This is a genomic window from Flavimaribacter sediminis (assembly GCF_019492055.1).
GTDB classification, from domain to species: domain Bacteria; phylum Pseudomonadota; class Alphaproteobacteria; order Rhizobiales; family Rhizobiaceae; genus Flavimaribacter; species Flavimaribacter sediminis.
On the sequence record NZ_JAICBX010000005.1, the window covers coordinates 400566 to 457433 of the forward strand.

General features: G+C 59.5%; 56 protein-coding genes, 1 tRNA gene and 1 pseudogene (2 of these 58 running past the window's edge). 20 read left to right on the plus strand and 38 right to left on the minus strand.

Annotated elements, in window-relative coordinates; translation table 11 throughout:
* Positions 1-436 carry the 5' portion of an NADPH-dependent FMN reductase gene (locus tag K1W69_RS23820; RefSeq protein ID WP_220230951.1) on the minus strand. 131 nt of this gene lie to the left of the window's left edge, so the window shows 436 of its 567 coding nt (coding positions 1-436); the start codon lies at positions 434-436; its stop codon lies beyond the left edge, outside the window.
* A 127-nt stretch (positions 437-563) separates the two neighbouring features.
* Between K1W69_RS23820 and K1W69_RS23825 the strand changes: the two genes are divergently transcribed.
* Positions 564-1022, plus strand: coding sequence for a DUF3237 domain-containing protein (locus tag K1W69_RS23825; protein ID WP_220230952.1), 459 nt, complete (start codon positions 564-566; stop codon positions 1020-1022).
* Positions 1023-1058: 36 nt separating this feature from the next.
* On the opposite strand, the gene K1W69_RS23830 is transcribed toward K1W69_RS23825, so the two are convergent.
* The 6 genes from K1W69_RS23830 to K1W69_RS23855 all read right to left on the minus strand — a co-directional run bounded on the left by K1W69_RS23830 (position 1059) and on the right by K1W69_RS23855 (position 6449).
* Positions 1059-2372 carry a TRAP transporter large permease gene (locus K1W69_RS23830; RefSeq protein WP_220230953.1) on the minus strand — a complete coding sequence of 438 codons (1314 nt, stop codon included), beginning with the start codon at positions 2370-2372 and terminating at the stop codon, positions 1059-1061.
* Positions 2369-2854 carry a TRAP transporter small permease subunit gene (locus tag K1W69_RS23835; RefSeq protein ID WP_370688300.1) on the minus strand — a complete coding sequence of 162 codons (486 nt, stop codon included), beginning with the start codon at positions 2852-2854 and terminating at the stop codon, positions 2369-2371. The genes K1W69_RS23830 and K1W69_RS23835 overlap by 4 nt, the downstream gene beginning before the upstream one ends.
* 96 nt (positions 2855-2950) lie before the next feature.
* A complete protein-coding gene (locus tag K1W69_RS23840) occupies positions 2951-4024 on the minus strand; it encodes a C4-dicarboxylate TRAP transporter substrate-binding protein (RefSeq protein WP_220230955.1) in 1074 nt (357 codons plus the stop codon).
* A gap of 22 nt (positions 4025-4046) precedes the next feature.
* Positions 4047-4451, minus strand: coding sequence for a YciI family protein (locus K1W69_RS23845; RefSeq protein ID WP_220230956.1), 405 nt, complete (start codon positions 4449-4451; stop codon positions 4047-4049).
* 27 nt (positions 4452-4478) lie between these two features.
* The gene (locus K1W69_RS23850; protein WP_220230957.1) at positions 4479-5624 is read right to left on the minus strand and encodes a CaiB/BaiF CoA transferase family protein; all 1146 of its coding nucleotides are present in this window, start codon (positions 5622-5624) and stop codon (positions 4479-4481) included.
* Between the two features lie 3 nt (positions 5625-5627).
* The gene (locus K1W69_RS23855) at positions 5628-6449 is read right to left on the minus strand and encodes a citryl-CoA lyase (RefSeq protein ID WP_220230958.1); all 822 of its coding nucleotides are present in this window, start codon (positions 6447-6449) and stop codon (positions 5628-5630) included.
* Positions 6450-6589: 140 nt separating this feature from the next.
* On the opposite strand from K1W69_RS23855, the gene K1W69_RS23860 reads away from it, so the two are divergent.
* From K1W69_RS23860 to K1W69_RS23875, 4 genes are all read left to right on the plus strand, one after another.
* Positions 6590-7537, plus strand: a complete 948-nt coding sequence (locus K1W69_RS23860) for an IclR family transcriptional regulator domain-containing protein (RefSeq protein WP_258571313.1) — start codon at positions 6590-6592, stop codon at positions 7535-7537.
* Between the two features lie 28 nt (positions 7538-7565).
* A complete protein-coding gene (locus K1W69_RS23865) occupies positions 7566-9080 on the plus strand; it encodes an amidohydrolase family protein (protein ID WP_258571314.1) in 1515 nt (504 codons plus the stop codon).
* Positions 9081-9144: 64 nt separating this feature from the next.
* Positions 9145-10005, plus strand: a complete 861-nt coding sequence (locus K1W69_RS23870) for a DODA-type extradiol aromatic ring-opening family dioxygenase (protein WP_220230959.1) — start codon at positions 9145-9147, stop codon at positions 10003-10005.
* On the plus strand, positions 10002-10367 hold the full coding sequence (locus K1W69_RS23875) for a hypothetical protein (protein ID WP_220230960.1): 366 nt from the start codon (positions 10002-10004) through the stop codon (positions 10365-10367). Before K1W69_RS23870 ends, K1W69_RS23875 begins: the two co-directional genes overlap by 4 nt.
* Positions 10368-10438: 71 nt before the next feature.
* On the opposite strand, the gene K1W69_RS23880 is transcribed toward K1W69_RS23875, so the two are convergent.
* Both K1W69_RS23880 and K1W69_RS23885 read right to left on the minus strand, forming a co-directional pair.
* Positions 10439-11056 carry an alpha/beta hydrolase gene (locus K1W69_RS23880; RefSeq protein WP_220230961.1) on the minus strand — a complete coding sequence of 206 codons (618 nt, stop codon included), beginning with the start codon at positions 11054-11056 and terminating at the stop codon, positions 10439-10441.
* Positions 11057-11107: 51 nt separating this feature from the next.
* Positions 11108-12037 carry a VOC family protein gene (locus K1W69_RS23885; RefSeq protein WP_220230962.1) on the minus strand — a complete coding sequence of 310 codons (930 nt, stop codon included), beginning with the start codon at positions 12035-12037 and terminating at the stop codon, positions 11108-11110.
* 129 nt (positions 12038-12166) lie between these two features.
* Between K1W69_RS23885 and K1W69_RS23890 the strand changes: the two genes are divergently transcribed.
* The gene (locus K1W69_RS23890) at positions 12167-13081 is read left to right on the plus strand and encodes a LysR family transcriptional regulator (RefSeq protein ID WP_220230963.1); all 915 of its coding nucleotides are present in this window, start codon (positions 12167-12169) and stop codon (positions 13079-13081) included.
* A gap of 24 nt (positions 13082-13105) precedes the next feature.
* Here the strand turns inward: K1W69_RS23890 and K1W69_RS23895 are convergent, their stop codons facing one another.
* Positions 13106-13996, minus strand: a complete 891-nt coding sequence (locus K1W69_RS23895) for a helix-turn-helix domain-containing protein (protein ID WP_220230964.1) — start codon at positions 13994-13996, stop codon at positions 13106-13108.
* Between the two features lie 94 nt (positions 13997-14090).
* Here K1W69_RS23895 and pobA point away from each other — a divergent pair, with 94 nt between their 5' ends.
* Complete coding sequence (gene pobA, locus K1W69_RS23900) at positions 14091-15263, plus strand: 4-hydroxybenzoate 3-monooxygenase (RefSeq protein WP_220230965.1); 1173 nt, start codon at positions 14091-14093, stop codon at positions 15261-15263.
* A 40-nt stretch (positions 15264-15303) separates the two neighbouring features.
* Here pobA and K1W69_RS23905 read toward each other — a convergent pair whose 3' ends face one another.
* The 9 genes from K1W69_RS23905 to K1W69_RS23945 form a co-directional block, all read right to left on the minus strand.
* On the minus strand, positions 15304-16599 hold the full coding sequence (locus tag K1W69_RS23905) for a TRAP transporter large permease (protein ID WP_220230966.1): 1296 nt from the start codon (positions 16597-16599) through the stop codon (positions 15304-15306).
* Positions 16586-17071 (minus strand): TRAP transporter small permease, encoded by a 486-nt coding sequence (locus K1W69_RS23910; RefSeq protein WP_220230967.1) that lies wholly within the window; start codon positions 17069-17071, stop codon positions 16586-16588. Before K1W69_RS23910 ends, K1W69_RS23905 begins: the two co-directional genes overlap by 14 nt.
* Positions 17055-17915 (minus strand): VOC family protein, encoded by an 861-nt coding sequence (locus K1W69_RS23915; protein WP_220230968.1) that lies wholly within the window; start codon positions 17913-17915, stop codon positions 17055-17057. Before K1W69_RS23915 ends, K1W69_RS23910 begins: the two co-directional genes overlap by 17 nt.
* A complete protein-coding gene (locus K1W69_RS23920; protein WP_220230969.1) occupies positions 17908-19710 on the minus strand; it encodes an AMP-binding protein in 1803 nt (600 codons plus the stop codon). The genes K1W69_RS23915 and K1W69_RS23920 overlap by 8 nt, the downstream gene beginning before the upstream one ends.
* Complete coding sequence (locus K1W69_RS23925) at positions 19707-20720, minus strand: zinc-binding dehydrogenase (RefSeq protein ID WP_220230970.1); 1014 nt, start codon at positions 20718-20720, stop codon at positions 19707-19709. The genes K1W69_RS23920 and K1W69_RS23925 overlap by 4 nt, the downstream gene beginning before the upstream one ends.
* The gene (locus tag K1W69_RS23930; protein WP_258571315.1) at positions 20717-21409 is read right to left on the minus strand and encodes an aspartate/glutamate racemase family protein; all 693 of its coding nucleotides are present in this window, start codon (positions 21407-21409) and stop codon (positions 20717-20719) included. Before K1W69_RS23930 ends, K1W69_RS23925 begins: the two co-directional genes overlap by 4 nt.
* 15 nt (positions 21410-21424) lie before the next feature.
* A complete protein-coding gene (locus K1W69_RS23935) occupies positions 21425-22534 on the minus strand; it encodes a type 2 periplasmic-binding domain-containing protein (protein WP_220230972.1) in 1110 nt (369 codons plus the stop codon).
* 86 nt (positions 22535-22620) lie between these two features.
* On the minus strand, positions 22621-23136 hold the full coding sequence (locus K1W69_RS23940; protein WP_220230973.1) for a MarR family winged helix-turn-helix transcriptional regulator: 516 nt from the start codon (positions 23134-23136) through the stop codon (positions 22621-22623).
* Between the two features lie 44 nt (positions 23137-23180).
* Positions 23181-24326 (minus strand): M20 aminoacylase family protein, encoded by a 1146-nt coding sequence (locus tag K1W69_RS23945; protein ID WP_220230974.1) that lies wholly within the window; start codon positions 24324-24326, stop codon positions 23181-23183.
* Between the two features lie 336 nt (positions 24327-24662).
* On the opposite strand from K1W69_RS23945, the pseudogene K1W69_RS23950 reads away from it, so the two are divergent.
* Positions 24663-24840, plus strand: a pseudogene (locus K1W69_RS23950) (ABC transporter substrate-binding protein); the annotation flags it as partial.
* A 53-nt stretch (positions 24841-24893) separates the two neighbouring features.
* Here the strand turns inward: K1W69_RS23950 and K1W69_RS23955 are convergent.
* Positions 24894-25844 (minus strand): LysR family transcriptional regulator, encoded by a 951-nt coding sequence (locus tag K1W69_RS23955; RefSeq protein ID WP_220230976.1) that lies wholly within the window; start codon positions 25842-25844, stop codon positions 24894-24896.
* Between the two features lie 100 nt (positions 25845-25944).
* Between K1W69_RS23955 and K1W69_RS23960 the strand changes: the two genes are divergently transcribed.
* The 9 genes from K1W69_RS23960 (at position 25945) to K1W69_RS24000 (ending at position 34715) form a co-directional block, all read left to right on the plus strand.
* Positions 25945-26811, plus strand: coding sequence for a dioxygenase family protein (locus K1W69_RS23960; protein ID WP_220230977.1), 867 nt, complete (start codon positions 25945-25947; stop codon positions 26809-26811).
* Positions 26808-27875 (plus strand): maleylacetate reductase, encoded by a 1068-nt coding sequence (locus K1W69_RS23965; protein WP_370688301.1) that lies wholly within the window; start codon positions 26808-26810, stop codon positions 27873-27875. The genes K1W69_RS23960 and K1W69_RS23965 overlap by 4 nt, the downstream gene beginning before the upstream one ends.
* A 29-nt stretch (positions 27876-27904) precedes the next feature.
* Positions 27905-28792: an intradiol ring-cleavage dioxygenase gene (locus K1W69_RS23970; protein WP_220230979.1), complete on the plus strand. Its 888-nt coding sequence runs from the start codon at positions 27905-27907 to the stop codon at positions 28790-28792.
* A 132-nt stretch (positions 28793-28924) separates the two neighbouring features.
* Positions 28925-30025: an NAD(P)/FAD-dependent oxidoreductase gene (locus tag K1W69_RS23975; RefSeq protein ID WP_220230980.1), complete on the plus strand. Its 1101-nt coding sequence runs from the start codon at positions 28925-28927 to the stop codon at positions 30023-30025.
* A gap of 87 nt (positions 30026-30112) precedes the next feature.
* Positions 30113-31342, plus strand: coding sequence for a zinc metallochaperone GTPase ZigA (zigA, locus tag K1W69_RS23980; RefSeq protein ID WP_220230981.1), 1230 nt, complete (start codon positions 30113-30115; stop codon positions 31340-31342).
* 135 nt (positions 31343-31477) lie between these two features.
* The gene (locus tag K1W69_RS23985) at positions 31478-32659 is read left to right on the plus strand and encodes a thiolase family protein (protein WP_220230982.1); all 1182 of its coding nucleotides are present in this window, start codon (positions 31478-31480) and stop codon (positions 32657-32659) included.
* Positions 32660-32664: 5 nt separating this feature from the next.
* A complete protein-coding gene (locus K1W69_RS23990) occupies positions 32665-33036 on the plus strand; it encodes a Zn-ribbon domain-containing OB-fold protein (RefSeq protein ID WP_220230983.1) in 372 nt (123 codons plus the stop codon).
* A 47-nt stretch (positions 33037-33083) separates the two neighbouring features.
* Positions 33084-33974, plus strand: a complete 891-nt coding sequence (locus K1W69_RS23995; RefSeq protein WP_220230984.1) for a helix-turn-helix domain-containing protein — start codon at positions 33084-33086, stop codon at positions 33972-33974.
* Between the two features lie 273 nt (positions 33975-34247).
* Positions 34248-34715: a YbaK/EbsC family protein gene (locus K1W69_RS24000; RefSeq protein WP_220230985.1), complete on the plus strand. Its 468-nt coding sequence runs from the start codon at positions 34248-34250 to the stop codon at positions 34713-34715.
* Positions 34716-34979: 264 nt separating this feature from the next.
* Here K1W69_RS24000 and K1W69_RS24005 read toward each other — a convergent pair whose 3' ends face one another.
* From K1W69_RS24005 to K1W69_RS24030, 6 genes are all read right to left on the minus strand, one after another.
* Positions 34980-35771 carry a hypothetical protein gene (locus K1W69_RS24005; protein ID WP_220230986.1) on the minus strand — a complete coding sequence of 264 codons (792 nt, stop codon included), beginning with the start codon at positions 35769-35771 and terminating at the stop codon, positions 34980-34982.
* Between the two features lie 111 nt (positions 35772-35882).
* Positions 35883-40109 carry a caspase family protein gene (locus K1W69_RS24010; RefSeq protein ID WP_220230987.1) on the minus strand — a complete coding sequence of 1409 codons (4227 nt, stop codon included), beginning with the start codon at positions 40107-40109 and terminating at the stop codon, positions 35883-35885.
* Positions 40110-40115: 6 nt separating this feature from the next.
* Positions 40116-41660: a DUF4384 domain-containing protein gene (locus tag K1W69_RS24015; RefSeq protein WP_220230988.1), complete on the minus strand. Its 1545-nt coding sequence runs from the start codon at positions 41658-41660 to the stop codon at positions 40116-40118.
* Between the two features lie 73 nt (positions 41661-41733).
* Positions 41734-42288 (minus strand): OmpA family protein, encoded by a 555-nt coding sequence (locus K1W69_RS24020; RefSeq protein ID WP_220230989.1) that lies wholly within the window; start codon positions 42286-42288, stop codon positions 41734-41736.
* 183 nt (positions 42289-42471) lie between these two features.
* Complete coding sequence (locus K1W69_RS24025; RefSeq protein WP_220230990.1) at positions 42472-42789, minus strand: hypothetical protein; 318 nt, start codon at positions 42787-42789, stop codon at positions 42472-42474.
* On the minus strand, positions 42776-43153 hold the full coding sequence (locus K1W69_RS24030) for a putative sulfate exporter family transporter (RefSeq protein WP_220231039.1): 378 nt from the start codon (positions 43151-43153) through the stop codon (positions 42776-42778). Before K1W69_RS24030 ends, K1W69_RS24025 begins: the two co-directional genes overlap by 14 nt.
* Between K1W69_RS24030 and K1W69_RS24035 the strand changes: the two genes are divergently transcribed.
* Positions 43066-43335: a hypothetical protein gene (locus K1W69_RS24035; RefSeq protein WP_220230991.1), complete on the plus strand. Its 270-nt coding sequence runs from the start codon at positions 43066-43068 to the stop codon at positions 43333-43335. The genes K1W69_RS24030 and K1W69_RS24035 overlap by 88 nt on opposite strands.
* Positions 43336-43485: 150 nt before the next feature.
* On the opposite strand, the gene guaA is transcribed toward K1W69_RS24035, so the two are convergent.
* Positions 43486-45048, minus strand: coding sequence for a glutamine-hydrolyzing GMP synthase (gene guaA / locus K1W69_RS24040; protein ID WP_220230992.1), 1563 nt, complete (start codon positions 45046-45048; stop codon positions 43486-43488).
* Between the two features lie 82 nt (positions 45049-45130).
* Positions 45131-46327 carry an MFS transporter gene (locus tag K1W69_RS24045; RefSeq protein ID WP_370688302.1) on the minus strand — a complete coding sequence of 399 codons (1197 nt, stop codon included), beginning with the start codon at positions 46325-46327 and terminating at the stop codon, positions 45131-45133.
* Between the two features lie 115 nt (positions 46328-46442).
* Between K1W69_RS24045 and K1W69_RS24050 the strand changes: the two genes are divergently transcribed.
* The gene (locus tag K1W69_RS24050; RefSeq protein WP_220230993.1) at positions 46443-47276 is read left to right on the plus strand and encodes an AraC family transcriptional regulator; all 834 of its coding nucleotides are present in this window, start codon (positions 46443-46445) and stop codon (positions 47274-47276) included.
* A 330-nt stretch (positions 47277-47606) separates the two neighbouring features.
* Here K1W69_RS24050 and K1W69_RS24055 read toward each other — a convergent pair whose 3' ends face one another.
* The 9 genes from K1W69_RS24055 to K1W69_RS24095 form a co-directional block, all read right to left on the minus strand.
* Positions 47607-48248, minus strand: coding sequence for a 5'-methylthioadenosine/S-adenosylhomocysteine nucleosidase (locus tag K1W69_RS24055; RefSeq protein ID WP_220230994.1), 642 nt, complete (start codon positions 48246-48248; stop codon positions 47607-47609).
* The gene (locus tag K1W69_RS24060) at positions 48245-48703 is read right to left on the minus strand and encodes a PaaI family thioesterase (protein WP_220230995.1); all 459 of its coding nucleotides are present in this window, start codon (positions 48701-48703) and stop codon (positions 48245-48247) included. The genes K1W69_RS24055 and K1W69_RS24060 overlap by 4 nt, the downstream gene beginning before the upstream one ends.
* A gap of 11 nt (positions 48704-48714) precedes the next feature.
* A complete protein-coding gene (locus tag K1W69_RS24065) occupies positions 48715-50004 on the minus strand; it encodes an RsmB/NOP family class I SAM-dependent RNA methyltransferase (RefSeq protein ID WP_220230996.1) in 1290 nt (429 codons plus the stop codon).
* A gap of 11 nt (positions 50005-50015) precedes the next feature.
* On the minus strand, positions 50016-50432 hold the full coding sequence (locus K1W69_RS24070; RefSeq protein WP_220230997.1) for an MAPEG family protein: 417 nt from the start codon (positions 50430-50432) through the stop codon (positions 50016-50018).
* A 25-nt stretch (positions 50433-50457) separates the two neighbouring features.
* Positions 50458-51960, minus strand: a complete 1503-nt coding sequence (gene guaB / locus K1W69_RS24075; protein WP_220230998.1) for an IMP dehydrogenase — start codon at positions 51958-51960, stop codon at positions 50458-50460.
* Positions 51961-52114: 154 nt separating this feature from the next.
* A complete protein-coding gene (locus K1W69_RS24080; RefSeq protein WP_220230999.1) occupies positions 52115-52819 on the minus strand; it encodes an RlmE family RNA methyltransferase in 705 nt (234 codons plus the stop codon).
* A complete protein-coding gene (locus tag K1W69_RS24085; RefSeq protein WP_370688303.1) occupies positions 52819-54354 on the minus strand; it encodes a Ppx/GppA phosphatase family protein in 1536 nt (511 codons plus the stop codon). The genes K1W69_RS24080 and K1W69_RS24085 overlap by 1 nt, the downstream gene beginning before the upstream one ends.
* A 130-nt stretch (positions 54355-54484) precedes the next feature.
* Positions 54485-54916 (minus strand): hypothetical protein, encoded by a 432-nt coding sequence (locus tag K1W69_RS24090; protein WP_220231000.1) that lies wholly within the window; start codon positions 54914-54916, stop codon positions 54485-54487.
* Between the two features lie 197 nt (positions 54917-55113).
* Complete coding sequence (locus K1W69_RS24095) at positions 55114-55275, minus strand: hypothetical protein (RefSeq protein WP_220231001.1); 162 nt, start codon at positions 55273-55275, stop codon at positions 55114-55116.
* Positions 55276-55282: 7 nt separating this feature from the next.
* Between K1W69_RS24095 and K1W69_RS24100 the strand changes: the two genes are divergently transcribed.
* Positions 55283-55356, plus strand: a tRNA-Gln gene (locus tag K1W69_RS24100).
* A 496-nt stretch (positions 55357-55852) separates the two neighbouring features.
* On the opposite strand, the gene K1W69_RS24105 is transcribed toward K1W69_RS24100, so the two are convergent.
* Positions 55853-56868, minus strand: partial view of a cadherin-like domain-containing protein gene (locus K1W69_RS24105; RefSeq protein WP_370688308.1) — the 3' portion only. 17179 nt of this gene lie beyond the right edge of the window; only the last 1016 of its 18195 coding nucleotides appear in the window; its start codon lies beyond the right edge, outside the window — the gene reads right to left on this strand; the stop codon is at positions 55853-55855.

Here is a 56868-nt window from a genome sequence, read left to right on the forward strand (position 1 = left end):
CCAAAAGACGGCCTTCCAGCCAGGGCTTCGTTCGCAGTGTACGCAACACGGGCAGCCAGTGGTTCTGGGAGAGAATCGTGCCGAAACCTCCCGGCGTCGCCCCGATCACCGCGACCGGCTTGCCCTTGAAATAACCGAGACCATCGCCGCGCGACATCCAGTCGAGCGCGTTCTTGAACACGCCCGGCACGCCGTTATTGTATTCGGGCGTCACAAGCAGCAGGGCATCGGCGCTCTTCAGATCCGCCTGCAGGCTCTGCACGGTTTCCGGCAGGCCGTTGGCGGCCTCCTCGTCGGCGTCATAAAGCGGAACGCCGCGAATGGACCCCGCCTTGACCGTGACGCCGTCCGGCGCGACGCCAACGGCGGCGCGCAGCAGTCCTGTGTTGAAGGATGCGCGGCGCAGGCTGCCAGACAGTCCCAAAATCGTCGTCATCGTTCTGCCTCTCCATTCTGTTTCGTCAATCTCATCTTATCGAATATCATGCGACGCGCGAGGCCCTTTCGTTTTTGCGAATTGGCATGTTTATTAAAGGTGAGGATTCGTCTGGAGGGACAACAAGATGCAACAACCCGAACTGCGACATGTCTGCGAAATCGTGGCGGAACTCGCGACCCCGATCGAAAACGGAGAAGGGCCGGGCGGCCGGTGGCGAATCATCCCGATCGTCGGCGGTGAAGTGCGCGGCGAACGGATTTCGGGACGAGTGCTCAATCTCGGCGCCGACTGGCAGACGGTCTTCGACGTCGGATACGCCGAACTCGACACGCGTTACGCCATCGAAACCCATGACGGCGCGCTGATCGACATCCGCAATTTCGGCTACCGGCACGGCCCGCCTGAAGTCTTGAAGAGACTGGCCGCCGGAGAGGACGTCGATCCCTCTGAATACTACATGCGGACCCTGCCGCGCCTGAGCAGCGGCGACCCGCGCTACGCCTGGATCAACCGCACCGTCTTCATCGGCACGGGAGCGCGGCGCGCCTCTAGTGTGGTGATACAGGTCTACGAAGTGTTGTAGGCCTCGGCCGCACGGTCCACTTATTCCTAAACTCGCTCACAACCGCGCCAGCCAGGTCGCAATGGAAGGAAATGCGATCAGGATGGCGACGCACACAAGCATCGCCAGCACAAACGGAAAGGCGCCGCGAAAAACTTCGCCCACCTGCAGATCCGGATCGTCCATCGCCGATTTGATGATGTAGACGGAAATGCCAAAGGGCGGCGTCAGCAAGCCGATCTCGACCGAAACCACGGTAAGAACGCCGAACCAGATCAGGTCGAATCCGGCGGCTTCCGCAACCGGCAGAGCGATAGGCAGCAGGATGAGCATGATCGAGATCGAGTCGATCAGGCACCCAAGCGCGACGATCAAGAGCAGGTAAAGGATCAGGAATCCATACGGGCCGATTGGACCGGTCAGCAGCAATTCGGCCAGGCTGCGCGGCACGCCGGAAAGCGCCAGCATGCGGCTGAAGAAGGTTGCGGCGAGGATCAGGAAAAGCACCGAAACAGTGATCTGGCCGGTTTCGACCAGCAGGTTCCAGAACGTTTTCGCATTCAGCGACCGTCTCGCAATCGCCACGACCAGCGCGCCGAAGGCGCCCGCCGCTCCTGCCTCGGTCGGATTGAGAAACCCGCCATAGAGACCGCCGAGCACCACCAGCATCAAGGCGACGATCGGCACGGACTTGCGAAGCATGGTCAGACTGGACATGTCCGTGTAGTCGGCCGTGTCGTCCGTTGAATCGAAGACGAAACTCTTCCTGGTGCGGGCCAGCAGAATGATGGTAATGGAAAAGATCAGCGCCAGAAGGATCCCCGGACCGACGCCGGCGAGAAACATTCGGCCGACCGATTCCTCCGCCAGCACCGCATAGACGATCATCAACAGGGACGGCGGGATCAGCATGCCCAGCACCGAGGAGCCGGCGACGACGCCGGTCGCGAATTTCTTGGTGTAGCCGTGACGTTTCATTTCCGGCACGGCGACGCGGCTAAAGACGGTGGCCGAAGCAATGGAAATGCCGGTGATCGAAGCAAAGACGGCGTTGGCGAACACGGTGGCGATGCCGAGTCCTGCGGTGACCCGCCTCAATAACCGCTCGAAGACGTCGAACGTATCCTTGCCAACCCCCGAAACAGTGACGAGCAGCCCCATCAGAACAAACAGCGGCACCACCGCGAACAGATATTCGCGCAAGGAATCGTTGGCGACCGCGCCCAGCATGCGCAGCGAGATCAGATCGCTGCGGATTGCGGCGACGCCGACGAAGGAAACAAACAGCATCCCGATACCGATCGGCATGCCGAGATAAATCAACACGATAAGACCGACGATTGCCGCCGCGCCGATTTCGACCGGACTCATGATGTCTTCCTGCCGGACAGAGCGCTCCGGAGATCAACTGCTGCGCGTAAGAGAAATTCGATGGCCGCCACGGTCATGCCGAGCAGGATCAGCGCCCGAAACGGCCAGACCTCCAGCGTTGCGATGCCCTGGACGCCGATATATTCGCCGGACGACCAGTCCTTCTGGAGAATACGGATGCTCGCCCAGGCGACGCCGCCAATCATGCCTGCCCCTACGAGATTGAAAAGAGCCGAGAGCAACGAGCCGGCGATCGGGTGGTTTTGCCTGAAGCCGCTGTAGAAGAACTCGGTTCGCGCCAGACGGTCCGCCCGGATCGTCGTCGCCAGTTGCAGGGCGACGATCATCACCAGAAGAAGCGCGCCGAGTTCGGAGATGAGCGGGAGAGACGATCCCATGCCGTTGCGCACGACGATGTCGGCGCAGATGATGGTCATCAACACCAGTATCAGCGCTGTTCCCAGGGCGGCGAGCCCGTCCACGAAGACTTGCCAGATCCGGCCTGCGGCTCCCCCGGGGAGCCCCCGCTCTTCGGGGACTCCTGATTGTTCGTCATTCGGCGCCATGCTGCCCGGAACTTACTTGTCCCAGTCGCGAACCGGCGTTTCGCCGCGTTCGCGAAGACCGTCCATATAGGCGGACAGAAACGCCTTGGCCGGCACGCCCTGGGCTTCCAGTTCGGCAGCCCAGTCGCCCGCAATGTCCGGAAGCTTGTTCACCCAGGCGGCGCGTTCCTCCGGCGGCATGACGACGATGGTGACCGGCGGATCCTGCGTCGCCCCGACTTCAACCATCTTGTTGAGCGCGAACTCGTGCCGATCCAGAAGGTCCTGGCCGTGCGCGTCGGTGTAATACTTTCCGGCTTCGATCATGGCGTTCTGGACTTCCTCGGGAAGCGTGTCCCAGGTGTCGCGGTTGATCGCCACGGCGCCCGAGAAGGCCCCGCCCGCATCGAAACGGTTGATATAGGGCGCGACTTCATAAAGCTTTGCCGGCAATGCGCCGAGAGCAAGCGTCAGCACGCCGTCGGACACGCCCGTCTGGATATCGGTGTAGAACGTGGTCAGCGCGCCGTCGACGGCGTTGGCGCCGGTTCCCCGAAGCCAGTTTCCAAGAACGCCCGGGGCTGAAAGCTTCAGCCCGTCGATGCCGTCAATGCCTTCAAGCGGCGTCTTCGTGTAGATGTCGTACATGTCGGTTCCGGTCAGACCGAGAACCTTGAGATTGTACTGTTCCCACTCGTTTTTGAAGGCTTCGTTGTTGTCCAGAAGCTCCTGCATGACCTCGAGCTGCACCGGCGGATTGGCCGTCGAGAAGGGCGCATAGCTCGACGCCTGGCTGAGCGGCAGCTTGGCTGGCTCCAGGAACGAGAAGACCCAGCCGATATCGGTAATGCCCTCCTCGACCGAGGTCAGCGTGGCATTGGCCTTGTAGAGCTGGCCGCCGAAGGCCTCGTTCCAGTCAATTTTGTAATTTCCCTCCTCGGCCAGGATTTCGTCGGTCTTGGCCATGAAATGGGACTTGATCATGCCGACCCATGGAATGACCGTGGGGTGGCTGGAAGCGACCGTCAGGTTGATAGTCTCCTGAGCCGCAAGTGCGCCGGGCATGGCGATCATGCCGGCAGTCATCAGTCCGAACAGAATTCTCATTGGTTTCCTCCCTATGAATTGTTCAGGTTAGTGTGAATTTTTGAGTCGAAAAATCGAGCCGCACAGACAGTGTCCCCTCGTTTATGAGCCAGGGCCTGACGCGAAAGCTGCGCGCGCCGCTGACATGCATCGGATCGCGCTCCGCGATCGCAATGGCGGCCTCCCTGGATTCGGCGCGGACCACGACGAGCCCCTCGCCCTCCCAACTTTCTCCATCGTCGGTCCACAACGGACCGGCCGCAAACATGACGCCTTCGCGCTCCAGCTCCACCTGGAACTTCAAATGCTCTTCTATGTTGGCGAATATCGGCCCAAGGCCGTCGACCGGGCTGGTGAAAATCGCGAAAAGCTGCTTCTGCAGCATGGCGCCGCTTGCAGCCATCACGTCCTTCACCGGAACGGATTTTGGATTGTCGTCTGTGCTCATCTCTCTCCTCCCTCGAGACAAGCCGGATCAGCCGGTCTTACTGCGTTTGAGCTCGTTCCGGATCTCTTCGCCGTGCTGATCGAGCGTTGGCGGCGGCAGGACATCCAGATCCGGCTCGTGATCAAAACTATAGGGTGCGCGCACAGTTGTGGAGTCACCCATCTCAGGATGGTGTGTGCTGACCGCCAGCTTCAGGTGTTTCGCCTGCGGATCTTCCAGCGCCTCGTCGGAATCATAGGCCGGCGAATGCGGCACCTCATGCGCGAGCAGCTTGTCGCACCAGGCGTCGCGCGTGTCGGACTGGAAGATCGGCGTAAAGACTTTAATCAAGTCGTCCTGGTGCTTGATGCGTTCCAGCCGTTCGGAAAAGCGGGGATCCGTCGCCAGCGCCTGCTGGCCGGTCGCTTCAAGCAGACCTTCCCAGAATTTCGTTGGCGACGACATGTGGATGGCGATCCACTTTCCGTCGCTGCATTCGAACGTATAGCTTTGCGAAACGACCGGGCGCGATAGCGGGCCCATGACTTCGCCCACCGAATAATAATGGGTAAAACTGTCGAGATTGAAATGCGCCATGGCCTCGAGCATCGATATGTCGAGCCGCCGGCCTTTGCCGGTTTTTACGCGTTCGAGAAGGGCCGCCATGATTCCGAGCGCCGCATACTGGCCAGTTACGGCGTCGGCGATCGCAGGGCCGATCACCCGCGGATTGGCTGGCGGCGTGAGCAACCGAAGATAGCCGCTTGCGGCCTGGGCGACGGTATCAAAGGCTGGACGATCGCGTGAGGGACCCGACTGACCGAAGCCGGAAATCGCGCAATAGATCAGCTGAGGATTGACCTTGTGAAGATCCTTTTCGCCAACGCCGAGCTTTTCAGCGACGCCAGGCCGGAAGTTCTGAATGAAGACATCGGCTCCGGCAACCAGGTCGAGCAAAACCGCCATATCGTCGGCGTTCTTCGTATCGAGCGCGATCGACCGCTTGTTGCGGTTGTATGTCTGGTAATGCGGCGAATAGAGCCCGCCCTTGAAGGCGCGAAATGGATCGCCGGTTTCCGGCCGCTCGACCTTGATAACGTCGGCGCCGAGATCGGCCAGATGCATCGCCGCTGCGGGACCGGTGATGTAGGTGCCGAGTTCGATGACCCGGATATCCTTGAGAATCTTGACCATGGATTACCCCTGAGCCGATTTCTGCTCTTTCGGATCGCTGGCGCCGGGCCCGTCATAGGTGATCGCAAGGTCGGCCTTGTGCGACATGATGAACCCGATCGGACGCTGTGATTCCTCGTAAAGATGCGCCGAAAGGCCCGCGGCGCGGGCAAGCAGAGGCACGGCTTTGAGCGCGTCGAGCGGCCAGCCGGCGTCGAGGATCGTCGCGGGGATAGCGCCTGAAACGTTGATCGGCAGCGGCCGCTGCATGATGTCCGGCGCATGTTTCGCCAACAAGTACAATGTCTCGATATATTTGCCGCCGATGCCGAGGCCCTTCGCGATTTCGAGCAAGCGATTGGCGCGGGGGTCGCCGGCGCTGTGCTGCGGGTGGCCGAGACCCGGAACCTTTTTGCGCGCCGCTTTCAGGCCCTTCAGGCTTTCAATCGTCGCGGCTTCCAGGTCAACGCCATCCTTTTCAGCCGTCTCGATAATCTCGGCGAGATAGCGCCCGGCGATCTCGGAACTGCCGGCGACAACGCTGCCCATACCCAAGAGTCCTGCGGCCATTGCGCCCTGCCAGGCTTCGGGACCGGAAACAAGCGTCATTCTCGCCGCCTGAACGCTCGGCACCAGCCCGTGTTCTGCGATCGATACAAGGCAGGCGTCCATCATGGCGCGCTGCTCACGGGTCGGACGCGAGCCAAGAACGAGCAACCAAAAGTAGTCGGTGAAGTCGATCTTGCCGATCAGATCGTCGCAGAGATCCAGACCCCTTACCGTGATACTGTCTTCATCGGAAGTTGCAATCGCCGTATATGACTGCTCTTGCTTGCCAATTCGCATTCCATCCCTCATTTTCGCTTAGCGAAATTATTTGCACTTGCCGAAAATTTAATGACCAATTAATCTATCGTCAAGTCACAATGATCCTGCCGCCTCGCGCGCGCCGGTAAAGTTGTGGGGGAAGGAACCGGAGGAGCTGCATGCAGGCCGGCCGCCAGAAGCTGGACGTCGACGCCACGATCGTCGCCGAGGTCGCCTCGGGACACGGTGGACTGCGTGATATAAAGTTGCCAGACGCGACCATGTCCGTACGAGGAGCAACGAACGTGAACGACACCATAACCGATCTGAAATCGGAGGAACGCCCGGCCGAATTCGTGGAAGGCCTGGCCAAGGGACTGGCGGTCCTTGAATCCTTCGACGCAACCCATCCCGAGATGACGTTGAGCGAAGTCGCCCACAGGCTCGGCCTGTCGCCGGCCACAGCGCGACGCAGCCTGATTACCCTGCAGACGCTGGGTTACGTCGGATTGAAGGACAAGCGGTTTCATTTGAGACCGAAGGTCATGACGCTTTCATCGGCCTTCTATTTCTCGGCGCGCATTGACGAGGTGATTCAGCCAAGCCTGAGGGAGCTGGTGAGCCGTTTCGGCGACGCGTCGTCGGTCGCAACGCTCGACGGCGACGACGTAATCTACATCGCGCATTACAGCGTTCAAAGAGCTCGCCGCGCGGCCGCCGTCGTGGGCGCGCGTTACCCGGCCTGCGCAACCTCGCTCGGCCGCGTGCTGCTAGCCGGTCTTTCGGACGAGGCGCTCGACGGTTACATCGCCAATGTCCGGCCACAGCCGCTGACATCCATGACCCTGACCGACACCGCGAAGCTGCGCGAAGAAGTCCTCGCGGTCCGCGAAACCGGATATTCGACAACCATCGACCAGCTTGACTACGGCATTACGGCGCTGGCCGTGCCGATCAGAGATCTCAATGGCAGGACGATCGCCGCGCTCAACACCTCGGGATACACCGGCAAGGTGACGCCGAAATCGCTCGTCAGCGAGCGCTTGCCGGAACTGCGCGAGGCCGCGTCCTACATCGCCCATGAGATCAGCCGCTATCCCGTACTTCAATCGATCATAAGAAGCTGACTGCCACACGGATACAGGGAGGAACACCATGTGCAGACTATGCGACCCAAGGAAGCCGGACTTACCATGCCCGACACGACGAGACTTCATCAAGGTCGGCATGGTGGCCGGCGCGTCGGCCACCGCCGCCAGCCTGGTGGTATCCGGCAACGCGGCGGCGCAGGAGGCAGCCGCTGAAACACTACCCGACGGCATCGGCGAACCGGGCCGCCGCGTCCTGATCAAAGGCGGCGTGGTGCTGTCCATGGACGACGACGTCGGCAACTTCGCAGTCGGAGACGTTCTGATCGAAGGCTCCAGGATCATCGAGGTCGGCGCAAATATCGACGCCGGCGACGCCGCTGTCCTCAACGCCGACGGCAAGATCGTCCTGCCCGGCTTCATCGACACCCATCACCACCAGTTCGAGACGGCGCTGCGCAGCCAGTTGTCCAACGGCATCCTCATCAATGACGGGCGCCCCGCAAACGAACAGAACTACTACGATACGATCCTTCAGAAGTTCTCACTGGTCTACCGGCCGGAGGACGTCTACATCAACGAGCTGTTCGGCTCGATAGCGCAACTCGACGCCGGCGTGACCACGGTCATGGACGTCAGCCAGATCCATCATTCTCCGGAGCATTCAGACGCCGCGATCGAGGCGCTTGGAGACGCCGGCCGCCGCGCCGTTTTCGGTTATTTCGAAGGATGGGGCGACAGAGCCAAATATCCGCAGGACGCCAGGCGCATCAAGGAGCAGTATTTCTCCTCTGACGACCAGTTGCTGACCATGGTCATGGGCGGAGAGATCTATCTGCCGGGATACGAGGAGTCGTGGAAGATCGGCCGCGAACTGGACCTGCCAGTGGCGCTGCACGTCGTCGGCACCTTCGGCATGCAGCCGACTTTCGACGAGCTTGGCGCGGCGGGACAGTTCGGACCGGACAACATCTTCATTCACATGACAGGCATGTCGGAAGACGGGTGGAAACACGCCGCCGACGCCGGCGCGCATGTTTCGCTTGCCGTGCCGATCGAGATGCACATGCGTCACGGTACGCCGCCGATCCAGAAAGCCATTGATATGGGAATGGACATCTCGCTCTCGTCGGACGTCGAATGCACCATGACGGCCGACATGTTCACCCAGATGCGCGGTCTGGTGACGCTGCAGCGCATGGAAGCAAATGCAAAGGCCCTGGCCGGCGAAGACTATCCGGAGCTGATGACCACGCTCGACGCTGTCAAGGCGGCGACCATGGGCGGCGCCAAGGGGCTGAAGCTCGACAGCAAGATCGGCTCGCTCACGCCGGGCAAGGAGGCCGACATCATCCTGCTCGATTCCGAGGCGATCAATGTGGCGCCGCTCAATAATGTTCCCGGCGCCATCGTCACGCTGATGGAGCGCAGCAACGTTGATTCGGTGATCGTCGCCGGCAAGGTGAAGAAATGGAAAGGCCAGCTGCTGGGCTTCGACGTTCCGCGCCTCACGTCGGAGCTGGAGCAGAGCCGCGATTACCTGTTCGAAGCCGCCGGCGTCGAACGCAATCTGTTCGCATAGTTGAAAAACGGGGGCGGGCCGGCCAGGCCCGCTCCCGGCAACGCCCAAGGGAAGGAGCACGAAATTGGCCAAACTTGTCGCCACACTGGCATCGACACACCATCCGTTTTATCTCAAGGCGACCACAATGCCGCCCGAGCAACAAATGCCGGAAGCGCCCGAGTGGAAGCGGAAGGTCGAGGCCTATCGCGAGACGTTGGCCCGCGCTGAACCCGACATCCTCGTGATGGTTGGCTCTGACCATTTTCACCAGATATTCCTTGACAACTGCCCGCAGTTTCTGATCGGCAAGGCGCCGCGGTACGACGCGACCTTTTATAACGAGATTCGTGAATTCGGCATCCCGACCTATGTTCTGGAAGGCGACGAGGACATGTCGCGCTTCATGCATCAGTCGCTGATGGACCAGAATTTCGACTTCGCCTTTTCCAACGAACTGAAGATCGACCATTCGATCATCTGCCCGATCATCACCGTGCGGCCGCAGAACGATCTGCCCGTCGTTCCAATCTACACGAACATCTTCGCTCCGCCCCTGCATTCGCCGAAACGCTTCTATGATCTCGGCCGGGCGATCCGAAAGGCGATCGACGACTACCCGTCGGACCTTCGCGTAGCGGCGATCGGCACCGGACATCTTTCTCTGGAGCTTGGCGGTCCACGCCAGTTCATGGAAACGGGCCCGGACCCGGAGTTCGACCGGCAGGCGATCGAGTGGCTGCGAGCCGGCGATGTCGACGCTATCCTGGAAAACGTAACGCATGAAAGCATGGCGCAGAGCGGCAACGCCACCCACGGCTTCCTGAACTTCATCCTGATGCTCGGCGTGGCCGGCCCCGAAGGCGCCGACTATGTCGATAATCTGGACCTCTTCCATACGATGGAAGCCTATTTCACCTGGTACCCGAAGGAGCAGGCGGCATGAGCAAATATTGGGTCGACAAGTTTCTCTTCACCGTTGACCGTGATCCGGACTATCTGAAGCGCTACACGGAGGATCCCCGGACTTTCGTCGCGACCTGGGAGCAGTCCATCGGACCGAAGCTCAATGACGCCGAGATGTCCACGGTCCACGGTTTTACCGACAAGGAACGCGAAGCGCTGGTCAATCACGACTATGTCGCGCTTTTCGAAATGGGCGCGCATTTCTTTCTCAACCTGACGATCTTCATCGGCATCTACGACGAGCCGTATATGGAAAAGAACGGTCCGCTATCCTTCCAACGCGAATTTGCGAGCAAACTGCAGCACTGGCGCGGCAAGGAATATCCCTCCGTCGAGACCTGATCGGTAAGCGGCGTGTCTGGGCGAGAAAGGCCGGTCGACCAGGACTGGCCTTTCTGTTTTGAAGTATCTGCTTACGCAACCGCCTGCCGCGCCAGAAACGCCGCGACGTCCTGCAATTCCGTCTGCATTACCTCGTGCCCGCCCGGCTGCACGCTGGTTTCGACGGCGCTTCCCTGCGCTTCGAAATAGTCGACCAGCCGGCTTGTCATGTTCCACGGACAGATCGGGTCCTTTTTGCCGGCTGAAATCAGAACATTCAGTCCGGCCAGACGCGCATCGGGCTCCGGCCTCCACGGAATCAGCGGATGCATGAGCGCGGCGGCCTTGAACAGCGCCGGCTCCTGGAAAATCACGGACGCCAGTATATTGGCGCCATTGGAATAGCCGAGACCATAGATCGGCGAATCCGGATGAATTTCCTTCTGGGCGCGCACGAAGCCGGTCATCTTTTCTGTTCGCCGGGCAAGATCCTCCATATCGTATACGCCTTCCCCGGTGCGTCGGAAGAAGCGGTTCGCACCGTCTTCCGAAACATCGCCGCGCGGCGCGATCACGCCTGCGTCGGGAAGCATTTGCCGGACGAGGTCGAAAAACTGGTTCTCGTTCCCCCCGGTGCCGTGAAAGGCGAACACCAGCGGCGCGCCCGGGCGGGGTTCGTGCTTTCGATAGGTGTAGGCGTCGAGAGACATATCCACCTCCATCGGTGAGCAAGGCAGGGCCAAAGCCCTGCCCGCGGGGTTTCAATCAAGCGGCGGCAGATGCGCCTCGATTTTCGCTCGAAGCGGTTCGTAGCGCGTCGGCAGTTTCAGGGCCTCGCCCAGATGCGCCGTATCCTCGTCCCGGTCGAAACCGGGCTCGTTGGTCGCCACCTCGAACAGCACGCCGCCGGGCGTGCGGAAATAGATCGCCCAGAAATAGTCGCGGTCGATCACCGGCGTCACCTGGTATCCGGTGTCGAGCAGCGCCTTGCGAACGTCGAGCTGGGCGGCGCGATCCTCAACCGCGTAGGCGATGTGGTGCACGGAGCCTGCTCCCTGTCGCGCAGCGGGCGCCGAAGGCAGAGCCTCCAGGTCGATCGTATCGGCGCCGTTTCCGCCCGGCAGCACAAAGCGCACGATGCCATCGCGGGTTTCGGTTTCCTCGTATCCCATGAACCGCAGCAATTCTGCTGTCGGACCGATGTCGCGAAGCCGCATCCTTGCGCCGCTGAAGCCGCGGATGGCGCCATCGTCCGGAACGCCTGCGCCGGTCCACTGCGGGCGGGCATCGTCCGGCGCCTCGACCAGCGCGAAGCCCTCGCCGTCCGGTCCCCGGAATCGCAGCCGCTTGGCGCCGAACGCCTCGTCCTCCTCAAGGCCTGCGATGCCGTCGGCGACAAGACGATCTCGCCACCAGGAGAGTGCGCCTTCCGGTATCGCAAAGTCGGTTTCGCCTACCTCGCCCGTTCCGGGCTTGCCCGGCGCAATGTCCGGAAAGGGAAAATACGTCATCACGGAACCCGGCGTGCCGGCCTCGTCGCCATAATAAAGATGATAGACATCCGGAGCGTCGAAATTCACCGTCTTCTTGACCCGTCGCAAACCCAGCGTCCGGGTAAAGAAATCATTGTTTTCACCAGCGTTGCCGGCCATCGAGGTCACATGGTGCAGGCCTCTGATCTGTTTCAGCATCTCGCTATCCTCCAGCCGTCATCAGACGGCGTTTCGATAATCATTGTAAGCGGAATCTGGGACTGGCGCGGCATTTTTAGAATAGCTATAATACCCAAGATATTATTGCTGGAAATGAAATAATAAGCAATGGACGAACTCGGATCAATCCGGACATTTCTCGCCGTGGCGCGGAACCGCAGCTTCGCGGAGGCCGCACGGCAACTGCGCGCGCCTCCAGCTACGGTCACACGGGCGGTCTCGTCGCTCGAAAAGAGCCTGGGAACCCAACTGCTCGTGCGAACCACCCGGCAGGTGTCCCTGACGTCGGCGGGCGCCGCCTATGCAGCCCGCGTCGAGCCTCTGGTGCGGGACATCGACAGCCTGGCCAATGATTTCAGCAGTGGCGCGGAAGCCGATTCCGGTCTGCTGCGCATCAATGCGCCGATGTCGCTGGGATTGAAACTGCTGCCGCCGATATTGTCCGGCTTTCGCGCGCAACATCCGCGCATCGAACTGTCGGTGAGCCTGTCTGATGAATTCGTCGATATCGTCGGCGCGGATTTTGATCTGGCGATCCGCATATCGGAACCGCCGACCGACAAGTCCACGATCTGGCGCAGGATCTGCCCGGTCGAACGTATTCTGGTGACAGCGTCAGGGTCTACAGACGCGAGCGCCGAAACCCCGGAAAATCTCGACCCGCTGCAGTGCTACGCCTTCAGCGCCGCCGGACGCGACGAGACTTGGCTGCTTGGAAGAAACGGGCAGACCCGCAGCGTACGCGCAGGCGGCCAGTTGAGCGCCAACAGCGGCGACCTTCTTGCGCAGCTCGTGGAAAGCGACGGCGGCGCCGCGCTCCTGCCGCGTTTCATCGTGGAGGACGCCATTGCGAGCGGGCGCCTTGTCCAGATCCTTGCAGACTGGACGCCGCCTCTCCTTTGGCTTTCACTCTACTATCCGCCCTACGAGAAATTGCCGCCGCGTGTAGCGGGGTTTTCCGATTACTTCGAGGAATACGTAACCGTCACGTCGCCCGTCAGCCCGGCGAATACCGTATCGTAGTTTCCCTGGCGTCTGGTGTGGCCGTCAACTCGCGAGGGATTCCCGATAGGCTTTGGGAGTCACGCCGGTCCGCTTGCGGAACGCGCGGCTGAAATAGGAAGGGTCTTCAAAGCCGACGCTGAAACCCACCTCGGCGATCGACATCCGTGTATAGGCGAGCATTCTGCGCGCTTCGCGAAACCCCACATCCTCGATAAAACGCTGCGGACTCACCCCGAAATGTGCGCGGCACAGCCTGATCAGGTGATTGGGCGACAATCCTACTTCCCGCGCATAGTCGGACACACGCCAACCCCGCGTATCCTCATTGCGCACAAGCAGTTCGAAACGCTGTATGCGCGCGTCGCTGCCAGCGCCGGGCGCCGGGCCGGCCTCCGTGGGCGCCAAACGGGCGACGACACAGGCGATCTGCCGGCTCATTGCCCTGAGCATAGGCGCGCGCAATTGCCGATGTCCGGTAAATTCGGAATGAACCGCCCGGAACATGTCGACGATGCTCCTGTCGGCGTTTGCCTTGAAGAAGCCGGCAAGCGCGGAAGACCCAAGCGGAAGCCGCTCCTGCGCATCGGCAAGCTCAAAGACGGGAATGGTCAGCACATAACCCTTGATCCCGGGTTCGAAAGAAAAACTGTGCACGGCGCCGGCAGGCACATTGAGAACGCTTCCCTGCCGCAACTCATAGGTTTCGCCGTCCAGATGACAGCGACCGTCGCCCGCCATGATCAGGAAAAATTGATGGAGGCGGCCATGGCGGTGGGGTGTGATTCTCCAGCCATGCGCCGGCGCCCGATCCTTGAGAAGCTCGCAATGAAGAACGTCTGGAAAATCCGTTTCTTCGCCGTAAAGCTCGAAATCCGGAACGAAACCTGTGCGTCCGGTTCTCGTGGTCTCGGCGGGAGGAACAATCTGATTCATGGTGAAATAATGCTATTTTTTGCAGGATGCGTCCATTCCAATTTTTGCGTCCGCCATCATGATTGGGCAAATTCAGGGTCAGGGAGGAAACGCAATGCGCACCCAGGTTTGCATTATCGGCGGCGGGCCATCCGGCATGTTGCTCGGACAACTGCTTCACAAAGCAGGCATCGACACTATCGTTCTGGAACGCACAACGAAGGAACACGTTCTGTCCCGCATTCGCGCCGGCGTGCTCGAACGGGGCTTCGTGGACCTGATGCGGCAGGCCGGCGTCGGTGAACGCATGGACCGCGAAGGCCTCCCGCATGACGGCGCAATCATTTCTTTCGACCAAGACGAGATCCGCATCGATTTCGATGCGCTGACCGGCGCGCATGTGCTTGTATACGGTCAGACGGAACTGACGCGGGACCTCTACGAGGCGCGCGAAAGCGAGGGCCTGCCGATCATCTACCAGACTGACGAGGTCACGATCCACGACGCAGACACGGACTCCGCCTATGTGACATACGCGACTCCGGATGGCGAAAAGCATCGCATCGACTGCGACTACATTGCCGGCTGCGACGGCTTCCATGGCGTCAGTCGAAAGACCGTGCCCAGCAATGTCCGTCGCGAATACGAAAAGACCTATCCGTTCGGCTGGCTCGGCATTCTGGCGCATACGCCGCCGGTCCATGACGAACTGATCTATGCGACATCGGAACGCGGCTTTGCGCTCTGCTCCATGCGCAGCCACACGCTCAGTCGCTACTACGTTCAGGTTCCCCTGACTGACACCCCGGAAGAGTGGTCGGACGACGATTTCTGGTCGGAGCTGAGGCGGCGGATACCGCCGCAAGCCGCTGATCGTCTGGTCACCGGCCCATCGATCGAGAAATCGATCGCGCCGCTGCGATCCTTCGTATCGGAGCCGATGCGCTGGGGACGGCTGTTCCTGTGCGGCGACGCCGCGCATATCGTGCCGCCAACCGGCGCGAAGGGTCTGAACACCGCAGCCTCCGATATTCACTACCTCTACGAAGCGCTGGTCGCCGCCATCATCGAAAAGGACGCCTCCGGCCTCGATCATTATTCGGAAAAGGCCCTGGCGCGGATCTGGAAAGCCGAGCGGTTCAGTTGGTGGATGACGACGCTGCTGCACCATTTCCCGGATGACGGCGCATTTGAACAGCGAATGCGGAGAGCCGAGTTCGAGTTCCTGGGCGAAAACCGCCACGCCCAGGCGGCTCTCGCGACCAATTACGTCGGTCTGCCGTTCTGAACCTGTTCAAGCGGCGTCGACATCGATTATCGCCGTCCCCTCAAAGCAGATTGTTCGGCAGCCACAGCGTCAGCGCCGGAAACAGGAACAGGATCGCCATCACGAAAGCCTCTGCGAGCAGAAACCAGCTCACGCCGCGGAAGATGACGGTCAGGCCGATTTCAGGCGGCGCCACTGATTTGGCTGCGAACACGTTCAGGCCAACCGGCGGCGTGACGAGCCCGATCTCGATGAACTTGACGATGATGATGCCCATCCAGATCAAGTCGAAGCCGAGGCGTTCGAAGGCCGGCAGTAAAACGGCGACGGACAAGAGCATGACGCCGAACGGATCGAGCACCATGCCGAGCAGCAGGAACAGCACGGAGGATGCGAGGATCAGCAAAAGCGGCGATACGGACCAGGTCTGCACGAGATCGGCGAGCGCGTTCGGCAGGCCTGTCAAAGCCATGGTCCGGGTCAGCATGAAGGCGCCCGCGGCGACAAACAGAATGGCGGCCGTCTGGCGCGCCGCCTCGGCAAGCGCCAGGGCAAGTTCACGCCAGTTGAATCCGGGCTGGAAAAAAGCCAGCGCGATGGCGGCCAGCGCGCCCACGGCGCCCGCTTCGCTCGGCGAAAAATATCCGCCGTAGATTCCGCCCAGAATGACGATCGCTATGACGGGAAACGTCGCAACGCTCCATCCCACGGTCTCATCCGTCGCCGTTTCCGAGCGCGGCGCGAGATCCGGATTGAACCGGCAGCGCAGATAGATCATTGCGCCATAGGCGAATGCGGTCAGAAGTCCGGGCACAATGCCTGCGAAGAACAGTTTCGCGACGGAGACCTCCGCCAGTATTCCATAGACGATCAGCGGTATTGACGGCGGAATGAGAGCGGCAAGCGTGCCGGCGCAGGCCGTCGTCGCGGTCGCGAGGCCGGGATCGTATCCGGCGCGCAGCATCTGCGGGATGGCCATGCGGCCAAGCGCCACCGTCGTCGCAAGGCTTGAACCCGACGCCGCGCCAAATCCTGCGCCGGCGAAATTCGTGGCGATTGCAAGCCCGCCCGGCAGTCGCCGCAGGCTTCTTTCCGCCAGTATGATCAGGCCATCGGCCATGCCCGACCGGGTGATGATCGTGCCCATGGCGAGAAACAGGGGCACCGCTGCAAATTCCCAGCTCGCCGTAAACTCGTACGGAACCCGGCTCATCAGGCTGATCGCAGCTGTCGCAGGCAACAGCGCAAACGCGCCTCCGAACGCGGCGAGACCCAAAGAAAGCCCGACCGGAACGCGCAGGAAGATCATCAAAAGGGCGGCGACCAGAACCGTCCCGCCTGTCTCAAACGGACCCATTGTCTGCCTTTCCAAACAGGCGGACCAGAGCCGCGACAGCAAGAAGCACAAAACCGGCGGTGACAATCGCCTTTCCCGGCCAGAGCGGAATGACGAGAGAGCCGGCTTCGATGCGCTGGCCGATGTCGAAGGCCCGCATTGCATGACTGGCGGTCAGCCAGGCCAGCGCCGCGGCGCAAATCGCCATGAGCAGTTGAGCGGCCCGGTCCAGGAACATTACAGCGGTTTGCGGCAGGAAATTACCGACGAGATCGACCCGGATTTCCTCCCGGTTCAGATGCGTGGCCGACAGCGCTGCGAAAACGACGAAAGGCATATAGAGCCCGGCGACAACCTCCAGGGTTCCGTCAAGCGGTCGCGCTGCGAGATTGAGCAGCAGGATATCAGCGCCGAGATGGATCATCATCGCAACCAGGGCTGCGACGGCGAGCCACTGACCGGCTTGCGCCGCCCATCTACCGATCCGGTTCATGACGCTCCTCAAACAGGAGTGCGCAGCCCGCCGCATCGGAAGCCTTTACCGCGAAGCCGCTCGCGACCGGAACAGTCGTCACACCGGCTTTCGCGATCACAGCTTTCGCCATGTCGAGATCTGCCACCAGGACACGCATGGCCTTGATGCCGGAACTCTCGCTTTCGATCAACTCAGCCGGCAGGACAGCCCCGATCTCGTCCTTGCTCAAAAGCCGCAGGGCCGGCCCGTCAGGCAGCAAGAGCCGGTCGCCCTCACGCTGAGCCTGCCAGTGCTCGACATAATGCGCGGCGGCGGCTTCAGGATCATCGACGACCACATAGACTTCATCGAATGACAGGGCGCTGTTCGGATGTTCGATGAATTCCTGCCGGATGTAATGCTGCGCGGTCTTGTGAAGGCAATAGTTCCAGTAGACCGGCGCCTGACCAAGTTCCGGGATCGCGACAGTAAAGGCCGGCGTGACGACCGAACCGTCTGGAAGCGTCCAGTCGCGTTGCAGATCGAAAACCGGACCTATCTTTATTCCCTCCGCGATGAGGCGCGCATGAACCGCGTGGGCGTCATCGACCGACAGCACCGTCGAAACCGGACCGTACTCTCTAAGCAGTTGCGGCATGGGCGGCGGCGAGATCGCGGGGTTCTCCAGAGCCATCAACTCGATATAGTTGCACACGCCGCGTTCGTGAGGCGTATCACCGAAGCAGATCAGGCGGTTAGACAGGCCCGGCAAATCGCTCTTCGGTGTTGCAATAAAACCCAACCTTTCGAAAACGGTCCCGGCTTCCTCGCTGTCAGCGACGTGAATCATCAGGTGGTCAATGGCCAGTATCTTGTCAGTCATCAGCTTGATCCCTTTCTTCGGCCAGCACAAGGCCGAGTGAAGACAGCACTACGCTCGCGTTTTCCGGAACAGGAGACAGCGACATCACGATCCGGCCGCTGCTGTCGGTCCGCGCCGATACGATGTCGGCTGCTGGCAACGCCTCACGAACCGCGCGTACGGCGGCGTCCCTGCGCAAGGCGACCTTGTCGATCTTGCCCACCGCTGTCAGCGGCATGGCGGCAAGCACATGAACAGCCTTCGGATGCGCCGCCCGCTCTGCGATCATGGTCACCGCGCGGGCGAGCAGATCGGACGGGTCGACGGATTTTCCGGGCGCCGCGGTGACGTAGCACACCGGCAATTCACCCACCCTTTTGTCGGGACGACCGACCGCGGCGACCGCAGACACGTCGTCGAGCGCGCCGAACGCCTCCTCGATGGTCGCGGGGTCGATGTTATGACCGCCGCGCAGGATCATGTCCTTCGCCCGTCCTGTAATGAACAGATAGCCGTCCTCGTCGAAATATCCGACATCGCCGGTATTGAGCCAGCGCCCGTCGCCGAGACCCGGCGCGGTTTCAAGGCCATCCGTGTCGCGTCCGAGATAGCCGGCGAACAGCCCGGGCGAGCGGCCCATGATCACACCGGCCTCGCCTGCTTTTGCCGGGCCAGCCCCTGGCGTCAGGGAGACAATTCCCAGTTCGCAATAAGGCAGCCTGACGCCAACCGAGCCCGGACGGCTTTCGCCGAGCGCCGGCATAAACGTAAGGACGAGGCTCGCTTCGGTCAGCCCCCAGGCCTCCTTCACGGCAATTCCCGTCGTTTCGGTAAATCTGCGATGCGTCGCGGCGGGAAGCGGCGCCGCGGAAGACACCCAGTGCCGCACGTTCGGCGGCGCAGGCGGTTTGAACAGGTCGATCGCAGCGATTGCGACCGTCGGCGGTCCGAACAGGATATCGGCGCCCTCGCGCCTGGCGATCTCCCACAGCCCTTCGATCATCGCCCGGTCGCGATAGCCGGCGCGGCCAAGCTGAACGACGCTGGCTCCGGCGGCGAATGGCGCCAGTCCGCCGAAGATCAGGCCGCCGACATGAAACAGCGGCATCCCGCACAGGATGACGTCCCCGTCGCGCATATCCCCGCCCCAACCGGCAAGAAAGGCCATATAGGCGAGATTGGCGTGGGTTAGGCGGGCGATTTTCGGAAGGCCTGTCGTGCCGCCGGTATGAAAATAGGCGGCGACATCAGAGGGTTCGGGCATGGGCGGCGGCGCCGACTCCTTGCCTTCAATCCACTCTTCCAGACGGCCCTCGCCTTCCTCTTCACCACAGAGAATAATCTCAAGGTCAGGCAACGCCGCGCTGATGGCGCCCAATTTTTCCGCCACGCCCTGTTTGCCGGAGCGCCCCTCGGCAAGCAGAATGCGAGCGCCGGTGCTTTCCAGCATCCCGATGATCGCGCCTGGCTCCAGAAACGGATTGATCGGCAGATAGATCCCGGCCCACATCGCCGCATAGCCGAGCGGCAAGGCTTCGGGCAGCGCCGGCAGCAGGCTTGCCACGACCGGTTTCTCCGGTGCGGAAGCAAAGGCGGCGGCATAGCGTTGTGTGCGTATCGCAATATCCGAAAAGCTCTGGTTTATGGGCGGGCCGTCGGGGGTCGCTAGAAAACGGTGGGCGAGCGCCGCCCCCTGCGCTTTACCGATATTCAGCACGATGTCGGGAACGGTCGAGCCTTGCAGCCAATGCTCAAGGGGTTCGCGTTCGACGCACGCTACCGATTCCGGACCATCAAAAACAGGTTTGTCGGTCATGCGTCCGGCGCCACGATAACCTTGCCAAAGACCTTGCGGTCGCGAAGCATGGCGACGCCTTTGGCGGCGCGCGAAAGCGGCAGAGTCTTGTCTATAACCGGGTCAAGCTTGCCTTCCGCGACCAGATCGAGACAGGCGACGATTTCTTCTTCAGTAAATCCTGTGGAGCCGAGAATGTCCATTTCCGACATGAATATGAAACGCAAGTCGGTCTTCGGATCGAAGCCGGCGGTCGCGCCGCAGGTCAGCAGTCGTCCGCCGCGCTTGACGGAGCGCAGCGATTGCGGCCAGGTTTCACCGCCGGTGAAATTCACCACGACATCGAACCCGCCGCCGCGAAACAGGGATCCCGTGGTGCGTCGCGTATAGGCGTCGACCGGCTCCGCTGAATAATCATAGGCTTCGTCGGCGCCCAGCTCGATCAGCCGTTTGCACTTGTCTTCTGATCCAGCGGCCGCCGTCACAGTCATGCCCAGCATTTTTGCGATGAGAACACAGGCCGTTCCTACGCCGCCGCTGGCGCCCAGTATCAGAATGGATTCGCCCGCCGCCGCCCGGCCGCGCGTGACCAGCATGCGATAGGCGGTGGCGTAGGCGACCGGCAGCGAAGCCGCCTGAGCGTCGCTGACACCGTCAGGTATGGGGATCAATTGCTCCACTCGCGCGGTGACGTATTCGGCAAGCGCTCCGGGTCGCGTCTCGCCCATCATTTCGAAATGACCCGACTTGTCGTCGATATGGGCGGGATTGACGAGCACCCTCTGGCCGACCGCCCAATCGCAAGCATCGCCGTTGATCTCGACGATTTCGGCGGCGCAATCCCCGCCCGTTATCATCGGAAAGGGAACCTTGATGCCTGGCATGCCGCGCAGCGTAAAGACGTCGAGATAGTTCAGCGAGGCCGCCTTCATGCGAAGCAACGCCCATCCCGGCGCCGGAACCGGTGTTTCGATGTCGCCGTATTTCAGAGCATCGATATCGCCGTGCTGCTCGAAATATAATGCCTTCATGCCTTCTTCTCCATTGCAGAAAGGGCGAATGCGACATGCGCCTCTACCCCGTCGATGAGCGGAACCTGCGACGTCCTTGGCAAGAGCAGGGGCAATTCCGTACAGGCGAGCGCAACCGCCTGTGCTCCGCGACCTGCAAGGTGATCGACCGCTTCATCGAAGATCCCGCCCCCTGTCTCCGAGAGAGATCCCCTCGTCAGTTCTCCCTGGATCATCGCATTGACGCGCGTCGCCAGCTTGGGCTCCGGCAGAAGCGCCTCAATCCCGTTCGCCGCCAGCCGCCCAGCCACATGACCGGATTCCAGCGTATAGGTCGTGCCAAGCATTCCGACCCGGTCCAGCTTTCGGTCACGACAGACTTGTGCAAGCGCGTCGCCGACATCGATCAAAGGGATCGAAATCGCGTCGCGCACCACGTCGACTGCAAAATGCGCCGTGAAAGCGGTCAGCAGGACACAGCCGGCGCCGGCGGCCTCAAGCTGGCTCGCCGCCTCGGCTATCCGGCTGGAGACCGCGTCGCTATCGCCTCTCTCCATCGCCGCGACGAGCGGGGCGAATGGCAGCGTCACGACTATGCTCGCGGTGTTTTCGAGACTGCCGTGGCGCGCCTCGGACATTTCGTTGAGCATGCGATAGTAGAGGGCGGTAGAGCGCCAGCTCATCCCGCCCACCAGACCAACCGGACGCATTCGATTTGTGACCGATCAGAAGTCGTATTTCGAGAAGATGCGATCGTTTGCGATCTTGATGAACGCTTCCCTGTCGCCTTCGAACTCCGGCAGGAGTTCGTCGTGCCAGACACGGAAGACCTCGACGACCTGGTCGATCAGTTCATCGGCATTTTCGATGCCCCGGGATTCAGCCACTTCCTTCAACGCGGCCGCTTCCCCGGCGTAGAACGCCGCCCAGGCTTCTGCGAGCGCCTCGTCGCCAGGACTGAAGGTCACCTTACCGGCCAGCGATTCCTTGACCGCAGCGTCAGAGTCGACATAGGCGCCGGTCACATAGTCCCAGAGCGTGGCGGGCATCAGATCGACTATCTTCTGACGAACTTCTTCCGGGATAGACTCCCACGATCCGGCGTTGAAGGCCAGCGGCACGGCGCCCGAGATGATGCCCTGCGGCATTTCGATGACAGACTTGATCGTGTCATCGAGGCCATAACTGCGAATCCAGGCGGTTCCGATGAGCGCACAGTCCGTGGCGCCGAGTTGCAGGCCTGAAAGGATGTCGGAAATCGACGTGCGCACCGGCGTCATGCCAATCGACGTCGCCCAGCGCATCTCGGGACGCCCGATCGTCGCAACCTTCAGCCCGGCCAGGTCGTCCATCGACGAGACCTCGGTCGTGCATTGCATCGTCAGCGGCGTGGCGGACTGGATCAGGGCCGGAACGACGCCAATCTTGCGAAAGTCCTCGCGGCACTGTTCACAGACCACGAAGAAAGCTTCGTTCAAGGCGCCCATCGTTGCGTAGGGGTCGATCCCCAGTCCGGTTACTTCGGACATGAGAGAGGCGGCCGGAAGTTCAGCCGGATGAAACTGGGTAATAAAGAAACCGCTGTCGACGACGCCGTCGGCAATACTCTGCAGCGCGCCGGGAATGGACACCAATTGCCCGCCCAGCACCGGCGTGAAGGTTACGTCGCCTTCGGTTGCCTCGGAAATCTTGTCCAGCAGCGGAAGTACGCCCGCCCTGTTGGCCGATGAGCGTTCGGGCACGCCGGAACCATACGTCAGCGTCTCGGCGAATACGGGTGAAGCCGCCAGGCCCAATGCCAGTGCAACACCAATTCTCTTCATGAATTTCGACATCAACGCCTCTCCTTTTCAGCGATCGTTCGCCGCCGAATGGAAAGATGGACTGGACTCGAAAAATTGTCAACTATGTTGACGATTTTTTATGCGCGTCGCCGTCGCCAGGCGGATGAACGTCCGGTGGCGGCGTCCGCCGACGTGGCGGCGCGCAGCAATAAATCGCGGAGAACTTCCCGTTCCGCCTCCGACAGTTCACTAAAATAGGCGGCTTCCGCCTCCTGCAAGGCTTCGATACCGACCGAAAGCAGGCGGCGTCCTTCTTCGGTTGCATGAACGAGCCGCGCCAGTCCGCCCTCAACTGTGCGCCATTCGACGAAGCCCATCTTTTCAAATGCGGCGACAAGCTTGCTCATGGCCTGTTTTGAAATGCCGGCGTTCTCGGCCATGCGGGTAATACTGTCCCCTTCAATACGCATGGTCCGCAGGACATGGGTATGCGCGGCGGTGATATCGGGATAACCGGCTGCATGGAGATAACTCAGCGCATGCCGGTCGAAGCCGACGTGCACTTCATCCAGAAGGCGACCGAGATTGCGTCGCCGCATGTCTTCCAGAATTGCATCATCCAGAATATTCTTTTGCGGCTGCGTCTTGCTCATTCCATACCTTTACCTGCTTCACAGTCCGTGTACGCCGACCTCGGCTAATCCTCGACCAGAGCGGCGAGAACCTGTGTTGCAATGGGTATCAGCCTGTCGTTGAAATCATAGGCGGGATTGTGCACCATCGCAGTGTGTTCGTCGTCGCGCTGCCCCAGGAGGACATAGGCGCCGGGTCGCTCATTCAGCATGTAGGCGAAATCCTCGGCTGCAAGCAATGGCTGGAATGCATCGTCGAGCGTGTCAGGACCAAGAGCCTTGTTGACGGCCTGGCGCAGGTTCTCCGCGCAGGCTGGATCGTTGACCAGCACTGGATACCCGTGATGATAGTCGATTTCAGCGTTCACGTTGCGCGCGCCCGCCACGCCCGAACAGACGCGCCGCAGCCCCTCTTCCAGCGATTTGCGCACCGCCTGATCAAGCGTTCGCACCGTGCCGCCGAGCCAACCGTCCTCGGGAATGACGTTGTGCGTTGTGCCGGAATGGATTTCGGTCACGCTCAGGACCGCTGCCGCATGCGGATCCGTTTCGCGCGATATCAGACCCTGCAGCGCCATGGTCGCCTCCGCCGTTGCAAGCACAGCGTCCCGCGACATATGCGGCATCGCCGCATGTCCACCCTTGCCGCGGAACGTCACCTTGAACTCATCCTGCGAGGCCATGGAAGGTCCGGCTTTCACCACCGCTTTGCCAAGCGGCAATAGCGGCATGTTGTGAAACCCATAGACGGCGCCGCAAGGAAAGCGATCGAACAGGCCTTCCTCAACCATCACCCGTCCGCCGCCGAGTCCCTCCTCGGCCGGCTGGAAAATCAACACGACAGTACCGCGAAACTGCTGTCGTGAGGCGAGATGCTCGGCCAGGGCAAGCAAAATGGTCGTGTGGCCGTCATGGCCGCAACCATGAAACATGCCCTCGGTTTTGGAAGCCCAGGCTCGTCCGCTCGCCTCCTGCATTGGCAGGGCGTCCATGTCCGCCCTTATGCCGATGGCAGGCCCGTCGCCATTCTGCATGACGCCGACGACGCCCGTTCCGGCAAGCCCCGTCGTTACCGTCCATCCGAGTTCCGAAAGCCTCCCGGCGACAAGAGCAGATGTTCTCTGCTCGTTGAACCCGATCTCCGGCCAGCGATGCAGGTCACGACGAAGCTCAACCAGCCGCTCAGTGTCCGCCGCAATTTCGGTATTCATCCGCAATCTCCAGAATCGTAAACATAGTTGACAACTTTCAACGCTCTTGAGTGCACGCTGTCAACGTTTTGATGTCGTCTCGACCTGCAAAGCCGGCCGGACTCACTCCTTGAGCATTCCGTCGCCTCTGCATCTCATGGCTACAAAAGTTGATCTGGAACTGAACCAGCCCGTATATGTTTTGCATTGCACATTTTCTTCGCATGCGCAAAATATAGGCATGACGATCCGCATGCCTTCCGTCCTGGTCATCGATGACAATTCGGTCCGCGAGATCAGCGATGTGGCGCAAAGCCTGATCGTTGCCGCCGATCTGCTCGGAGACGGAGGCCTGACATGACCGCGACCGATATCACCGCCGCTTTCCTGCCGCTTACCGACAGCGTCATTCTCGTTGCCGCGCGTGAATGCGGCTTCGCGGAGGAAGAGGGAAACCTCCTGGGCGAATGTGCGCGACCGCATGGCGATCGGCCAGTTCGAGGCGGCGCATCTGCTTGCGCCGATGCCAATCGCCTTCGCGCTTTAACTGTCTGACGCCGACGCCATTCATGAAGTCCCCGCACCGGTTCAGGCGCCCCAGACGATCGCCTGCTCGTGACGCTTGATCAGTTGGCCGAGATCCGCGAAGGCTTCGGCGATATGGCCTGCAAAGGCGTCGACCGCCGGAATGCGCGGCGCCGCTGACAGGCGAAGCAGCCCGAGGGAGCGGTCGGGATGCGGGATATTGATCGGAAGCGCCGTGATCTGGCCCTCCTTGCGAAAGGCGAAGACGACACTGTGCGGCAGAACGGTCAACGCGTTTGACGCCGTCATGTAATTGAGCACACTGGCGAGCGAACCACCTGAAAAGCGGATTTTTATCTCCGCGACGCCCAGGGAATGCAGAATGGAGCGCAGGTCGGCCAGAAGCGGACTTCCCGGCGGCGGCGCGATCCACGGATACTCAAGCAGATCGCCGGAGGTCGGTTTGCGCTTGATCAGAAGCGGATGCGTCGACGAGCACGCGACGACGTTCCTGCCGGGCAGAATTTCACTGAATTCAAGCCCCGAACCCTCGTCCAGAACATCGACCGGACAGACCGCGACGTCGATCCGGCCGGACTGGAGCAAAGCCCTCAGCTCCGTGAGATAGCCGTAGGACTGTTCGACGCTGATGTCCGGATAGCGGTCCTGGAAGCCGGCGATCATGCGCGCGATCAGGCCATCCATGAAGAACGGACTGCCGCCCACTCGCACTACGCCGCTCGTTCCTCTGCGAAAACTGTCGATGACTTCGGAGGCTGCGCGCGACGCCGACAGGATGATCTGGCCGTGCTCCGCCAGCGCCTTGCCGAGTTGCGTCGGTACAAGCGGCCTCTTTCCCCGCACGAAAAGCGGTTCGCCAAGCCGTTTTTCCAGTTGCGAGAGCGTGCGGGATATCGCCGGCTGCGAGATGCCGAGAGCCGCTGCGCCCTCCGTCACGCCGCCCGCCTGCACGACGGCCGCCAGTTGCACGAGGTGTCTTTCATCCAGCTTCATAACAGATTGTTATATTAAGTCGGAAGAAAATCATAATCCAGATTGCATTCCGGCGATACAATCCGAACTGCATCACGCGTGACCAACGCACGGAGGAGTGATGAGGCCGGTGTCGGACAATCTCGATTTCAACGAACGGAACGCATCGGCCGTGATTTCCGGCCGGCTGCGTCCCGAAAACGACCGGCTGGGCGTCGCCGTGTCGGGGATCGTTTCGCATATCCACGCGCTTGTCAGCGAGTTGCGGCCCTCCCGCGAAGAATTGCGCGAAATCGTCGCGTTCCTGACGGATGTCGGCCACGCCACGGAAGATCATCGGCAGGAATGGGTTCTTCTGTTCGACGTTCTCGGCGTTTCCACGCTCGTCGAAACCATGAACAGCGTTCGTCCGGCGGGCGCTACGTCCAATACGCCGCGTGGCCCCTTCTACAGGGCGGACGCGCCGATACTGCCGCGCGGCGCCTCCATATCGCTCGACGCCAGGGGCGAACCGCTGACTGTTCACGGTCGCGTCACCGATCTTGACGGAAATCCTCTCGCCGGCGCCCTTCTGGAGGTCTGGCAGCCCAATGCAGACGGAATATTCGAGAACCAGCAACCGGATTTGCAGCCGGAATTCAATTTGCGCGGCAAGTTCGTCTGCGACGACGACGGCGGCTTCATATTCAGGACGGTCAAGCCGGGCGGTTACAACATTCCCTGTGATGGTCCGGTCGGCAGGCTCCTGCAAAGGCTGGACTATCCGTTGACCCGACCCGCGCACTTGCATTTCCGAATATCCGCACAAGGATATCAGACCCTGGTCACCCAGATCTTCGACGCGGATGATCCTTCTCTCACGCAAGACGCCATTCTTGGCGTGCGGCGCGATCTTGTGGGAGAATTCCGCAAATCCGGCGCCGGCGAATGGGAACTGGCGTATTCCTTCGTCATGGCCACCGACAAAACACAGGAGCAGGCATCGTGAAGCTTCCCGATTCTTTCGTATTCCCCGGCATTACCTCCCGCGTGGTTTTCGGCGCAGGGTCGCTCGCAAGAACCGGAGAGGAAATCGAGAGACTGGGCAGCAAAAGCGCGCTGGTTCTGTCGACGCCACAGCAGGAGGAGCAGGCGCGAGACCTGTCGGACAAGCTCGGATTCCTTGGCGCCGGCGTGTTTTCCGGCGCGGCGATGCATACGCCGGTCTCCGTCACAGAAGCCGCCCTCGAGGCCTTCAGAACATCCGGCGCGGATTGCGTCGTCTCGCTCGGCGGCGGATCGACGACTGGCCTCGGCAAGGCGATCGCCACTCGCACCGGAGCAGACCAGGTGGTCATCCCCACGACCTATGCCGGTTCTGAAATGACCGACATCCTCGGCGAAACGCAAGGTGGACGAAAGACGACCCGGCGCGACCCGTCTATCCTGCCGGAGACGGTGATTTACGACATCGATCTGACATTGTCCCTCCCTGTCGCCATGAGCGTGACGTCGGGTCTGAACGCAGTCGCCCATTCCGCGGAAGGGCTTTACGCCTCGAACCGCAACCCGGTGATCAGCCTGCTCGCCGTCGAATCCATCCGCGCATTCAGCCAGGCGCTTCCCGCGATCGTTGAAAAGCCGCAGGATCCTGAAGCCAGAAAGCTGGCGCAATATGCGGCCTGGCTGTCCGGGATCGTGCTTGGCGGCGTCGCCATGGCGCTGCATCACAAGATCTGCCACACGCTCGGCGGAACCTTCGATACCCCGCATGCGGAAACGCATGCGATCATGCTGCCGCACACCATCGCCTACAACGCCGTCGCCGCGCCTGGACTGCTGCAGCCGCTTCAGGACATCTTCGGCATGAAGCCCGGCCAGGGCCTGTACGATCTCGCAAAGCGAATCGAAGCGCCGACGCGGCTTGTTGATCTTGGCCTGACCGAGGCCGATCTGGACAAGGCGGCCGACATCGCCGTCGAAAACCCTTACGAAAACCCGCGCCCCGTCGAACGCGAAGCCATCCGGCAGTTGCTGCAGGACGCCTTCGACGGCCGCGAACCTTCAAATTGACAAGACATAAAATACGCCGGGAGAGAAAAATGGATACGCAGGAACAGGGATACTTCACTGAGGAAGACTCCGTCGAGGTCGTTACAATACGAAACGCGAAGGCGGAGGACGAACGACTGAAATTCATCATGGAAGTCGTCACCCGAAAGCTGCATGAGGCCGTCAAGGAGATCGAGCCGACCCAGGACGAGTGGTTCAAGGCGATCATGTTCCTCACCCAAACCGGCCATATGTGCAACGAATGGCGTCAGGAATTCATTCTGCTGTCGGACATTCTCGGCGTCTCGATGCTGGTCGACGCGATCAACAACAGAAAACCTTCCGGCGCCTCGGAATCAACCGTGCTCGGCCCCTTTCACGTCGAGGGAGCGCCGGAACTCGAAATGGGCGCGAATATCTGTCTTGACCAGAAAGGCGAGGACATGGTGGTCAGCGGCCGCATTCTCGACACCGCGGGCGAGCCGATCGCCGATGCGGTGATCGATGTCTGGCAGGCCAATGACGAAGGCTTCTACGACGTGCAGCAGAAGGGCATCCAGCCGGATTTCAACCTGCGCGGCGTCTTCAGGACCGGCCCGGACGGTCGCTACTGGTTCCGCGCCGTCAAGCCTAAATTCTATCCCATTCCGGATGACGGCCCGGTCGGAAAATTGCTCGGCGCCCTTGGCCGCCACCCCTACCGACCGGCGCATCTGCACTACATCATCAACTGCGAAGGGTTCGAGACACTGACCACCCACATCTTCGATCCCGATGATCGGTACATCAATTCCGACGCCGTGTTCGGAGTGAAGAAAAGCCTGCTCGCGGAGTTCAAATGGATCGAGGATGCGGCGCGCTCGAAGGAACTGGACTTCGACAACGGTTTCTGGGAGGTCGAACACGACTTCGTGCTGGCGAGAACCAGCGGCGCGTGATTCTCCGGGCGTCGGAAAATCTCTGGCGCCGGAGACGGTGGATATATTATCAGAGTAGAAGCCGATTGATCGCCCGGAAGTCAGGTCAGGACAACAGCTCTCTATGCCATATGCGAGGATGATCCCGGTAAGATGAAGGACGTCGACGTCGATATCGTCGTCGTGGGAGCCGGCGTCGTCGGACTTGCCGTGGCGCGTAGCCTGGCTTTGAGCGGACTTGACGTCATTGTTCTGGAAGCCGCCGGCGCAATCGGAACGGAAACGTCCAGCCGCAACAGCGAGGTCATTCATGCAGGCCTCTACTATCGCCAGCATTCCATGAAGGCCGCGCTCTGCGTGAGGGGACGCAACCAGCTCTATCGCTATTGTGAACAGCGCGGCGTCGAACACAAACGAATCGGCAAGCTTGTGGTCGCGACGAGGGAGAGCGAACGGGCCGCTCTGGAGGAGATTGCGGGCAACGCCGCGCGCAACGGAGTCGATGACCTCGAGATACTGGACGCCGCCGCCGTCCGCCGCATCGAGCCCGAATTGAACGCCTGCGCGGCGCTGTTTTCGCCCAGCACCGGCATCATCGACACGCACGGATACATGCTGTCGCTGCAGGGCGAGGCGGAAGACCATCACGCCGTCATCTCATTCCATTCGCCGGTTCTGTCCGGCAGGACGGACGGCAACGCCGTCGAACTGGACGTCGGAGGAGCGGAGCCCTCGACAATCGTCTGCCGCGTTCTCGTCAACGCGGCGGGTCTGGGCGCAGCCAGGGTCGCGGGAAGCATCGAAGGGGCGAATTGCGCCATTCCGGAAATGCGCTATGCAAAAGGCAACTATTTTGGCCTGACGGGCAAGGCGCCATTCTCGCACCTCATTTACCCCGTTCCCGAGCCAGGCGGTCTCGGCGTTCACCTGACGCTCGATCTTGGACAACGCGTCCGCTTCGGTCCGGACGTGGAATGGCTCGACGGCCCTGACATCGACTATTCGGTCGACGAAAAGCGCAGGGAGCCATTCTATGACGCCATTCGCAAATACTGGCCGGGTCTGCCCGACGGCGCCCTCTACGCCGACTATTGTGGCATTCGCCCCAAAGCCATGACGGACGGCGTCGCCGATTTCGTTATCGACGACCGAGCCGGCGCCGTCATTAACCTGTTCGGCGTCGAGTCGCCCGGTTTGACTGCGTCACTGGCTCTCGCCGACGAGGTGCTGGTCCGCGTTCAGAAGGCGATCTAGGATCGATACATACGCAGCAGTCTTGACAGCCGCATGTACAGGTCACTATCGTATTTGTTACGTTATAACATTGTATATGGATGGATCATGCAGCAATCCCAGTCTGTCAGCAACCTGTTGCCTGTCACCGTGCTTTCAGGCTTTCTCGGATCGGGCAAAACGACACTTTTGAACCACGTATTGAACAACCGCGCCGGCAAGCGCGTCGCGGTTATCGTCAACGACATGAGCGAGGTCAATATCGACGCCGATCTCGTGCGCGACGGCGGAGCGGACCTGTCCCGCACGGACGAAAAACTGGTCGAAATGACCAATGGATGCATTTGCTGCACCTTGCGCGACGACCTGCTGGTCGAGGTCCGCAGGCTCAGCGAGGAAGGCAAGTTCGACTATCTGCTGATCGAAGGAACCGGCATTGCCGAGCCGCTCCCGGTCGCCAGCACGTTTTCGTTTCGCGACGAAAACGGGCAAAGCCTGTCCGATATCGCTAGGCTGGACACCATGGTGACCGTGGTCGACGCCGTGAACCTGCTGCGGGAATACGGCTCGAACGAATTCCTGCGCGATCGTGGCGAAACAGCCGGTGAGGACGACAATCGCACGCTCATAGACCTGCATGTCGAGCAGATCGAATTCGCCGATGTCGTGGTCATCAACAAGAAGTCCGATGTTTCGCCCGAGCAGCTCGCCAACGTTCGCAAGGTCGTCAAATCGCTGAACGCCGACGCGCGGATCATCGAGACCGACTTCGGACACGTCGCGCTTGATGATGTCCTCGACACAGGCCTCTACAGCGAAGCGAAATCGGAAATGCATCCGCTTTGGGCGAAAGAGCTTTACGGTTTTGCGGATCACGTCCCGGAAACCGAGGAATATGGCATCGGCAGTTTCGTCTACCGGGCGCGCAAGCCGTTTCATCCCGAACGCTTCAGCAACTTCATCGGCGCGACCTGGCCGGGCCTGATCCGCGCAAAAGGACATTTCTGGCTGGCGACGCGTCCGGATTGGGTTGGCGAGTTTTCCCTCGCCGGAGCCCTCGCCCGCGTCACGCCCATGGGGCGCTGGTGGAGCGCGACGCCGACATCGCGCTGGCCGGATCACCCGGAATGGCGGGACATGATTCGCCGCAACTGGGACGACACCTGGGGAGATCGCCGCCAGGAAATTGTTTTCATCGGAACGGGCATGGACGAGGCGTCTATCCGCGCCGAACTCGATCGCTGCCTTGTCGAGGACGAGATCGAGGAGTTCGATCCAACCGCCTTTCGTGACCTGCCGGATCCGTTTCCGCGCTGGGGCGTTTCGAACGCAGCCTGATAGTCAACGGCGCTTCTCCCGATCTCGCCCACAGCCGCGCCGACCAGGCGCGCAAGACCCATCTGCGCTATATTGACACCGCGGATGTGATTTGTGTTAAAGCGGCGAGCGGCAATCCAATCGGGAGGAGAATGAATGAGCCTCAAGGGCCAGGCCTACATCGTGGGCGCCTATGAACACCCCACGCGCAAAGCGGTGGACAGATCGGTCGCGCAGCTTCACGCCGATGTCGCAATAGGCGCGCTGGAAGACGCCGGGCTCAGTCTCTCGGATGTCGACGGATATTTCTGCGCGGGCGACATCACCGGATGGTCGGCGCCAGGCACGGGCCCCTTCTCTATCGTCGAGTATATGGGCCTCAATCTGCGCCACCTGGATTCAACCGAAAGCTGGGGCTCGGCCTACGTCAATCACGTGTCGCATGCCGTGCAGGCCATTGCGGCCGGCAAATGCCGCGTGGCCCTCATCACTCTGGCCGGGCGTCCCCGCGCCGAGGCGACGCGTCCGGATCTGAGCCAGGGAAGCGCCAACGACACGACGGAGTCGCCCTTCGAGTCGCCGTACCGCCCGGTGGTGACGAACATGTACGGCATGGTGGCCAAACGCCACATGTACGAATACGGCACCACTTCGGAACAATTGGCCTGGGTGAAGGTCGCCGCCTCCCACCACGCCCAGCACAATCCGCACGCCATGCTGCGCAACGTGGTGACCGTCGAAGACGTCATCAACTCCCCCATGATCACCGATCCGCTGCACCGGCTGGACTGCTGTGTGGTGTCGGACGGCGGCGGCGCGCTCGTGGTCGTGCACCCCGATGTCGCAAAGAGCCTCAAGCGCCCGCTGGTCACGCCGATCGGCACGGGATTCTCCGTCAGACAACTCAATGGCGGCTATTTTGATATTCTGGAATCGGGCGGCGTCAAATCCGGAGCTGAAGCCTTCGACGAAGCCGGCGTAACTCCGGACGACATCCAGTACGCGTCGCTCTACGACAGCTTCACCATAACAGTCATGGTGCAACTGGAAAATCTCGGCTTCTGCAAGCCGGGCGAAAGCGGGAAATTCGTATCTGACGGCGGCCTGATCTCCGGGGTCGGCAAGTTGCCCGTGAACACGGACGGCGGCGGTCTGTGCAGCAATCACCCCGCCAACCGCGGCGGCATGACGAAGATTATCGAGGCGGTGCGGCAATTGCGCGGCGAGGCCCACCCGGCCGTTCAGGTTCGCGACTGCGCCCTTGCGCTCGCCCATGGCACCGGAGGCCAACTCGGCGGGCGCCACGGCGCCTCGACGCTTATACTGGAACGGGAGTGAGCAGGATGACGGCCGAAGCAAGTCCGGCGGACGAAATCGCCATGTTCTTTGAAGGCGCAGAGCGCGGCGCGCTGATGCTCAAGCGCTGCATCGACACCGGCAAGGCGTTTCATTATCCCCGCGAGCGCAGCCCCTTCACCGGCGGGAAGACGGAATGGTTCGAGGCAACCGGCAAGGGATCCATCTATTCTTGCTCCCTGTCCCACCGCGCCGATCCGCCCTACTGTCTCGCCTATGTAAAGCTCGACGAGGGGCCGATCATGATGACGAATATCGTTGCCGATGACCTGACGGCCGTCGCAATCGGCCAGCGCGTTCAGGTGACGTTTCAGCAAGGGCCGGACGGGCGGCAAATACCGTTCTTTACGCCGGAGTAGATATCTTTGGCCTGACATTCTGTTCAGGAGCAATGGACAACGATTCAATGAAACCGCCTGGTTCGACCAGGATGAACAAGCCGGGAAATCGGAGTCGCACAAACCGCAAGTCCATGGCGCAGGGACCGGATTGCCGTTCGGGAGACAGGGTTCGCACGTGGGATGACGGGACATCCGGCGTTCGGCGCATGGAAGCCTTCTTCCACGGCGCGCCTTACTCGATGCACCGACACGACGACTACGCGGTTGGCGTTACGCTGCATGGCCTTCAATGTTTTCACTACCGGGGACGCCGCCATACGGCCCGGCCCGGACAGATCCACATCCTGTTTCCGGACGAGTTGCATGACGGAGCGGCCGGCGGCGCGGATGGCTTCGGTTACCGGATCACCTATTTCGATCCGCGCCTGCTGCAGCAGGCTTTGGGGGGCCGCGCGCTTCCGTTCGTGGGCAATCCGGTTCTCGCTGCAGACGCAGCCTGGATCTCGCTGTTTGACCGGCTCTGGGATCCTGACGCCACGGACGAAGTCGCGCTCACAGAACTGGTGGTCGATCTGATCGAGCGTCTCGAGGCCGCGGCGGGAAGCCATCGACCCGAGCGACCAATTTCCTCGTCGTTCAGCCGCTTGCAGGACGTGCGCGACGCCATCGCCGACCAACCAGGCCGGCGGCTCGACATCGTGGAACTGGAACGTTTGGCGGATACTGACCGATGGCGCCTTGCCCGCGACTTTCGAACAGTCTTCGGAACCAGCCCGAGCCGCTTCCGCACCATGCGGCAGTTGGACCTCGTACGCACCCGGCTTGGATCCGGCATGCCCCTGGCCGAGGCGGCGCTCGATGCAGGGTTTGCGGATCAAAGTCACATGACGCGGCGCTTTCGCAGCGCATTCGGCATGTCTCCGCTTCAGTGGCGACGCGTCAATTTCAACGGATAAGAGGAATCACAGTCGTTCAATATGCGGGCGGCGTCAGCGTGTACCCTTCAATGCGAACGAAAGCGCTTTGCGAAAGGAACAGCAGACGATGCCGCCGCAAACAGGAATACTCCGATCTGTCCTTTGCGAAGGCGATGGCATGCGGGCGCACGACGTCTTCGTCGCTTTTGACCGCGAAGGCCTTGAAGCACCCGAGCGACTCCCGAAAGATCAGCGCTGGCTTCGGGCAACGCGTCCGCAACTGGAAACACAATCTCCTGCCGGAGCAGGGTCATGACGGCCGCCCGGATGCGTGACTATCTGGCCGCGCGAGCGCCCGAACTGTCTGTCGTCGAGCTTCCGGAAGCGCATACGACCGAATATATCTCGCGCGAATGGAAAGTGCTGCCGGCGCAGGTCGCCAAGACGCTCACCCTGCAAGTCGGCGACAGTGTCGCGATCGTTGTTGCGTGTGGCGATTCCCGGCTCGACAATCGCAAGATCAAGAACGTACTGGGCGGAAAGGGTCGCATGTTGCCCGCGTCGGAAGCCTCCGACATCACCGGCCACCCCCAGGGCGGAATCACGCCGCTGTGCATGGCGGCTGTGCTTCCGGTCTACTTCGACAACCGGCTGAAGAGGTTTGATGAGGTCGTCACATCGGCCGGCTCAACTCATGCGGCCATACGCATTCCACCCCTCCGCTTTGCAGAGCTCGTCGGAGCCAGGTGGGTCGACGTCTGCAAGGATGAACAGGTATAAGGGCAGAGGATTGTAGGTCAAATCAGTCAGTTCCGCCGCGCGTCGCCCGCTCCGCCCCTCACTCCCACTCCATCATTTCATTGGAACGTAAGGTATTGAATAATTTGATGTTTCTTACAACTGCCGCAAAGATACCGTCAAAAATACCGTCACTTTTCTAAGTTATTGAATTGACTAAATTTTTCATCTATTCACGTTTCCGTGATGGGCGCAAGGTAGAGATTTGAGCTTCCGAGCTGTACCACCTTGTGCGCTCGTCAATTTTCACCTCTCCAGCTCGACGCCATAATAATGCAGTATTCCCGGGTCCAATGCGTTGAACATGTGCGTTGCGAGATAACTCAATTGTTCGCGCGCCTCGCGGCGAATTTGTTTTGATGCATTGGGGTGGTCTCTGACAAAGATGAGAAATAGGAATTCATGGCTGTTGCCGCTACCCCAGACGAGTTCATCTTCCTTAGATAGTCGCGCATCGCACGCCCTTTTGCCTTGGTGTTTTCCGCGCGTGCACAAAACGTGACCGGGCTCATCGGGAATAGGTTGCCCGTTAAACTCTTTGTGCTTCAGGGTGTGCCGAGCCTCATGCACCAGCGAATATGTCGGGCGAAAGCGCTCCCGGGACCGTATCATACGGTCTGTATAGAATATCGCCGAGGCAGGTCCTTCATGCATCGTGCGTGCCTCGGCATCGGGCCAATGAACAAGCGCGTCAACATACGACATCATGTTGTTAGGCAGGTTCATGACTTGAGAAACGTCGCTGTAATAATCGGGGTCGTCGCCCTTTACCGGTTTCAATGTTTCAAGGTCATGGATGGCCCGCGCCATAATGAAATTCCTGTCAAATCCCCCACAGTCAAACCGCGCCTCACGACCAAAGTCAAAAGCGCCCCGATTGATCGAAAAATCTTCGATATACTTGTTCTGATACAGGTCGTTGAGCACCTCACAAGACGGCTCAGCAAGTGCGGGAAGGCAACCGAGAAGACAGATCGCAGGAACGAGCACAACCAGTTTCATCGCTTGTTCAACGCCATAATACTTCAGCAACGACATCACACTATCCGGATCATATTTGGGAATGTGTTGAAAAGCGCCCCCCTTCGATCAACCAGTCTCTCGGCATTTTCTTAATATGCTTTGCGGCAAGCCCCTGACAATCCTCCATTATGGCCTGATCACTTGCGTTGGACGGCCAAGCGCAAAGGAAAATCCATCGATAAGAGCCTTGGGAACCTGCCGTGTGTGAAACTTTTCGTCGGCGATTTCGGGCACATTGTCGCTGACATACGATGCCAACTCGTTCACCTCGATCAGGCCATCATCGTCCCGGTCCCCTGCACCCAGAGCCTCCAACAGGGTATAGGTGAACAATCCGTGCCCTCCATAACCTTCCTGCGCGGCCTGCGTATCTGAAGCCGCAGCAATAACTGTACGACCGACCGCGCGCGTCAGCCTTTCCACCGCGCCGCGACCTTCAAGCTGCGCTCCGCTATTGTTGGCAAGCGTGCCGCTCTCGCAGGTATCGTAAAGTAGCAGCGATTGCTTTGCGGAAATGGAGGTAAACCACTTTTGCCATTGTTCTTGGGATATGCCGTTCAGTTGCAGCGCGTCCAGCGACCTACCTGTAAAATCGTGGGGGATGAAGTAGTAGCGACCGTCTATCGTTTTACCGTGACCAGAGGCAAAAAAGACAAATGCGTCGTCTGGCTTCACGTCCCCGCGTAAGCTGGTAAAGACGGTATCCAACTTGTCCAGTGTGACATCTTGGTTCAACAGCGTGTGGATTTTGATTTGCTCAAATTCAGCATTCCCCACCTCGGCCAGCGCCTGCGAAATCTTCTCGGCGTCGTTGACCGCATAGTTTAAATTGAGGCGCTCGTTTTCATAGGCGTCAATACCGACTGCAAATACATGCAGCGTCGAGTTCGGACTTGGCTTTGCGGTTGAGGTGATTTCAATTGAGGCCGCAGAGGAGGCGATTAGGTTCAGCTTGTTATAGGCAATCGCCTCAATCTGGTTTGCACCCTGGGAAAGGTAGACTGGCACTTGAAGCTCTATCTTGCCCTCTGAATGCTGCGCATCAACGTTATCTACAAATTGTGTAGCCTGATTGGTGCGAACTTCAACTCTACCGATCCCCCCATCAAGCGACTTGATGGAGAGCGTCATGTTGAGTGTGTTCTTGTCTGTTACATCGCCGCCCGGTGAGGACAGTGCAACCTCCGGTGGGCTCCCCCCATCCAGGATAGAGCGGAGGTTCATCGCTCCCGCCTGATCCCGCAATTTTCCATCGGGATCGCCACGAAGGGCTTCCAGAACCAGATCGGGGCGATAAAGCGCATCATAGACCCGATCCAGTGGAACGACATCCTGACCGCGAACAACGGTCAGATGCTTTTCGCCGCCGCCGAAAGCATTGAAAAAACCTTCTGGAGTCAGAATAAGCCATGAGTTGTCGCTGAAAACGGAAAGAAGCGCGATTTCCTTGCCGGTTTTGATATTCCACAACCTGACTGTTCCGTCCCCGGAAGACGCGCTGGCTACAATTCCGGATGAGGTTCCCTTGCCGAAGGATAGCCAACTCACAGGCGCTTGATGGCTTTGAAATAGATCGCTTTCTTCAGATGTCATATCGAAAAATTGTTCGATCTCGGTATAAGTTCCTGTGAGGTGCGAAACGCCGTCCGGCATAATATTGATTAGCGCGGAGCCATTATCAGCAGCTTCAGCGCCGAGGAGCTGCATTTGGCTCCAACTCGCAACGTCGCTATCTCTTTGGTAAAAACCAAATGAGAAAAAGTTACCTTCAAATTTAGGGGATATGTTTTCGAAGTCTGGTGGATCGTCCCAGTCAACATCCTTTGCAAGTGAAAGGTCCCAGATAAAACGATCAGTATTGCTATCCGTCCCTTCGTCCAGATTTGCCCAGACGTAATCAACAGACAAAAATCGCCCATCATCCGAAAACCACATCTGCACAGGCAACTTGGTCTCAGCTTTCCAACTCGCGATGTCCTGTCCCGATACATCGGCAATTTTGAAGCCCAGTCCTATGGAGTTACGAACCGCGACAAATTCTCCATTCGGACTGACCGTCAACCCACCATAATAATCGTTTGTCAGATCGACCGCGTCGATAAGCGCGCCATCTGAGCCGTCGAAAATCTGTAAAACACCGCCTTCGGAATCCCTGGTATAATGAAACAGTCTTTTCCCATCCGGGGATAATCTTAGCCCTCCAAACTGAAGGCCAGGGGAGATTTCAAAGACGATCTCTTCGCGACGTAAATCTAAAAGCTGTATTTTTCCGTTTTTGCATACAAACACACGCGTTGAGCGCGGGGTTGGCAATGCACAAACATACTCGACCCCTTCCCGGTCGCTGCCCGCCAACCTTTCCCCGGTGGCAACATCCCAGACACCCACGATATTCTCACCAGCGGCCACGAGATACTTCCCATTTCCGCTTAACATTCCATGATAACCCGAAGCGCGTTCTCCGAGGTTCTCCACAACAACACCAGTGTAAGGATCTATGACAGCGAATTCTCCACTCTCGTGGTTGCGGACTAAAATCTGCCTGCCGCTACCGCCTATCATGTTATAATAGCTCACAGAAATGCCGAAATAGCGCACCCTTTTGATAGAGCGTGTGGCAATGTCTATTTCCAGGCTGGCCCAACGTCGGGCACCTCCTGCTTCGCCTGCGTAATCGACTGAGCCGAGAACAAGCATGTTCTCGCCATCGAGTATGGCCTTGAAGTTTTTGAACTCCATCGGGATATCAATCATGTCCACGAGAACTCCTTTCCTCGTGGAGTAAACAAGGATCGGCCCCGAGGTCATATCCAAATCATTGATGGTGAGAACGTAGAGAAAGTCCCCTTCAGGCGAAAATACAAACTGTTCTGTCTGCAGTTCTATCGAGGCGGCGTCTACCGTCAAGGAGACTTCATGATCTAAAGCATCAGGCGTGAAATCTGCTTCATTCGAGTTGGCGGCCTGTAGGAATGTACTCGGCACCCAGCCCTGTTGGTCTGGCGCAGCTTCCACCATCCTCCAGGTTGACTTTCTCTTCAACTCGTTGACTACCTGTCCGGTTGGCAGCCTGTATGTTTTAAATTCTCGATTCGCCTCCTTCGAGGGTGCATTAAATTCGTCGGTACGGATCAAGCGAGTATCGCCGTTCTTGAAGCCAATCAGAGCGTGCTCTAGGCCATCGTGGAACGCGATTAGGGACACGGGCGATTGTTCCTCGCCGAAAAATTCGCTGACTTTTTGCGATGTCACGTCAACCTTGAGGACTGTTCCGTCATCTTGAACGACCAGGAACGCTGTTTCGTCCGGCATGAATAGCGCTGACTTAATTTGAGCTTGGGATTCGTAATCAAAAACCAGATTTCCAGCTTTGTCTGCAATAATGACATGAAAGAATCCTGCCCAGATTCCTTTACTGACAAAAAGTGCGAGCCCACTGTCTGGTGCGTAATCGAAAGTGCCAAAGGTTTGGCTGTCCATCACCTCGACACTAAACCGTGAAAGCAGCGCCCCGGTCTGAATATCAATTATTTTAAATTGTCTGTTACGTCCAAGTCCTGAAAAAAATGCCAGTGAATGGCGCTCGGCTGAAAGGAGGGTGTTGTCATATTTCTCATAATCGTCGAACTCATGGTAGTAGGCAGATAACTTGGGTAAAACGTTTCCAGTTTTCTGGTCCCATACTGTCACGCTTTGATCTGAATACGCCTGAACCTTGGTGCCATCGTCTAGATACCTGGCAGATATCAAACCTTCATCGGTAAGACGGCCAAGGTAGACTTTTTTTACTACACATGTGACAGCGATGTCCCACGAAACAATATTTTGATCACCCTGCGCTACCAGTAACTCCGCCCCATCCTGGCTCACCTCAAGAGATTTTATTGCGCCGCGGCCACGATCACGCTTCAGCCGTTCGATAACGGCTCCGTCGCTTCGGCGATGAATTCGGATGGCGCCGTCTTGAGAACCGGAAAAATAGAGCTCGCCCAAAGGGTCGAACGCGAGCGCCGTTAACGTCCCCCCTTCCTCAAGGTCCATCGGAGAAGCCGCGTCAAGGTCGGCTCTTTTGAAGGCACAGGCTTCAACAGGCTTCAAATAGGCACTAAAAACCCAATGCGTTTCGCCGTTCTTTCGGCGAATTTGCACCCATTTACCATCGCGCGCCTGTTCATCAACGATCTCACCAGCAGGAATTTGTCCTGAGATCGGAAAAGACGGGCCGGGGCCCTCCCGAGCGGACAAAGTCTCCGAGCGATGTTCGACCCGAAACTTGCCTTGAAGTACTTCTGCACTTGCAAACTGGATTGAAAAATACGCTATTGCAAACAGCAAGAGACATAGTGCGCGCATAGGCGTTCACCTTTTCGTTGTCAAAATGAAATAGTCTGCAGTAACAAGGCGCTCGGGAGATGAGGTATCCGGTCTGGAAATGACCGCCTCGCGCAAGGCAGACAAGAAATCGCGCTCGACCTCTATCTTGGGACGTTTCTCATCGAACAAAGGGCTTTTGGAAGCAATAACGACCACCATTTCCTCACCCAGCGGCTCGGGTGAGACGGTGAACTTCGCGCGCCCTTCCTTTCCATCTCCGAACCGGAGCTTTTGGGAGGGAAAAAGGGTTTTCAATGTCGTGGGGCTTGATTGCACAAGGTTAACAACCTTACCGTCAGCCTGGATGTAAGCAATGTGTAGATAGCCTTGATAATCGGCCATTGAGACATCGAATTCCAGCAACTCCCCGACATGGTAGACGTCCCTGCCGAACTCGACCTCGGGCTTCCGCTTATCGGCAAGCACATTGCGCAGCGTCATCAGGGTTTCGCATTGCGGCCATGGCCTTAAATCGACTTCCACAGTTACATCATCGCGAGACGCAACAGCGCGCTTAATCGCGTCGACATCTTCCTGCTTGCCGGCAAATCCAGTCAGTTTGAAGTTCCGCCCTTCCCGCTCAATAATAACCCCGCCACAATCCATATCTGGCAAGCTGATATTGAAATCCTCGGGCGTGGGTGTAGGAAGCGGCTTGGGCGGCTCAGGTTCAAACGGCATACGCAGGACGTATGCCGAGTTTACATGTTTCATGAAGGCATCATATGTCATGTAGGCGAAGCCGTTTTGGCCCCACTTTGTGCTCCATGAATTAATGAACTTAAGTGTTTTCTTACGGTCATCATAGCCGGTGAATGTCATAGCGTGACTACCGCAGCGCTCTTCGCCGCAATACTCGCTACCATCCCCTAGCCAAGTTTTTCGGCCTAGAAATGTCGTCGTCAATGTCGCGCCGAAAATAACCGGGTGCCCAAAAGCCAACTCTTGACGAACAAGATTCAAGCGCGCCTTTCGGGTCTTTTCAAGATCGCCGCCATATTCGCTGGCCGGTGCAAGAAAATGATACCCGCTTATCTTAAATTTGTTGGCGGCAGCCTTTTGTGATGAACTTGGAGCGTCGCATTTATTTTGATCGTACGGCATTTGAGCGAACGACAACGATCCACCATTCTCCAGCAAATCGAGTGCAAGGAAAATACTTGTACCGCATCCGCAGCAACTCGGTGCCAAAGAATTATAGATGTAAGCCGGGCTTGGTATCTCGCTCCTTGATAGCGTGCGGCCACTTCGGGGCTGAGAATCATAGTAGGATCGGGCTGCGTATCCCACAGCCCAAGCAACACAAGAACCTTGCCGCCCTTGGTTCCCTGGCATAGGAAATCTATCGCTCAAATCAACAGATTCCGGTAAAAACGCGCGCCTGGTCGGTGCTGGCGGAATGGTCGCCAGAATATCCGGAGGCGTTGGAAGAAGTCCGGTTCCATATTCTGAGAAATCTTGAGAAAAGCTGGGCATTGCGCCCAGCAGCCAAAGAACCAAAGTGACGCAAGCTGTTTGGCGTACTAACATCTTATGTCTCCACAAACGGATCTGCAGTCTTTAGCGCCATAGAAACCAGGCGCATGAAAAAGAGAAACCTCTCTTACTCCAACGCAGTCACATTGCGGATTTCCACCCGCCTGTTGAGATCGTTTTCCGGATCTTCGGGATAGAGCAATTCCTGTTCGCCACGCCCCTCAGATTTGATATGGTCACGATCCACTTCGAAGTTTTCCAGGATGAAGGCAACAACCGCAGCAGCACGGCGCTTTGACAATCGGTCATTGTATTCGTCGGAGCCGCGTCCATCGGTATGCCCCACTATCTCGATATCCTGATTGGAGAGCTCATTGCTGGCCAGCGCATTTCCCAGCGCTCGCAATGTCAGCAATGTTTCGTTTTCAAGTTTTATGGAATCGAGGGCGAAATTCACGCGAATGTCGATAGAGGGAACTTCCTCTTCGTCTTCGGCGTCAATACCTCGCTCGTTGAATAAACCATCCGGACTTCTGGAGCTGGTTATTTTGTCAGGCGCTTTGGGCCGCAGGGCCTTGATAATATCGGCAGCTGATGGAGACTGGGCCAATGTAGGCACTACGCTGGCAAACATGATGGCTGCAGCCAACGCGAGTCCAAACCTGGTCGCGAGTTTTATCATCTTCTTAATCCCCCAAACGAATACAACCCTACACTCACGGGTGACAGAAACATTACAATCCGTCGAGCTTGCGGCAAGCGCGAGAATATTGATTATAAAATCTCAACCCAAAACAACACATAAATATTTCATCCAACCGGTTCTCTTTTCAAACTTTTCAAATTCGGCTGAAATCGGAACAGTTCACTGCGCAGTCGGGCTCAATACTAGCATTTTATTGCCTAAAGAGAAGGAGTAGACCGATACGTTCGCTTTGGGAACTTGACGGTGTTGGAAGACTTCGAAACTGACCTCTGGTAGTTCAGTTTCGATATAGGCGGCAAATTCGGTCACCGCCAGCTGACCGCCTTCGTCAGCATCTGCAGCACTAAGAGCCTCAAGCACAAGATAACTGAAAATACCATGACCTCCGTAGCCCTCAAGTGCAGACCGGTCCACGTCGAAGCAATACACGTTGTCCACGCCGCTCGGGAAGGACGTAAAAGTATCAGATGGAAGCATGCGAAAGGGTTTCCATGACAAAGCCGCTTTTAAGAGCGATAAATGCCATTGCGAGTAAAAACAGTGTTTCCACCACCACTACGGCAACATGGCGCCAACCGAGTTCAAGCATCGCCATCAAGTTGGTTTTCACGCCCAGGGCGGATATGTCGATCACCATCAGCCATGACGAGAGACTGACGGCGCCGGTTGTAACAGGCTTGGGTATCAGCCCAAGGCTGTTCGCGGTGGTCACCGCTGCAAAACCGATCACGAAGAGCGGGAGGCCACCTCGATTTGCTCTTTGAGATGGTTGGGCAGAATTATTTCGAGATTGTTTTGCGCGATGGAGATGGGTCGGCCTACTACGGAGATTGGCTTGCAGGCTCTCAACCCGTCGAAGTAACTGATGAAATCATCAACGGTTTTCGGGTAATTTTCACGGGTCAAGGAGATGAAAAAGTGCGTCACGAATACGAGCCAGGCTCGGGCTATGGTCCAATATACGGCACATCCGCTATTCCGCTCGCAAGCGCCAAGCGCATGTTGAACAGAAAGGCAAGCTGATAAGTATTAGCGCGGCCTTTCTCCTAAGGCAGCGCTTTTATCCCAATCTTCAAGTTTTACATTTACTATTCTGTCAAAATTATACCAACAACCACTGACGTACGCCCCACAAATTGGTCCGCTGGACCCATTCGTCTTACGGGTCGGGCCTCACTCCCACTCGATCGTGCCGGGGGGTTTTGACGTCACGTCGTAGACCACGCGGTTGATGCCCCGCACCTCGTTGATGATGCGGGTGGCGGCGCGGCCGAGAAAATCCATGTCGTAGTGGTAGAAATCCGCCGTCATGCCGTCGACGGAGGTCACGGCCCTCAGCGCACAGACATATTCATAGGTGCGCCCATCGCCCATCACGCCGACTGTCTGCACCGGCAGCAGCACGGCGAAGGCCTGCCAGATGGCGTCGTATAGACCCGCCTTGCGAATTTCGTCCAGATAGATCGCGTCCGCCTCGCGCAGGATGTCCAGCTTCTCGCGGGTCACGCCGCCCGGGCAGCGGATCGCAAGCCCCGGCCCCGGAAACGGGTGGCGGCCGATGAAGCTTTCGGGCAGGCCGAGTTCGCGGCCAAGCAGCCGCACCTCGTCCTTGAAGAGTTCTCGGAGCGGCTCCACGAGCTGCATGTTCATGCGCTCCGGCAGTCCGCCCACATTGTGGTGCGACTTGATCGTCACCGACGGACCGCCGGTAAACGACACGCTTTCGATGACGTCCGGATAGAGCGTGCCCTGGGCCAGGAAATCGGCTCCGCCGATCGCCTTCGCCTCTTCCTCGAACACATCGATGAAGAGCCTGCCGATGGTCTTGCGCTTGACCTCCGGATCGGCCTCGCCCTCGAGCGCCAATATGAAACGGTCGGACGCGTCGACCAGCTTCAGATTGAGATTGTAATGGTCGTGAAACATGGCGACCACTTCGGCCGCCTCGTTCTTCCGCATCAGGCCGTGGTCGACGAGAATGCAGTTGAGCCGGTCGCCGATCGCCTCGTGGATGAGAAGCGCCGCAACCGAGGAGTCCACACCGCCGGAAAGCGCGCAGATCACCCTGCCGTCACCAACCTTTTCGCGGATCTCGCGGATCGCCTGCTCGCGATAGCCGGCCATCGACCAGTCGCTTTCAAGTCCGGCGATCCTGTGCACGAAATTGGCGAGCAGCTTGCCGCCGTCGGGCGTGTGCACCACCTCCGGGTGGAACATTACGCCGTAATATTTCCGGTCCTCGTTGGCGTAGGCGGCAAAGGGCGCGCCGTCGGAGACCGCCAGCACCTCAAAGCCTTTTGGCAAGTCGATCACCCGATCGCCATGGCTCATCCAGACCTGGTGCTGGGTGCCCGGCTCCCAAATACCCTCGAAAAGCGGCGAAGACTTCAGCACCTTGACGAAGGCGCGGCCGAATTCGCGATGGTCGGAGCTCTCGGCCTTGCCGCCTGTCTGCACGCACATCGCCATCTGGCCGTAGCAGATGCCCAGAACCGGCACTTCGCTGTCGAAAATGAGCTGCGGCGCCCGGGGCGATCCGATGTCGGACGTCGAGGCCGGTCCGCCAGACAGGATGACGGCCTTCGGCTTCAACCGCCGGAAGCCTTCTTCGGCCGACTGGAATGGAACGATCTCGCAGAAGACGCCCGCCTCGCGCACGCGGCGCGCGATCAGCTGCGTGACCTGGGATCCGAAATCGACGATGAGGATGGAATCGGGGTGGGCTGTGCTTTCCATGACAAGGCTTTAGTGATTCGTTGCGCCGCACGCAAGCGCACATGGCCTTCAGCCGTCCCTGTGCTCACGATTGCTGATCAAGTCAGTGGCGCAAATCGGGAAGGAGCACGGTCAGCAGGCCAAGCGCGGGAAGAAAGGAGCAAACGACAAACACGAACTCGATGCCCTTCGCATCCGCGACGACTCCCAGCACCGCCGCAGAGATGCCGGCCATACCGAAGGCGAGCCCGAAAAACACGCCCGCAATCATGCCGACCCGTCCCGGCACCAGTTCCTGCGCGAAGACGACGATCGCCGGGAATGCGGAAGCCAGCACCAGTCCGATCACGCCCGAAAGAACAACCGTCCAGAAGAGATTGGCGAAAGGAAGCGCCAGCGTGAACGGCAACACGCCAAGGATGGAGAACCAGATCACGGAGCGGGCGCCGATCCTGTCGCCGATCGGCCCGCCGAGAATGGTTCCGATGGCCGCTCCCCCGAGGAAGACGAACAACAGCATCTGTGATACCTGAACTGACACATTGAACTTTTCGATCACAAAGAACGTGTAATAGCTCGAAATGCTGGCCAAATAGACATTCTTGGAGAACATCAGTGCGACAAGCACCAGCAGCGCCGCCACTACGGATCGTTTCGGCAAGGCGGGAAACGCCGACCTTGCAGGCTTGTTTGCGCCGGCAGTTGAAATCCGGCTGTACCAGGCGCCGACCCGCGTCAGCACGATAATGCCAACAAGCGCAGCCACGGAAAACCAGGCGACGCTTCCCTGTCCACGCGGAACAACAATGAATGCGGCCAGCAAAGGCCCCAGCGCGGTGCCCAGATTTCCACCGACCTGAAACAACGATTGCGCTGTGCCGTAGCGTCCGCCCGAAGCAAGACGCGCGACCCGGGATGCTTCAGGGTGGAACACGGATGAGCCAAATCCGATGAGCATGGCGCCCATGACGAGCAGCGAATATTCCCCGGCAAAGGCAAGAAACAACAGGCCGACGAAGGTGGAGCTCATTCCGACCGGCAGCGAATACGGCAACGGCCGCTTGTCGGTATACATGCCGATCATTGGCTGCAGCAGGGACGCAGTCACCTGGAAGGCAAGGGTCAGCAGGCCTATCTGCCAGAATGCGAGCCCATAATCGACCTTCAGCATCGGATACAGCGCCGACAACAGCGACTGCATGACGTCGTTGAGAAAGTGGCAGAAGCTTACCGCCAGAATGACCGCATAGACGGTCGGTTGCCGGGTAAATGCTCCCTGAATTGCTGAAGAGTGCGTCACGATACCATTCATTTCGTTCGGTTTGGCGCCCTGTATAAGCCAGTTGCAGATCAGATTCTTTCGTGGTTTTGTCAAAAATCTTCGCGAGTGGGCAAAGGAGGAAGGCGAAATGGAAATGAGAGATCCTGCTGACTCACAGTCCGCAAGCATCGCCAGGGGCGGCGGCGTTCCCGATCTGCAACTGTTGCGCAGTATCGAAACGACTGATGATCCGGTTCTGACACATTCGGTTGATTTTCCTGATGGTCACAGAGTGGCGCTTCACCAGCACAGTCGCTCTCAATTGCTCTACGCCTTCTCGGGAGTGGTTATGGTCGCTACGGCCAGCGGCCGCTGGATGGTGCCGCCCGAACACGCGATCTGGTTGCCTGCAGGCGTTGAACACAGCGTCGAGATGCTGGGCGATGTCGAGATGCGCTCGGTTTATGTCCGGCCGGAGGCGCGCGAAGATTTGCCGAGGCAGCTTCGCGTGGTCGCGATCACCGATCTGGCCCGCAGTCTGATTGTTGCGGCCGCCGGCTTGCCTGCGGCGCAATTGCATACGGAAAGGGCGTCTCTTGTGCATGGTCTGCTCTTGCACGAAATTCCGAACTTGCCGGAACGACCGCTGGCTCTGCCGTTTCCGCGGGATCCGAGACTGGCCGCATTGTGCAGGGAGTTCCTGAGGCAACCGCGTGCGCGGGCGACAATCGATCAGTGGGCGAACGTCGCCGGAATGAGCCGACGAAGCTTCACCCAGGCATTCCGGCGGGAAACCGGGCTTGGTCTTGGCACCTGGCGACAACAGGCATGCCTGTTCGCCGCATTGCCGCGCCTTGCCGAAGGAGAATCCGTGACCAGCGTGGCGCTGGATCTCGGCTATGACAGTGTTTCCGCCTTCACCACCATGTTCAGGCGGATGCTCGGCAAACCGCCCAGGGCCTGGCTTCCAATGACAAGGCTTTCGTGAGTCGTTGCAGCGCACGCATTCGGCCTGCCACATTCCTCACGCACATGAAAACAAGCCAAGCGAACATAACAGAAACATTGTTGCTGCATATTTTACGCTTCTATGCTATGATAATCCGGTTCGAACGGTGAATAGCTATGTGCAAGATCCGGTTATCCCAATGCAGAATTCCGGATTCCCGAAACAAAGCCAGATTGCTGAAAACGCGAATTCCCTAAACAAAGCCAGTTCCCCAAACGAAGCCAGATCGCAAAAAGGCGATTTACCGAAACAAAGCCAGATTTGAGTGAAAATGCCTTATGTAATTGTTTTTAATTATTAATTTTTATTCTAGACGTTCCGAAGCGTCCCCTCGCCAATCGATGTCTCCAGAATATCGACCGTCTCGGCAAGCTTCTCGTCCACCACGTGGAGATATTCGATCCAGTCATTGACGTGGGTGAGTTCCGCAGCCCCGTCCGAAATTCCCCTCAGGCCAATGAGCGGCAGGTTGAAATGGTGACAGGCGCGCAGGATCGCAAAGGTCTCCATGTCCACCATGTCGGCGTTGATCATGTCATAGGTCTTGCCGGAAACGATGTTCGCCCCGGTCGAAAGGCTTGCCTCCGCAATGCCGGGGATGCGCAGCGGCAGGTCAACGATTACCGGCAGTTCGAGAAACGGCGTCGCGCCGCGTTCGAAACCGAGCGCCGAGGCGTCCATGTCGCGGTAGGAGACCGCCGTCGCCTGGTAGACCTCCGTCTGTTCCAGCCTGGCCGAGCCGGCGGAGCCGAGACTGACGACCATGTCGGGCGCGTTGCCGCCCTGGGCGAGTTCCTGCAGCGCCGCCGTCAGCTTGACGGCCGCCTCGACCGGTCCGACGCCGGTGAAAAGCGGGTTGAACCGCTCTTTCAGATGTGGGCCATATTCCTGATCGGCCGCCATCACGTAGAGCAGCTTCTTTCCGGCGACACCTTTTAGAATGTCATTCATCCTTCAATTCCCTCTCGTCCGACGACGGCCATCAGGGTGGCGGTCATGGTTGCAATCAGCTTTTCTTCGCCATCGGCCTTGACGGCGTAGGCCTTGCCGTCGGCGACGGTGATCGTGCGGCCGGGTTTGGTGACCTCGGCCCGAAACAGGAAGCGCTCGCCGCTGGCCGGCGCCATCAGGTTGATCTTGAACTCGATCGTCAGCACTGCAGCGTCGGCGCCCATCAGTGAAAACGCCGCGTAGCCGCAGGCGGAATCAAGCGCGGTGGAAACAATGCCCGCGTGGAGAAACCCGTGCTGCTGGGTGAATTTTTTCGAATAGGGCATTTCCAGTTCGGCAGACCCCGCGTCGACGTTGACGACCCGGATGCCCAGTGTCTTCATCACCTGCTGTCGCTCGAAGCTCTCGGCCGTTCGCTTCAGGAAATCCGGATTGGCGGGTTTGAACTTGTCCATCAGGATGCCTGCTAATCCCGTCGTTGCATGACGGCCAGAAAGAAGCCGTCCGTGCCGGTGGCCGCCGGCGTCAATGTGATGGTCTTCAGATCCGCCGACCAGGGTTTGAGGTCGCTCGAAGCAAACAGGTCTTCCCAGACCTCGCCCGCCGATATCAGTTCGAACCTGCCGTCATTCTCGCAGAAATCATAGACCTGGCCCTCGTTTTCCTGCGGCAGGACCGAGCAGGTCACATAGATCAGGAAGCCGCCGGGCCGCACGAATTCCGCAGCGGCCGAAAGCACCTCCTCCTGCTGCTCCACGCGGTCTTCGAGGTTCTTCGCCGTCAGTTTCCACTTGGTTTCGGGGTGGCGTCGCCACGTGCCGGTTCCGGTGCAGGGCGCGTCCACCAGCACCCGGTCCATGCGGCCTGCCAGCGCGGAAATATCCTCGTCAGCCTCGTGCACCTGGACGTTGCGGGTGCCGGCCCGCTTCAGCCGCTCGATAATTGGAGCAAGGCGCGTCCGGTCGGCGTCCCAGGCGTGGATCTGCCCCTTGTTGTCCATGGCCGCCGAAAGCGCCAGCGTCTTGCCGCCGCCGCCTGCGCAATAGTCGAGGATCTGTTCGCCCGGTTGCGCGAACACCATGTCGGAGACGACCTGGCTGCCCTCGTCCTGCACTTCGAACCAGCCGCGGGCAAAGGCGACTTCCGCCGTTACGTTCGGCAGGCGCGCCGGCCCGGTTCCGGCGGCGATGCGCAGCCCGTGCCGGGCGATCCGCGTGCGCTCCGGCCTGGCGCGCGACAACGCCTTGGCGACCTTCGCGACATCCGCCTTCAGCGTATTGACCCTGAGATCGAGCGGCGGCCGCTCGGCAAGCGCCCTGCCCTCCTCGATCCAGTCGTCTTCGAAATTCTCCTCGAAGGCGAATTGCAGCCATTCGGGAATATCCGCCTTGATGTGTTTGGGCGCCTTGGAAAGCTTGCGCTTGAAAAAGCCGTCCAGCTTCTCCTGCGTGGGCAGTTGCGGGGCGAACTTGTCGTCGGCCAGCTGTTTGACCAGCACGTCGCGCTCGATCTTCCACTGCCGCAGCACCACGCCGAAGGCCAGAGCCGATGCGCTGTCGTCCTCCATCAGCCAGCCAAGAGACTGTTTCTTGCGCAAGCCGTCATAGACGATATTGCCGATCGCCGCGCGGTCGCCGGAGCCGGCGAAACGGTGCGACAACCCCCAGTCTTTCAGAGCGTCCGCGACGGGGCGCTTGCGCGCGCCGACATCTTCCAGCACCTCGATCGCCGCCGCTATCCTGCCGCCAAGCCGCATGGTTCAAACCTTCAGCGGACCAGCAGCACCCAGGCGAGATACAGCCACAGGATCGCATTGAGCAGGAAGCCGACGATAAACATCGGCCGGCGGATCCTGACATCGTTGCTGGTGGTATGAACCACGGCGTGGATGACGCGGCTTGCCACGAACAACCAGGCGACCAGCAGCGCCAGATAGGAGACCGCATTCACCAGATGCAGCAGAATGCAGACGATGTAAAACAGGAAGGGCAGCTCGAACTGGTTGATGAGATTGCGCGCGGCCGTGGCGCTCGGCTCCGGCTCGACCGTCGGGATCGTGTAGTCGGACACCTTCGCCTTGCCGGCCTTCACCGCGCCCACGCGCCGCTTCGAGACCAGGAAGTATACGCAATAGATCAGAAGCGTCTGGGCAATCATCGGCCAGAAGATGGCTGTGCTCGACATCAGGTTTTCCCTTGCTGGTTAAGTGCTAGTTTCCGCCATGATAATTCGGACTTTCGCGGGTGATCGCAACATTATGGGTGTGGCTTTCGCTCAGGCCCGCGTTGGAAATCCGCACGAAGGTGGCGCGCTCGTGAAACTCGTCGAGATTGGCCGCGCCGACATAGCCCATCGCCGCCTTCAATCCGCCGCCGAGCTGGTGGAGCACCGCCGACACGGCGCCCTTGTACGGCACCTGCCCCTCGATGCCTTCCGGCACCAGTTTCAGCGTGTCGCGGACTTCCGCCTGGAAATAGCGGTCGGCGGAACCGCGCGCCATCGCGCCCACCGATCCCATGCCGCGATAGGCCTTGAACGACCGGCCCTGATAGAGATAGACCTCGCCCGGGCTTTCGTCTGTGCCGGCAAGCAGCGAGCCGACCATGACGGCCGATGCGCCGGCTGCGATCGCCTTGGCGAGATCCCCGGAATATTTGATGCCGCCGTCGGCGATCACCGGAATGCCGTTGACGCTCGCCGCCTCCGCCGCGCCCATGATGGCGGACAGCTGCGGCACGCCTACGCCGGCGACGATCCGGGTCGTGCAGATCGAGCCCGGCCCGATGCCGATCTTGATCGAATCGGCGCCTGCATCGATCAGCGCCCTGGCGCCGTCGGCAGTCGCCACGTTGCCGGCCATGATCCTCACCGAGTTCGACAGTTTCTTGACCCGCCCCACCGCGTCGAGCACGCGCTGGGAATGGCCGTGCGCGGTATCGATCACCAGCAGGTCGATGCCGGCGTCGATCAGCCTTTCGGCGCGTTCGAAACCATCGTCTCCAACGCTGGTCGCAGCGCCAACCCGAAGGCGGCCCTGCGCGTCCTTGGAGGCGTTCGGGTTGAGCTGGGATTTCTCGATGTCCTTGACGGTGATCAGACCGACGCAATTGCCGTCATTGTCGACGACAAGCAGCTTTTCGATGCGGTGCTGATGAAGCAGCTTCTTCGCCTCGCTCTGATCCACCGATTCCTTGACCGTTACCAGGTCCCTGGCAGTCATGAGTTCGTGGATCCGCTGCTCGGGGTCGGAGGCGAAACGGACGTCGCGGTTGGTCAGGATGCCGACCAGCTTGCCGGTCGTGAAACCGCCGGCGCCGCCGTTCTGCACCACAGGGATGCCGGAAATGCCGTGCGCCTTCATCAGGGCGTAGGCGTCGGCGAGCTTTGCGTCGGGCCCGATCGTGACCGGATTGACCACCATGCCGGCTTCGAATTTCTTGACCTGGCGCACCTCTTCCGCCTGGATTTCCGGCGAAAGGTTGCGGTGGATGACGCCGATGCCGCCGGCCTGCGCCATGGCGATCGCCAATCGCGACTCGGTCACCGTGTCCATGGCGGAAGACAGGATCGGAAGGTTGAGGTCGATGCCGTCGGCGATGCGCGTGCTTATGTCGGTTTCGCCCGGCATGACGGTCGAATGACCGGGCTGCAACAGCACATCGTCAAACGTCAGGGCTTCAAGTCCGGTAATCGTTTCGATGATGCGCGCCATGGCCAATCCTCTTCTGTAAAGGGATGCGGCGGACTGGCAGGAATCCGCGGCAAACGAGACTCAAATTCGAGAAGTTGGCGATGGCTGGTACCATGGAAAGGCGGCTATTGAAACAGGAAATATGGCAAGCGCAGCCCGAAGGCGAAGCGAGCGTTCAACTGTCTGCGTCGCCGCCGCCCCTGAAGTCCTTGGCGAGAAGATACATCTCCACGGATTCGGAGCGCGATGACGGCGGCTTGATGTGGATGACCTGGCGAAAGTTTCGTTTCAGCATCGTCAGAAGGTCCGCCTCCGTGCCGCCCTGAAAGGTCTTGGCCAGAAAATGCCCGCCGGGATTGAGCACGTCGACGGCGAACCAGGCGGCCACCTCGCACAGGTGCATGGTGCGCAAATGGTCCGTCCGCTTGTGCCCCGTCGTCGGCGCCGCCATGTCGGAAACGACGAGATCGGGCGCGCCGCCGCAGGCCTCGATCAGCTTCTGGGGCGCTGCGTCTTCAAGAAAGTCCATCTGCAGGAAGCACACGCCGGGCAGCGGATCCATCTCGAGAAAATCGATGGCGGCGACGCGCGGTTCCTCGTCCGTCGAGCCTGTCACCTTCGCCGCGATCTGCGACCAGCTTCCCGGCGCCGATCCAAGGTCGACGATGCGTTTTGCGCCTTTCAGGATGTTGTGCTTCTCGTCGATCTCCAGCAGCTTGAAGGCGGCGCGCGAACGCCAGCCTTCCATCTCGGCCCGCTGGACATAGGGATCGTTGATATGCCGCTCCAGCCAGCGTCGCGACGAGGCCTTGAGCTTGCCCCTTTTGCGAACTTTCTGTCCGAGCTTGCGCCCGGTCCGGTTTGAGGTGGTTGGCCGCATCAGTTATCCGCTTTCGAGGCTTCGCGCCCGCCGTTTCGATGGTGCTTGCCGCGTCGATAGAACGAGCGCCGGTTTTTGCCTCGCCGCCAGATGCCGTCGGCGGCCATCATTTCCGTAAGCAGGCCCTCACGCAGTCCGCGGTCTGCGACGCGCAGGCGCTCAGACGGCCAGCGTCGCCGGATGGCCTCGAGGATCGCGCAGCCGGCGAGCACGAGATCCGCCCGATCGGCCCCGATACAGGGATTGGAGGACCGCTGGTCGAAATCCCAGGACAGCAGCTTCCGCATCATCAGGTCGACCTCGTTGTTCGACAGCCACAGGCCATCGACGCGCCGGCGGTCGTAGCGCGGCAAGTTCAGGTGAACGCCTGCAAGGGTTGTCACGGTTCCGGAGGTGCCCAGCAGATGGAACACGCCCGCGGCCTGGCCGTTGCATCCCGGCAGATCCGGGCACAGGAAGGCGTCGAGCATGCCGGAAACTTCCTCCACCATGTCGTTGAAGATCGCCGGCGTCACCTCCCGCCCGCCATGGCGTTCCGACAGGGTCACGACGCCGACCGGCAGCGACGTCCACGCGGCGATATGGTTGGCCAGTCTGTTCGAACGGTTGCTGGAAAGATCGATCACGGCGATCTCCGACGATCCGCCGCCAATGTCGAACAGCACCACGCCTTCGGTCTCGCGCTCGACCAGGGACGAGCAACCGGATACCGCAAGGCGCGCCTCGGTTTCCCGGTCGACGATTTCGAGTTCGAGGCCGGTTTCCGAGCGGACGCGTTCGAGAAACTGGGTGCCATTGGCGGCGGCGCGACAGGCTTCCGTGGCAATCAGGCGGCTGCGCCGGATCGGCCGGCTGTCCAGTTTGTGCGCGCAGACTTTCAGCGCATCGATCGCCCGGTCCATCGCGTTTTCCGAGAGCTTACCCTGGGAACCAAGACCCTCGCCGAGCCGTACGATCCGCGAAAAGGCGTCGACGACGCGAAACTGCCCCGGTCTCGTTGGCAACGCCACCAGCAGGCGGCAATTGTTGGTGCCCAGATCCAGCGCAGCATAATAGGGTGGCGCGCCGGAACGATCGCCGCCATCCGCCTTCTCCCGGTTGGGTCTCGTACTTTCGGCGCCGTTTCCGGCATCCACGCGTCGCTCGCCGGCGCCTTGGGCGCCGGTCCGCTGTGGCTTGCGCCTCGAACCGCGTTCACCCTGCAGTGGCTTGTCGCCGGCGTTCTGGCGCATGTCTTGCGCTTCGTTGCGCCGACCGCCCTTGCGGCGGCGTCTCTTGCGCGATTTCTTTCTGTTGGAATTGCCGTCGGCTACGCCGCCATTCGGTTCATCGGCCGATGGGGCTGCCTGTTCTTCGGAGCGCTGGACAGAGTCCGCCTTTGTGGCGTCCCGTCCTGGCTGAGCTCTCGCACGGTTCCTGTCCGGCCCGTGCGCGGATCTGGATTCGGGCTTTCGATCTTTCCCGAAATCGGCTCCAGAACCGGCTCCCTGCGCCCCGTTGCCTGGCACATGTGTACCGTCCACGGGGTCCGTCACGTCAAATCCTGTCGCGCTGCGCCCGGCGTTGTCACGCGGCGACCAGCGCTTGTCCGTTTGCTGTTGGATAAAGTCTATCAGCCGGAAACCATTTGGCAAATGGTTTTTGGAAGAGGGATCGGACGCGGCTTCAGGCTGCGGACTGATGCACGCAGTCTTCGGAAGCGATAAGGGCGGCTGCTTCTCCAAGCGCCGTCAGGCGAACGGAAATCTTGTCGCTGTTGCGCTTGTGGATGACCAGACCCTGATCGGCGAAATCATTGATCTGGTCGCCATGCGTGCGGCCATCAAGACAAATCAGACGAAAACCGGTTCTCCGCATTCTGTCGATCTGCAAGAGAAGCGCTTCCGCTTCGCCGTCCATGTCACAATGAGACAACATCATCTGCGCCGTATCGACTGTGGAGTATCCGAGATAGTCGGCGATGCCGGCGAGATCGCGACCCATTTCCGAAAGCAGGAGGGCGACCTTGCGACCTATTGCGCTGTCGCTTGAATCAAGCGACATCGAAACCAGAGTCGTCTGACCAAGGCGGGCTGTAAATATTTGTTTGTCAACCATTCGATCTCTTCCGCGGCAAGCCATTCAACTTCACAGAAACGATCACGCGAGACATTCGTTCCAGATCCCGCTTATATAAGCGCGGGAAGTTCACATACCGTATATGTGTCACTTGAATTTTGATTATTCTAAGGCGGAGTAAACAAATTGCTGCAATCTGCACCTGATTGCGGCCCGCGCGGGAGGCGTACTCCATGCTAATGGGCAATATCGCCAATGGGATAGAAGGCAAAACCTGGCCGGATTTTGCAGCCAAGTTCGGGCTTGATCAATGCGGCAAATGTGATAAAGGTGGCGCCGAATTGAAGCGGTGAGCGCATCAGCGCCTGTAATCGCTTCGCCAGCGCCTTGTCGATCAAGGCCCGTTGGGGAATAGGTTAACGGTAGACCCACGGACTCTGACTCCGTTAGTCCTGGTTCGAATCCAGGTTCCCCAGCCATTTTTTTTAGCATTTTCTCTGGTTTCCACGAAAAACATAAGTGCCAGTTGGGTGGTTAGTTGGGAATCTTTGTTCCCTTTTCGAGCTTCCTGATCGCACTTTCAGCCAGCTTCTGATCCCGGTGCAAATAGTGTGAATCGAGGATCGATCGAACGTCCCGCAATGAGTGTCCAGTTATTGTAGCGATTTCAGCTTCCGTGCATTCGGCGACAGCAAGTCGGGTTACAGCCGTCCCGCGCAGATCATTGAACGTAATGCCGACAATTCTGGCGGCTCCACAGGCTTTTCTCCAAGATGAACGGAAGCCGTCAGTGTCCAAGGCGCCCCTTCACTGTTCACGAGAATCCTGCCTTCCTTGCACCGGTGAGCATTGAGAGCCGCTCTCAGAGGCGCCCCTACTGGCATGACGACGCGTGCTCCGGTCTTGCCTTGTTTCAGTCGGATACGGTCGCCGTCATATTGGGTCCAGGCCAATCGGGCGGGAGTCACAAACGGATCAAACCAGCATCCCTTCGTCATCCAGTCTGAACGACAGTACCGTTTCGTCGGTTTGACCGAGTTCATCGGCAATGACAACGGTATAATCCAGAGTAACCGTTTCACCCTCATCCAGGCCGGCGGCGATGTTGTCCGCGACCGGCTGCGGCAAGTCGAAAACCCAGTCCACCGTATCGGCGACCTGGTCCACCGGATCGAGTGTCAGGAAATCGAATGTGTCGGCGCCGCCCAGCACATTCTCGTTTCCGGTGACCGCGACCAGCGCCACGCTGGCCGAATGGCTGTCATCGACATCGGTATCGATGAACTGAATCCGGGTATCGCTGAGGAGTGTAATAACCGGTTCGTCATTGAGCAGTTCATAGGCGCCAAGATCACGACCGATAGTGTTTCCGGAACCATTGTCGATCACCGGGGCGTCATAGGCATCTTCGCCGCGGGCATCTGTTGGATCAATAGCGCCTCCATTTTCGGTAATCGCGGCATCGATCGCCGAATTGGCGGCATTCAGTTTCAGCGCGATGGTCTCGACCGGGCCGCCATTGTCGGCAAGTTTGCCGGCAACCGTTCCGTCAGTGAGCACCACGGTTTCAGCGAAGATGTCGGTCGGGTCAGCGTTGATGACCTGATCGCTTGCATCAGTATCCGACCCCGCCCCAACGATATTGAGGCCGAAGAACTTTGTGGCGTCGACGTTCGCCGCATCGATCGATATTTCGGAATTCTCCGGAGCGCTGTTTCCGAGGAGGATGCTGTTCGCAAGATCAAGAGCGCCGAACCGGTTAGTGAAGATCCCTCCGCTTTCAACACTGGCGGAATTGCCCGATATGGTGGCGTTCGTCAGTTCCGTCTGTCCGTAGAAGCCAGTGTAAACCCCACCGCCGTTGGTCGCGCTGTTACCGTAAATCGTGGTGTCGATCAGGATTGCTTCTCCCGCGATAGCCGGTTCGAGCCCTCTGATAATTGCACCATTCCAGATGCCGCCGCCGTTCGCGGATGTGGAATTGCCGGAAA

Bases quoted from the DNA above. Each gene is read 5' to 3' on its own strand.
- K1W69_RS23940 (WP_220230973.1), bottom strand. From the start codon at position 23,136: ATGAGCAAGACGCAGCCGCAAAAGAATATTCTGGATGATGCAATTCTG.
- K1W69_RS24010 (WP_220230987.1), bottom strand. From the start codon at position 40,109: ATGCGCGCACTATGTCTCTTGCTGTTTGCAATAGCGTATTTTTCAATC.
- K1W69_RS24090 (WP_220231000.1), bottom strand. From the start codon at position 54,916: ATGGTTGACAAACAAATATTTACAGCCCGCCTTGGTCAGACGACTCTG.
- K1W69_RS24050 (WP_220230993.1), top strand. From the start codon at position 46,443: ATGAGAGATCCTGCTGACTCACAGTCCGCAAGCATCGCCAGGGGCGGC.
- K1W69_RS23840 (WP_220230955.1), bottom strand. From the start codon at position 4,024: ATGAGAATTCTGTTCGGACTGATGACTGCCGGCATGATCGCCATGCCC.
- K1W69_RS24005 (WP_220230986.1), bottom strand. From the start codon at position 35,771: ATGTCGTTGCTGAAGTATTATGGCGTTGAACAAGCGATGAAACTGGTT.
- K1W69_RS23970 (WP_220230979.1), top strand. From the start codon at position 27,905: ATGGATACGCAGGAACAGGGATACTTCACTGAGGAAGACTCCGTCGAG.
- K1W69_RS23850 (WP_220230957.1), bottom strand. From the start codon at position 5,624: ATGGTCAAGATTCTCAAGGATATCCGGGTCATCGAACTCGGCACCTAC.
- K1W69_RS23895 (WP_220230964.1), bottom strand. From the start codon at position 13,996: ATGAATCAGATTGTTCCTCCCGCCGAGACCACGAGAACCGGACGCACA.
- K1W69_RS24015 (WP_220230988.1), bottom strand. From the start codon at position 41,660: ATGTTAGTACGCCAAACAGCTTGCGTCACTTTGGTTCTTTGGCTGCTG.
- K1W69_RS23825 (WP_220230952.1), top strand. From the start codon at position 564: ATGCAACAACCCGAACTGCGACATGTCTGCGAAATCGTGGCGGAACTC.
- guaB (WP_220230998.1), bottom strand. From the start codon at position 51,960: ATGGCGCGCATCATCGAAACGATTACCGGACTTGAAGCCCTGACGTTT.
- K1W69_RS23925 (WP_220230970.1), bottom strand. From the start codon at position 20,720: ATGAAGGCATTATATTTCGAGCAGCACGGCGATATCGATGCTCTGAAA.
- K1W69_RS23960 (WP_220230977.1), top strand. From the start codon at position 25,945: ATGAGGCCGGTGTCGGACAATCTCGATTTCAACGAACGGAACGCATCG.
- K1W69_RS23890 (WP_220230963.1), top strand. From the start codon at position 12,167: ATGGACGAACTCGGATCAATCCGGACATTTCTCGCCGTGGCGCGGAAC.
- K1W69_RS23945 (WP_220230974.1), bottom strand. From the start codon at position 24,326: ATGAATACCGAAATTGCGGCGGACACTGAGCGGCTGGTTGAGCTTCGT.
- K1W69_RS24080 (WP_220230999.1), bottom strand. From the start codon at position 52,819: ATGCGGCCAACCACCTCAAACCGGACCGGGCGCAAGCTCGGACAGAAA.
- K1W69_RS24070 (WP_220230997.1), bottom strand. From the start codon at position 50,432: ATGTCGAGCACAGCCATCTTCTGGCCGATGATTGCCCAGACGCTTCTG.
- zigA (WP_220230981.1), top strand. From the start codon at position 30,113: ATGCAGCAATCCCAGTCTGTCAGCAACCTGTTGCCTGTCACCGTGCTT.
- K1W69_RS23930 (WP_258571315.1), bottom strand. From the start codon at position 21,409: ATGCGTCCGGTTGGTCTGGTGGGCGGGATGAGCTGGCGCTCTACCGCC.
- K1W69_RS24000 (WP_220230985.1), top strand. From the start codon at position 34,248: ATGACGGCCGCCCGGATGCGTGACTATCTGGCCGCGCGAGCGCCCGAA.
- K1W69_RS23910 (WP_220230967.1), bottom strand. From the start codon at position 17,071: ATGAACCGGATCGGTAGATGGGCGGCGCAAGCCGGTCAGTGGCTCGCC.
- pobA (WP_220230965.1), top strand. From the start codon at position 14,091: ATGCGCACCCAGGTTTGCATTATCGGCGGCGGGCCATCCGGCATGTTG.
- K1W69_RS24020 (WP_220230989.1), bottom strand. From the start codon at position 42,288: ATGATAAAACTCGCGACCAGGTTTGGACTCGCGTTGGCTGCAGCCATC.
- K1W69_RS23830 (WP_220230953.1), bottom strand. From the start codon at position 2,372: ATGAGTCCGGTCGAAATCGGCGCGGCGGCAATCGTCGGTCTTATCGTG.
- K1W69_RS24065 (WP_220230996.1), bottom strand. From the start codon at position 50,004: ATGCGGCTTGGCGGCAGGATAGCGGCGGCGATCGAGGTGCTGGAAGAT.
- K1W69_RS23920 (WP_220230969.1), bottom strand. From the start codon at position 19,710: ATGACCGACAAACCTGTTTTTGATGGTCCGGAATCGGTAGCGTGCGTC.
- K1W69_RS23860 (WP_258571313.1), top strand. From the start codon at position 6,590: ATGCAGGCCGGCCGCCAGAAGCTGGACGTCGACGCCACGATCGTCGCC.
- K1W69_RS23955 (WP_220230976.1), bottom strand. From the start codon at position 25,844: ATGAAGCTGGATGAAAGACACCTCGTGCAACTGGCGGCCGTCGTGCAG.
- K1W69_RS23985 (WP_220230982.1), top strand. From the start codon at position 31,478: ATGAGCCTCAAGGGCCAGGCCTACATCGTGGGCGCCTATGAACACCCC.
- K1W69_RS23875 (WP_220230960.1), top strand. From the start codon at position 10,002: ATGAGCAAATATTGGGTCGACAAGTTTCTCTTCACCGTTGACCGTGAT.
- K1W69_RS24055 (WP_220230994.1), bottom strand. From the start codon at position 48,248: ATGAATGACATTCTAAAAGGTGTCGCCGGAAAGAAGCTGCTCTACGTG.
- K1W69_RS23975 (WP_220230980.1), top strand. From the start codon at position 28,925: ATGAAGGACGTCGACGTCGATATCGTCGTCGTGGGAGCCGGCGTCGTC.
- K1W69_RS24025 (WP_220230990.1), bottom strand. From the start codon at position 42,789: ATGCTTCCATCTGATACTTTTACGTCCTTCCCGAGCGGCGTGGACAAC.
- K1W69_RS24060 (WP_220230995.1), bottom strand. From the start codon at position 48,703: ATGGACAAGTTCAAACCCGCCAATCCGGATTTCCTGAAGCGAACGGCC.
- K1W69_RS23885 (WP_220230962.1), bottom strand. From the start codon at position 12,037: ATGCTGAAACAGATCAGAGGCCTGCACCATGTGACCTCGATGGCCGGC.
- K1W69_RS23995 (WP_220230984.1), top strand. From the start codon at position 33,084: ATGAAACCGCCTGGTTCGACCAGGATGAACAAGCCGGGAAATCGGAGT.
- K1W69_RS23905 (WP_220230966.1), bottom strand. From the start codon at position 16,599: ATGGGTCCGTTTGAGACAGGCGGGACGGTTCTGGTCGCCGCCCTTTTG.
- K1W69_RS23935 (WP_220230972.1), bottom strand. From the start codon at position 22,534: ATGTCGAAATTCATGAAGAGAATTGGTGTTGCACTGGCATTGGGCCTG.
- K1W69_RS23855 (WP_220230958.1), bottom strand. From the start codon at position 6,449: ATGCGAATTGGCAAGCAAGAGCAGTCATATACGGCGATTGCAACTTCC.
- K1W69_RS23880 (WP_220230961.1), bottom strand. From the start codon at position 11,056: ATGTCTCTCGACGCCTACACCTATCGAAAGCACGAACCCCGCCCGGGC.
- K1W69_RS23845 (WP_220230956.1), bottom strand. From the start codon at position 4,451: ATGAGCACAGACGACAATCCAAAATCCGTTCCGGTGAAGGACGTGATG.
- K1W69_RS23990 (WP_220230983.1), top strand. From the start codon at position 32,665: ATGACGGCCGAAGCAAGTCCGGCGGACGAAATCGCCATGTTCTTTGAA.
- guaA (WP_220230992.1), bottom strand. From the start codon at position 45,048: ATGGAAAGCACAGCCCACCCCGATTCCATCCTCATCGTCGATTTCGGA.
- K1W69_RS23915 (WP_220230968.1), bottom strand. From the start codon at position 17,915: ATGACTGACAAGATACTGGCCATTGACCACCTGATGATTCACGTCGCT.
- K1W69_RS23865 (WP_258571314.1), top strand. From the start codon at position 7,566: ATGTGCAGACTATGCGACCCAAGGAAGCCGGACTTACCATGCCCGACA.